At 66.0% G+C, this 56,666-nt stretch carries 53 protein-coding genes (2 of these 53 cut by a window edge); 31 read left to right on the top strand and 22 right to left on the bottom strand.

Translation table 11 applies throughout. The features are described from left to right. The 13 genes from tsf to lpxB form a co-directional block, all read left to right on the top strand. Position 1 carries a 1-nt sliver of a translation elongation factor Ts gene (tsf, locus tag QW868_RS01530; RefSeq protein ID WP_315711597.1) on the top strand. The gene continues 923 nt to the left of window position 1, outside the view, so only 1 of the gene's 924 nt is visible here; its start codon lies beyond the left edge, outside the window; the stop codon is cut by the window's left edge — 1 of its three bases falls inside, at position 1. A 72-nt stretch (positions 2–73) separates the two neighbouring features. Then, on the top strand, positions 74–790 hold the full coding sequence (pyrH, locus tag QW868_RS01525) for a UMP kinase (protein ID WP_315738234.1): 717 nt from the start codon (positions 74–76) through the stop codon (positions 788–790). 159 nt (positions 791–949) lie between these two features. Next, positions 950–1,513 (top strand): ribosome recycling factor, encoded by a 564-nt coding sequence (gene frr, locus QW868_RS01520; protein WP_315738233.1) that lies wholly within the window; start codon positions 950–952, stop codon positions 1,511–1,513. 12 nt (positions 1,514–1,525) lie between these two features. Continuing rightward, positions 1,526–2,284 carry an isoprenyl transferase gene (locus QW868_RS01515; protein ID WP_316229768.1) on the top strand — a complete coding sequence of 253 codons (759 nt, stop codon included), beginning with the start codon at positions 1,526–1,528 and terminating at the stop codon, positions 2,282–2,284. Beyond that, positions 2,281–3,147 (top strand): phosphatidate cytidylyltransferase, encoded by an 867-nt coding sequence (locus QW868_RS01510; protein WP_316229767.1) that lies wholly within the window; start codon positions 2,281–2,283, stop codon positions 3,145–3,147. The genes QW868_RS01515 and QW868_RS01510 overlap by 4 nt, the downstream gene beginning before the upstream one ends. A 42-nt stretch (positions 3,148–3,189) precedes the next feature. Then, positions 3,190–4,413 carry a 1-deoxy-D-xylulose-5-phosphate reductoisomerase gene (gene dxr / locus QW868_RS01505; protein ID WP_316229766.1) on the top strand — a complete coding sequence of 408 codons (1,224 nt, stop codon included), beginning with the start codon at positions 3,190–3,192 and terminating at the stop codon, positions 4,411–4,413. 39 nt (positions 4,414–4,452) lie between these two features. Beyond that, a complete protein-coding gene (rseP, locus tag QW868_RS01500; RefSeq protein WP_315738229.1) occupies positions 4,453–5,604 on the top strand; it encodes an RIP metalloprotease RseP in 1,152 nt (383 codons plus the stop codon). A gap of 174 nt (positions 5,605–5,778) precedes the next feature. Beyond that, positions 5,779–8,343: an outer membrane protein assembly factor BamA gene (gene bamA / locus QW868_RS01495; protein WP_316229765.1), complete on the top strand. Its 2,565-nt coding sequence runs from the start codon at positions 5,779–5,781 to the stop codon at positions 8,341–8,343. Between the two features lie 117 nt (positions 8,344–8,460). After that, on the top strand, positions 8,461–9,528 hold the full coding sequence (gene lpxD, locus QW868_RS01490) for a UDP-3-O-(3-hydroxymyristoyl)glucosamine N-acyltransferase (RefSeq protein ID WP_316229764.1): 1,068 nt from the start codon (positions 8,461–8,463) through the stop codon (positions 9,526–9,528). Continuing rightward, complete coding sequence (gene fabZ / locus QW868_RS01485; RefSeq protein ID WP_284418776.1) at positions 9,528–9,986, top strand: 3-hydroxyacyl-ACP dehydratase FabZ; 459 nt, start codon at positions 9,528–9,530, stop codon at positions 9,984–9,986. The genes lpxD and fabZ overlap by 1 nt, the downstream gene beginning before the upstream one ends. Before the next feature lie 29 nt (positions 9,987–10,015). Continuing rightward, positions 10,016–10,825, top strand: a complete 810-nt coding sequence (gene lpxA / locus QW868_RS01480; protein ID WP_316229763.1) for an acyl-ACP--UDP-N-acetylglucosamine O-acyltransferase — start codon at positions 10,016–10,018, stop codon at positions 10,823–10,825. Positions 10,826–10,830: 5 nt separating this feature from the next. Continuing rightward, positions 10,831–11,688 carry an LpxI family protein gene (locus QW868_RS01475; RefSeq protein WP_315738319.1) on the top strand — a complete coding sequence of 286 codons (858 nt, stop codon included), beginning with the start codon at positions 10,831–10,833 and terminating at the stop codon, positions 11,686–11,688. 26 nt (positions 11,689–11,714) lie between these two features. Beyond that, on the top strand, positions 11,715–12,872 hold the full coding sequence (gene lpxB, locus QW868_RS01470; protein WP_315738225.1) for a lipid-A-disaccharide synthase: 1,158 nt from the start codon (positions 11,715–11,717) through the stop codon (positions 12,870–12,872). Here lpxB and QW868_RS01465 read toward each other — a convergent pair whose 3' ends face one another. After that, positions 12,873–14,111, bottom strand: a complete 1,239-nt coding sequence (locus QW868_RS01465; RefSeq protein ID WP_316160044.1) for a GAF domain-containing sensor histidine kinase — start codon at positions 14,109–14,111, stop codon at positions 12,873–12,875. A 136-nt stretch (positions 14,112–14,247) separates the two neighbouring features. Between QW868_RS01465 and QW868_RS01460 the strand changes: the two genes are divergently transcribed. Beyond that, positions 14,248–14,613, top strand: coding sequence for a response regulator (locus tag QW868_RS01460; protein WP_316229762.1), 366 nt, complete (start codon positions 14,248–14,250; stop codon positions 14,611–14,613). Between the two features lie 120 nt (positions 14,614–14,733). On the opposite strand, the gene gltA is transcribed toward QW868_RS01460, so the two are convergent. Continuing rightward, positions 14,734–16,038 (bottom strand): citrate synthase, encoded by a 1,305-nt coding sequence (gene gltA / locus QW868_RS01455; protein WP_315738222.1) that lies wholly within the window; start codon positions 16,036–16,038, stop codon positions 14,734–14,736. Between the two features lie 303 nt (positions 16,039–16,341). Next, positions 16,342–17,766, bottom strand: a complete 1,425-nt coding sequence (gltX, locus tag QW868_RS01450) for a glutamate--tRNA ligase (RefSeq protein ID WP_316229761.1) — start codon at positions 17,764–17,766, stop codon at positions 16,342–16,344. Positions 17,767–17,902: 136 nt separating this feature from the next. Here gltX and QW868_RS01445 point away from each other — a divergent pair, with 136 nt between their 5' ends. Then, positions 17,903–19,591, top strand: a complete 1,689-nt coding sequence (locus tag QW868_RS01445) for a glutamine--tRNA ligase/YqeY domain fusion protein (protein WP_316229760.1) — start codon at positions 17,903–17,905, stop codon at positions 19,589–19,591. 21 nt (positions 19,592–19,612) lie between these two features. On the opposite strand, the gene QW868_RS01440 is transcribed toward QW868_RS01445, so the two are convergent. Further along, complete coding sequence (locus tag QW868_RS01440) at positions 19,613–19,825, bottom strand: hypothetical protein (RefSeq protein WP_315738219.1); 213 nt, start codon at positions 19,823–19,825, stop codon at positions 19,613–19,615. A gap of 139 nt (positions 19,826–19,964) precedes the next feature. On the opposite strand from QW868_RS01440, the gene QW868_RS01435 reads away from it, so the two are divergent. Then, complete coding sequence (locus QW868_RS01435; RefSeq protein ID WP_316229759.1) at positions 19,965–22,256, top strand: ComEC/Rec2 family competence protein; 2,292 nt, start codon at positions 19,965–19,967, stop codon at positions 22,254–22,256. Here QW868_RS01435 and QW868_RS01430 read toward each other — a convergent pair. The 6 genes from QW868_RS01430 to QW868_RS01405 all read right to left on the bottom strand — a co-directional run bounded on the left by QW868_RS01430 (position 22,211) and on the right by QW868_RS01405 (position 27,372). Beyond that, positions 22,211–22,429: a hypothetical protein gene (locus QW868_RS01430; protein WP_316229803.1), complete on the bottom strand. Its 219-nt coding sequence runs from the start codon at positions 22,427–22,429 to the stop codon at positions 22,211–22,213. The genes QW868_RS01435 and QW868_RS01430 overlap by 46 nt on opposite strands. A 223-nt stretch (positions 22,430–22,652) precedes the next feature. Then, the gene (locus QW868_RS01425) at positions 22,653–23,093 is read right to left on the bottom strand and encodes a hypothetical protein (RefSeq protein ID WP_315775027.1); all 441 of its coding nucleotides are present in this window, start codon (positions 23,091–23,093) and stop codon (positions 22,653–22,655) included. A 259-nt stretch (positions 23,094–23,352) separates the two neighbouring features. Next, positions 23,353–24,051, bottom strand: coding sequence for a transcriptional repressor LexA (lexA, locus tag QW868_RS01420; RefSeq protein WP_172109545.1), 699 nt, complete (start codon positions 24,049–24,051; stop codon positions 23,353–23,355). A gap of 206 nt (positions 24,052–24,257) precedes the next feature. Beyond that, complete coding sequence (glp, locus tag QW868_RS01415; protein WP_316229758.1) at positions 24,258–25,469, bottom strand: gephyrin-like molybdotransferase Glp; 1,212 nt, start codon at positions 25,467–25,469, stop codon at positions 24,258–24,260. A gap of 131 nt (positions 25,470–25,600) precedes the next feature. After that, positions 25,601–26,410: an alpha/beta hydrolase gene (locus QW868_RS01410; protein ID WP_316176374.1), complete on the bottom strand. Its 810-nt coding sequence runs from the start codon at positions 26,408–26,410 to the stop codon at positions 25,601–25,603. Between the two features lie 8 nt (positions 26,411–26,418). Next, positions 26,419–27,372 (bottom strand): LysR family transcriptional regulator, encoded by a 954-nt coding sequence (locus QW868_RS01405; RefSeq protein WP_315738214.1) that lies wholly within the window; start codon positions 27,370–27,372, stop codon positions 26,419–26,421. Positions 27,373–27,456: 84 nt separating this feature from the next. On the opposite strand from QW868_RS01405, the gene QW868_RS01400 reads away from it, so the two are divergent. Continuing rightward, complete coding sequence (locus tag QW868_RS01400) at positions 27,457–28,389, top strand: MBL fold metallo-hydrolase (RefSeq protein ID WP_316160047.1); 933 nt, start codon at positions 27,457–27,459, stop codon at positions 28,387–28,389. 12 nt (positions 28,390–28,401) lie between these two features. Next, positions 28,402–29,391 (top strand): alpha/beta hydrolase, encoded by a 990-nt coding sequence (locus tag QW868_RS01395; RefSeq protein ID WP_315780181.1) that lies wholly within the window; start codon positions 28,402–28,404, stop codon positions 29,389–29,391. Positions 29,392–29,417: 26 nt separating this feature from the next. On the opposite strand, the gene QW868_RS01390 is transcribed toward QW868_RS01395, so the two are convergent. From QW868_RS01390 to QW868_RS01380, 3 genes are all read right to left on the bottom strand, one after another. Beyond that, the gene (locus tag QW868_RS01390) at positions 29,418–30,056 is read right to left on the bottom strand and encodes a hypothetical protein (protein WP_316229757.1); all 639 of its coding nucleotides are present in this window, start codon (positions 30,054–30,056) and stop codon (positions 29,418–29,420) included. A gap of 763 nt (positions 30,057–30,819) precedes the next feature. Beyond that, positions 30,820–31,449 (bottom strand): HAD family phosphatase, encoded by a 630-nt coding sequence (locus QW868_RS01385; protein ID WP_316229756.1) that lies wholly within the window; start codon positions 31,447–31,449, stop codon positions 30,820–30,822. Between the two features lie 45 nt (positions 31,450–31,494). Then, a complete protein-coding gene (locus tag QW868_RS01380; protein WP_315798417.1) occupies positions 31,495–32,631 on the bottom strand; it encodes an alpha-hydroxy acid oxidase in 1,137 nt (378 codons plus the stop codon). Between the two features lie 420 nt (positions 32,632–33,051). Between QW868_RS01380 and QW868_RS01375 the strand changes: the two genes are divergently transcribed. Beyond that, positions 33,052–34,386, top strand: coding sequence for a S41 family peptidase (locus QW868_RS01375; protein ID WP_315738209.1), 1,335 nt, complete (start codon positions 33,052–33,054; stop codon positions 34,384–34,386). 250 nt (positions 34,387–34,636) lie between these two features. Here QW868_RS01375 and QW868_RS01370 read toward each other — a convergent pair whose 3' ends face one another. From QW868_RS01370 to QW868_RS01350, 5 genes are all read right to left on the bottom strand, one after another. Beyond that, positions 34,637–37,348: an EAL domain-containing protein gene (locus QW868_RS01370; protein ID WP_316229755.1), complete on the bottom strand. Its 2,712-nt coding sequence runs from the start codon at positions 37,346–37,348 to the stop codon at positions 34,637–34,639. Positions 37,349–37,500: 152 nt separating this feature from the next. Further along, complete coding sequence (gene moaC / locus QW868_RS01365; protein WP_316229754.1) at positions 37,501–37,995, bottom strand: cyclic pyranopterin monophosphate synthase MoaC; 495 nt, start codon at positions 37,993–37,995, stop codon at positions 37,501–37,503. Between the two features lie 2 nt (positions 37,996–37,997). Next, positions 37,998–38,816, bottom strand: a complete 819-nt coding sequence (gene trpC, locus QW868_RS01360; RefSeq protein ID WP_315738206.1) for an indole-3-glycerol phosphate synthase TrpC — start codon at positions 38,814–38,816, stop codon at positions 37,998–38,000. 15 nt (positions 38,817–38,831) lie between these two features. Next, the gene (gene trpD / locus QW868_RS01355) at positions 38,832–39,845 is read right to left on the bottom strand and encodes an anthranilate phosphoribosyltransferase (protein ID WP_315775015.1); all 1,014 of its coding nucleotides are present in this window, start codon (positions 39,843–39,845) and stop codon (positions 38,832–38,834) included. 20 nt (positions 39,846–39,865) lie between these two features. Next, positions 39,866–41,779 carry a peptidylprolyl isomerase gene (locus tag QW868_RS01350; protein WP_316229753.1) on the bottom strand — a complete coding sequence of 638 codons (1,914 nt, stop codon included), beginning with the start codon at positions 41,777–41,779 and terminating at the stop codon, positions 39,866–39,868. A gap of 223 nt (positions 41,780–42,002) precedes the next feature. On the opposite strand from QW868_RS01350, the gene tpiA reads away from it, so the two are divergent. Continuing rightward, on the top strand, positions 42,003–42,758 hold the full coding sequence (tpiA, locus tag QW868_RS01345) for a triose-phosphate isomerase (RefSeq protein WP_316229752.1): 756 nt from the start codon (positions 42,003–42,005) through the stop codon (positions 42,756–42,758). A 27-nt stretch (positions 42,759–42,785) separates the two neighbouring features. Here tpiA and QW868_RS01340 read toward each other — a convergent pair whose 3' ends face one another. Both QW868_RS01340 and QW868_RS01335 read right to left on the bottom strand, forming a co-directional pair. Then, positions 42,786–43,313, bottom strand: coding sequence for a GNAT family N-acetyltransferase (locus tag QW868_RS01340; protein WP_316229751.1), 528 nt, complete (start codon positions 43,311–43,313; stop codon positions 42,786–42,788). Positions 43,314–43,315: 2 nt separating this feature from the next. Next, the gene (locus QW868_RS01335; RefSeq protein ID WP_315738201.1) at positions 43,316–43,882 is read right to left on the bottom strand and encodes an XRE family transcriptional regulator; all 567 of its coding nucleotides are present in this window, start codon (positions 43,880–43,882) and stop codon (positions 43,316–43,318) included. 210 nt (positions 43,883–44,092) lie between these two features. Here QW868_RS01335 and secG point away from each other — a divergent pair, with 210 nt between their 5' ends. The 6 genes from secG to QW868_RS01305 all read left to right on the top strand — a co-directional run bounded on the left by secG (position 44,093) and on the right by QW868_RS01305 (position 50,276). Further along, the gene (gene secG, locus QW868_RS01330) at positions 44,093–44,476 is read left to right on the top strand and encodes a preprotein translocase subunit SecG (protein ID WP_315798413.1); all 384 of its coding nucleotides are present in this window, start codon (positions 44,093–44,095) and stop codon (positions 44,474–44,476) included. 167 nt (positions 44,477–44,643) lie between these two features. Continuing rightward, on the top strand, positions 44,644–46,275 hold the full coding sequence (locus QW868_RS01325) for a CTP synthase (protein ID WP_315775009.1): 1,632 nt from the start codon (positions 44,644–44,646) through the stop codon (positions 46,273–46,275). A gap of 69 nt (positions 46,276–46,344) precedes the next feature. Further along, positions 46,345–46,671 (top strand): NIPSNAP family protein, encoded by a 327-nt coding sequence (locus tag QW868_RS01320; protein WP_315780165.1) that lies wholly within the window; start codon positions 46,345–46,347, stop codon positions 46,669–46,671. 118 nt (positions 46,672–46,789) lie between these two features. Continuing rightward, a complete protein-coding gene (gene kdsA / locus QW868_RS01315) occupies positions 46,790–47,653 on the top strand; it encodes a 3-deoxy-8-phosphooctulonate synthase (RefSeq protein WP_316229750.1) in 864 nt (287 codons plus the stop codon). Beyond that, on the top strand, positions 47,653–48,861 hold the full coding sequence (locus tag QW868_RS01310; RefSeq protein WP_316229749.1) for an MFS transporter: 1,209 nt from the start codon (positions 47,653–47,655) through the stop codon (positions 48,859–48,861). The genes kdsA and QW868_RS01310 overlap by 1 nt, the downstream gene beginning before the upstream one ends. An 839-nt stretch (positions 48,862–49,700) precedes the next feature. After that, entirely contained in the window at positions 49,701–50,276 is a 576-nt protein-coding gene (locus QW868_RS01305) for a hypothetical protein (RefSeq protein WP_316229748.1), read from the top strand. 22 nt (positions 50,277–50,298) lie between these two features. Here QW868_RS01305 and QW868_RS01300 read toward each other — a convergent pair whose 3' ends face one another. Together QW868_RS01300 and queF are read right to left on the bottom strand one after the other, a co-directional pair. Then, complete coding sequence (locus QW868_RS01300) at positions 50,299–50,604, bottom strand: hypothetical protein (RefSeq protein ID WP_316229747.1); 306 nt, start codon at positions 50,602–50,604, stop codon at positions 50,299–50,301. Positions 50,605–50,632: 28 nt separating this feature from the next. After that, positions 50,633–51,109 carry a preQ(1) synthase gene (gene queF, locus QW868_RS01295; protein WP_315738193.1) on the bottom strand — a complete coding sequence of 159 codons (477 nt, stop codon included), beginning with the start codon at positions 51,107–51,109 and terminating at the stop codon, positions 50,633–50,635. A 158-nt stretch (positions 51,110–51,267) separates the two neighbouring features. Between queF and eno the strand changes: the two genes are divergently transcribed. From eno to QW868_RS01270, 5 genes are all read left to right on the top strand, one after another. Next, complete coding sequence (eno, locus tag QW868_RS01290) at positions 51,268–52,551, top strand: phosphopyruvate hydratase (protein ID WP_315738192.1); 1,284 nt, start codon at positions 51,268–51,270, stop codon at positions 52,549–52,551. A gap of 39 nt (positions 52,552–52,590) precedes the next feature. Continuing rightward, the gene (locus QW868_RS01285) at positions 52,591–53,733 is read left to right on the top strand and encodes a zinc-binding dehydrogenase (RefSeq protein WP_316229746.1); all 1,143 of its coding nucleotides are present in this window, start codon (positions 52,591–52,593) and stop codon (positions 53,731–53,733) included. A 119-nt stretch (positions 53,734–53,852) separates the two neighbouring features. After that, complete coding sequence (locus QW868_RS01280; RefSeq protein ID WP_316229745.1) at positions 53,853–54,848, top strand: MBL fold metallo-hydrolase; 996 nt, start codon at positions 53,853–53,855, stop codon at positions 54,846–54,848. A gap of 265 nt (positions 54,849–55,113) precedes the next feature. Then, the gene (locus QW868_RS01275; protein WP_316229744.1) at positions 55,114–56,283 is read left to right on the top strand and encodes a serine hydrolase; all 1,170 of its coding nucleotides are present in this window, start codon (positions 55,114–55,116) and stop codon (positions 56,281–56,283) included. A gap of 97 nt (positions 56,284–56,380) precedes the next feature. Then, on the top strand, positions 56,381–56,666 hold the 5' portion of the coding sequence (locus QW868_RS01270) for an NADPH-dependent FMN reductase (RefSeq protein WP_316229743.1). It continues 272 nt past the right edge of the window; the window shows 286 of its 558 coding nt (coding positions 1–286); it begins with the start codon at positions 56,381–56,383; its stop codon lies off the right edge, out of view.

The following is a 56,666-nucleotide window of genomic DNA, read 5'->3' as shown; positions in this document are numbered from 1 at the left end:
ACGACTGAACCTGGTTCGATCCGGCGCATGCGTGCGCCGGATCCCAACGCGCGAGACAGGGAAGCATTGGCACATGGCTGAGCCGGTCTATCGTCGCGTCGTGGTCAAGCTGTCCGGCGAATATCTCGCGGGCCCTCATTCCTTCGGCATCGACCAGCCGACCATCGACCGCATCGCCGACGACCTCATTGCGGCTCAGAAGCTGGGCGTCGAGATTGCCGTCGTCGTCGGCGGCGGCAACATGGTGCGCGGGGTGGAGGTCTCGTCGCAGGGCGTATCGCGCCCGACCGGCGACACGATGGGCATGCTCGCGACCGTCATGAACTGCCTGGCGCTCGAAGCCGCGATTCAGCGCAAGGGTACCCCGGCGCAGGCGCTCTCGGCCTTCGTGATGCCGGAGGTTTGTGAGCTGTTCACGCGCGCTGCAGCGCACAAGTCGCTGGCCGAAGGGCGCATCGTGGTGCTCGGGGGCGGCACCGGCAATCCGTATTTTACGACGGACACCACAGCGGTGTTGCGGGCGGCCGAGATCGGCGCGCAGGCCGTGCTGAAGGCCACCAATGTCGACGGCGTCTATAGTGCCGATCCCAAGAAGGATCCGGCTGCCAAGCGCTTCGACCGTCTGACCCATTCGCAGGCCATCGAGGGCGGCTACAAGGTCATGGACGCGACTGCATTCGCGCTTGCCCGGGAAACATCGCTGCCTATCATTGTCTTCTCCATTGCCGAACCCGGCTCGATCGGTGCGATGCTGCGGGGCGAAGGGCGCGGCACCATCGTCGCGGGGTGAGCCCGGAACCGTCGGCAGCCGGTGTTGGACCGATCCCCAGCCTGCGGTAGAAGCGTAAGCGAAACAGGAATTCGTCCGGGAGTTGCGCGAGTCCGGCCGCTGGCCCTCCAAGGCCCGGCAGAACGGCCGCAGCGACCGGGTTGCAGAAAGGAAAGCGTGATGTCCACGGGCAATTTCGATCTCAACGAACTGAAGCGCCGCATGCAGGGCGCGACCCAGGCGCTGAAGCACGAGCTCGGCGGCCTGCGCACCGGCCGCGCCTCGGCGTCGATGGTGGAGCCGGTCCAGGTCGAGGCGTATGGCTCGCACATGCCGCTCAACCAGCTCGCCACCGTCTCCGTGCCCGAACCGCGTCTGCTGTCGGTGCAGGTCTGGGACAAATCGATGGTGAAGGCGGTCGAGAAGGCGATCGTGGATTCCAATCTCGGCCTGTCGCCGGCGACCGAAGGTCAGGTGATCCGGCTTCGCATTCCCGAGCTCAACCAGGAGCGCCGCAAGGAGCTGGTGAAGGTCGCGCACAAATATGCCGAGGCCGCGCGCGTCGCTGTCCGCCATGTCCGCCGCGACGGTCTCGATACCCTCAAGAAGCTCGAGAAGAATCACGAGATGTCCGAGGACGATCAGGAGCGCCTCGCTGCCGACGTGCAGAAGGCGACCGACAGCGTGATCTCGGAGATCGACCAGCTGCTGGCGGCGAAGGAAAAGGAAATCCTCACCGTCTGAAGGATGTTTTTGATGTCCAATGCCGCGGCCCCCGTGACGGAGGCGCCGGAACGCTCCGACGGCCCGGCCCACGTTGCCATCATCATGGATGGCAACGGTCGCTGGGCTGCGGCGCGCGGGCTGCCGCGAGCGGAAGGGCATCGCCGCGGCGTCGAGGCGCTGCGCCGCGTGGTGCGCGCCGCGCCTGAGCTCGGCATTCGCTATCTCACCATCTTCTCGTTTTCGTCCGAGAACTGGTCACGCCCGGCGAGCGAGATCGGCGATCTGTTCGGCCTGCTGCGCCGCTTCATCCGCAACGATCTCGCAACCCTGCATCGCGACGGTGTGCGCGTCAGGGTGATCGGTGAGCGCGACGGGCTCGAGCCCGACATCTGCGCGCTCCTGAGCGAGGCCGAGGAGCTGACCCGGGGCAACACCAAGCTGACGCTGGTGGTCGCCTTCAACTACGGCTCGCGCCAGGAGATCGCGCGCGCGGCCCAGCTTCTGGCGCGCGAGGTCGCCGAGGGCCGGCGCGATCCGGCCTCAATCGATGCCGACGCGATCGGTGCCCATCTCGATGCGCCCGATGTTCCCGATCCCGATCTCATCATCCGCACCAGCGGCGAGCAGCGGCTGTCGAACTTCCTGATGTGGCAGGCGGCCTATAGCGAGCTGGTGTTCGTGCCGATCCATTGGCCCGATTTCGACAAGGCCGCACTCGAAGGCGCCATCGCCGAGTTCGGCCGGCGTGAACGCCGCTTCGGCGGCCTCGTGGCGAAAACCGCCTCGTGACCAAACCGGACACCGCAGCCGTGGGAGACGCCGGCGGGCAGCCGAAGCAGGCTGCGCCCAGCAATCTGGTGATGCGGGTTGCGGCGGCGCTGGTGCTGGTGCCGCTGGCGCTCGGCGCCGCCTATGCCGGCGGCGTATTCTGGACCGCACTGGTCACGGTGGTCGCGGTCGGCCTGTATCTCGAATGGCTGATGGTGGTGGGCGAGGTCCGCAAGGCCAGCGTCGGCACGGCCGGAGCCCTGGCCATCGGCGTTGCCGGCATTTGCTGCGCATTCGGCCTGATCGACTTCGCCGTCGTCGTGCTCGCCCTTGGCCTCGTCGTGGTCACGGCGCTGGCTGATGCGGGACGCCGCGCCTGGGCGGCCGCCGGCTTCGCCTACGCCGCCGCTGCCGAGCTCGGCTCGGTGCTGGTGCGCTTCGATGCCGCCGAGGGATGGCATGCGCTGGTGCTGGTGTTTCTGGTCGTGTGGGCCAGCGACATCGGCGGCTACGTTGCGGGCCGCAGCATCGGCGGGCCGAAGCTCGCGCCGCGGGTCAGCCCGAACAAGACCTGGGCCGGCGCGATCGGCGGCTTCGCGGCCAGCCTTGCTGCCGCGGCCGGCTGGTCGTTGGCGGGCGCCGGCGGACTGGTGACGATTCTCGTGCTGGCAGCAGTGCTGTCGGTGGTCTCGCAGCTCGGCGACCTGCTCGAATCTGCGGTGAAGCGGCACTTCGGGGTCAAGGACTCCAGTCACATCATTCCCGGCCATGGCGGCCTAATGGATCGCCTGGACGGCTATGTCGCGGCAATCGTTGTCGCCGCATTGCTCGGTTTGCTGCGCGGCGGCCTCGATGGCGTCGGCCGCGGTCTTCTGGTTTGGTGATCGGCAGCGCGGCTGACCGGTCGATAATGTTTTGGTGAGAACATGAGCGCAGTGCCATTGCGGAACAACAAGGCCGGTATCGCGGAGGTGCGCAGCGTCACCGTGCTCGGCGCCACCGGCTCGATCGGCGATTCGACCATGGATCTCGTGCGCGGCGCGCCGGAGCGCTACCGGGTCGAGGCGCTGACCGGCAACAGCAACGTCCAGGGCCTGGTGAAGCTGGCCCGGGAGTTCAGCCCGCGCTTCGTCGCGGTGGCCGATCCGGCGGGGCTCGATGAGCTGCGTGACGCACTGGCGGGCACCGGGATCGAATGCGGGGCAGGGGAGAGCGCCATCATCGAGGCGGCAGCCCGGCCCGCCGACTGGGTCATGGCCGCCGTCTCCGGCGCCGCCGGCCTCAAGCCGGCGCTCGCCGCGGTCGACCGCGGCGCGACCGTGGCGCTCGCCAACAAGGAATGCCTGGTCTGTGCCGGCGACTTCTTCATGGAGCGGGCCGCCCGGGCCGGCGCCTGCATCCTGCCGGCCGATTCGGAACACAACGCGCTGTTCCAGGCGCTGTCCTCGGGCAATCGCGAGGAGCTGGTGCGGGTGATCATCACCGCCTCCGGCGGTCCGTTCCGCACCTGGGCGGCTGATGACATCGAGCAGGCGACCTTGGCACAGGCGCTGAAGCATCCGAACTGGAGCATGGGCCAGAAGATCACGATCGATTCGGCTTCGATGATGAACAAGGGCCTCGAGGTGATCGAGGCGTCCTACCTGTTCGCGCTTTCGCCCGACGAGATCGACGTCCTGGTGCATCCGCAGTCGATCGTCCACGGCATGGTCGAGTTCTCCGACCGTTCGGTGGTGGCGCAGCTCGGCGCGCCGGACATGCGCATTCCGATCGCCCACTGCCTCGGCTGGCCGGAGCGCATCAAGGGCCCGTCGGCCCGGCTCGATCTCGCCAAGATCGGCACCCTGACTTTCGAGGCGCCGGACTTCGAGCGGTTCCCCGGTCTGCGGCTGGCCTACGATTCGCTGCGCACGGGGCGCGGCGCGACGACGGTGTTCAATGCGGCCAACGAAGTCGCCGTCGCGGCCTTCATCGCTGGTCATATCCGGTTCGGTGCCATTGCCCGACTGGTCGAGGCGACCCTCGAAGCGTGGACCCGATCAGGTAATCTGGCACCGTTGACCTCGGCGGACGACGCCATCGCCATTGACCATGACGCGCGAAAAAGGGCCTCCGGCCTCTTGCCTCAAATCGCCGCAAAAGCATCTTAAAGGGTTGGACGGGCCTCTGGCCCATCGGGAAGGTCATCGATGTCGGAATTTTTCCACCATATCTTCAATACGTTGAGCCATGGCCTTCTCGGCTACATCGTCCCGTTCCTGTTCGTGCTGACGATCGTGGTGTTCTTCCATGAGCTCGGCCATTTCCTGATCGCGCGCTGGGCCGGCGTGAAGGTGTTGACGTTTTCGCTCGGATTTGGCCCAGAACTGATCGGTTTCAACGACCGCCACAACACCCGCTGGAAGATCTCGGCGATCCCGCTCGGTGGCTACGTGAAGTTCTTCGGCGACGAATCCGAGGCCTCGACGCCGTCGGCCGAGGCGCTCGCCAAGATGACGGCCGAGGAGCGCGCCGACAGCTTCCACCACAAGACCGTCGGCCAGCGCGCTGCGATCGTCGCGGCCGGCCCGATCGCCAACTTCATCCTGGCGGTCATCATCTTCGCCGGCATGGCGCTGTATTTCGGCAAGCCGAACACGACCCCGCGGGTCGATGCGGTGCAGCCGGACAGCGTCGCGGCCGCCGCCGGCTTCAAGGACGGTGACGTCATCGCCGCCATCGATGGCCGCGCGATCGAGACCTTCGCCGACATGCAGCGGGTCGTCTCGGTCAGCGCAGGCACGGAATTGTCCTTCCTGATCAAGCGTGACGGCACGGAACTCACCCTGAAGGCGACGCCGGCGCTGAAGGAGGTCAAGGACCTGTTCGGCAACAGCCACCGCATCGGCGTGCTCGGCATCCAGTACAACGCCAAGCCGGACGAATCGCGGTCGATCCCGGTCGGGTTCCTCGAATCGATCAAGATCGGCTTCGAGCAGGTCTGGTTCATCATCTCCACGACCTTCAAGTTCATCGCCTCGCTGTTCGCGGGCGCCGGGAGTGCTGGCGATGTCGGTGGACCGATCCGAATCGCACAACTCTCGGGGCAGGCGGCCAGCCTCGGCTTCCAGTTCGTTGTGCAACTGTGCGCGACGCTTTCGGTCTCGATCGGGCTCCTGAACCTGTTCCCGGTTCCGCTGCTCGATGGCGGGCACCTGTTATTCTATGGGGTCGAGGCCGTCCGCGGCCGGCCGCTGTCCGAGCGGGCGCAGGAGATGGGGTTCCGAATCGGCCTCGGGCTGGTCCTCATGCTCATGGTCTTTGCAACCTATAACGATATCCTTCACCTCGCCGGGTCCTGAGCGCGGCTTTTTTACGACGTGGCCGTTGGGCAACGTTTTGAAACGAATTTGAAAATTCAGAGAGATCCGGCGTTTGCCGTCGGGTCCAAATTGGCTACAAGCGAACGACAAATGGGAATCTGTCGGGTTCGTAGGGGTACGGAACCGGCAACGGAATATAAGGGCGCGTAGCGCATGAAGTTCGGATTGCGGGTGCGGGGGGGCTTGGCGGCCGCCTTTATCATGTTCGCCGGACCGGTGGCTTTGCCGCTGGCGAGCGTGGTTCTTTCGTCGCCAGCTGCGGCTCAGACGGTCAACTCGATCGAAGTGGTCGGTAACCGCCGCGTCGAGCTGGAGACCATCCGCTCGTACTTCAAGCCAGGCCCCGGCGGGACGCTCGACGCCGGCCGGGTCGACGACGGCCTCAAGGCGCTGATCGAGACCGGCCTGTTCTCCGACGTGAAGATCAATCGCCAGGGTGGGCGCCTGATCGTCACGGTCGTCGAGAACCCGGTGATCGGCCGCGTCGCGTTCGAGGGCAACAAGAAGGTCAAGGACGAGCAGCTCCAGGCGGAAGTGCAGTCGAAGCCGCGCGGCACGCTGTCGCGTCCGATGGTGCAGTCCGACGCCCAGCGCATCGCGGAGATTTACCGCCGCTCGGGCCGTTACGACGTGCGCGTCACGCCGGAAATGATCGAGCAGCCGAACAACCGCGTCGACCTGATCTTCACGGTCGAGGAAGGTGCCAAGACCGGCGTGAAGTCGATCGAGTTCGTCGGCAACAACGCCTTCTCGTCCTATCGCCTCAAGGACGTCATCAAGACCCGCGAGACCAACCTCCTGAGCTTCCTCGGCTCGGGCGACGTCTACGATCCGGACCGTGTCGAGGCCGACCGCGACCTCATTCGCCGCTTCTATCTGAAGAACGGCTATGCCGACGTACAGGTCGTGGCTGCGCTCAGCGAGTACGATCCGGAGCGCAAGGGCTTCCTCGTGACCTTCAAGATCGAGGAAGGCCAGCAGTACCGGGTCGGTTCGGTCGACTTCCAGTCGTCGATCGCAACGCTCGACGCCACCACGCTGCGGGGCTATTCGCGCGTCAGCGTCGGTTCGCTCTACAACGTCGAGAACATCGAGAAGTCGGTCGAGGAAATGCAGATCGAGGCCTCGCGGCGCGGCTACGCGTTCGCGGTGGTCCGTCCGCGCGGCGATCGCAACTTCGAGGCCCACACCGTGTCGGTCGTGTTCGCCGTCGACGAGGGCCCGCGCACCTATATCGAGCGCATCAACATTCGCGGCAACACCCGCACCCGTGACTACGTCATTCGCCGCGAGTTCGACATCTCCGAGGGCGACGCCTACAATCGCGCCCTGGTCGACCGTGCCGAGCGCCGCCTTAAGAACCTCGACTTCTTCAAGGACGTGAAGATCGTGACCGAGCCGGGCTCTTCGAGCGACCGCGTGGTCCTGAACGTCATCCTGGAAGAGAAGTCGACCGGCGACTTCTCGATCTCCGGCGGTTATTCGACCACAGACGGTGCGCTTGCCGAGGTCTCGATCTCCGAGCGCAACTTCCTCGGCCGCGGCCTGTTCGCCAAGGCGTCGGTGACCTACGGCCAGTTCGCCCGCGGCTACTCGCTGTCCTTCGTCGAGCCGTATCTGCTCGACTACCGGGTCGCGCTGGGCCTCGACCTCTACCAGCGCCAGCAGCTCGCCAACAACTTCATCTCCTACGGCACCAAGACGCTCGGCTTCAGCCCGCGCCTCGGCTTCCAGTTGCGTGAAGACCTGTCGCTGCAACTGCGCTACTCGATCTACCGTCAGGAGATCTCGCTGCCGGCGACGCTGTCGGACTGTAACAACGTCGCGGCCGGAAGCATGATCGGCAACCGCTTCGTGCCGTTCAGCCCGACTCCGGCGTTCATCAACACGCCGACGGCCCAGGGTGGTTTGGGCGGAGTCGATCCGACCGGCAACAACGGCCTGGGCTGCTTCGCCAACGGTGAGGCCTCGCTGCCTGTCCGCCAGGAACTGGCGAACGGCGCGACGCTGACCTCGGCACTCGGCTACACGCTGAACTACAACACGCTCGACAACAACAAGAACCCGACCGACGGCCTCTTGGTCGACTTCAAGCAGGACTTCGCGGGCGTCGGCGGCGACGTGTCGTACCTGAAGACCGCGTTCGATGCGAAGTACTTCACCCCGCTGGTGTCGGACATCGTCAGCATCGTCCACCTCCAGGGCGGCATCCTGAACAAGATCGGCAATACGCAGCTGCGCATGCTCGATCACTTCCAGATGGGTCCGAACCTGGTTCGTGGCTTCGCTCCGAACGGCATTGGTCCGCGCGATATCAATCCGTTCGGCACGCAGGACGCGCTGGGCGGCACCAAGTACTGGGGCGCTTCGCTCGAACTGCAGATGCCGTTCTGGTTCCTGCCCAAGGAGACGGGCCTGAAGGGTGCCGTTTACGCCGACGCTGGCGGCCTGTGGGGCTATCAGGGGCCGACGTCCTGGGCTGCGACGGGCGAGGTTAATACCCCCGGCTGTATCAAGCCGACGCGCAACCCGAACAACGCCGGCACCTGCCTTGGTCTGCAGTTCGATGACCAGAACAAGGTTCGGACCTCGGTCGGCGTGGGTCTGGTGTGGGCGTCGCCGTTCGGTCCGCTGCGCTTCGACTACGCGATCCCGCTCACCAAGGGTCAGTTCGACCGGACGCAGGAATTCCGGTTCGGCGGCGGTACCTCGTTCTGAGCCTGGGCCGATCGAATCCGGGTTGGCATCGACCAACCCCGCCGGTGTAAGAGATGGGAGCTCGGTTCCGGGACACCGGAACCGGGCTCTGACTTTTTGTCTTGAGAGTACGACGGAATGGCCCAGCCGACCTTCTTCCAATCGCCGCCGCCCACGACCCTGGCGGCGATCGCCGCCGCCGCCAAGGCCACCCTGGTCGACCCATCCCGCGGCGAGCAGGTCGTCAAGGGACTGGCGTCGCTCGACGAGGCCGGTCCGATGCATCTGGCATTCTTCGACAACCTCAAATACGCCGACCAGCTCGCCGGGACCAAAGCGGGCGCCTGCCTGGTCAGTCCGCGATTCGAGGCGCGCGTGCCGTCCCATGTCGCAGTGCTTCGCGCCAATCAGCCGTTCCGCGCCTTCGTGCAGCTCGCGCGTGAGTTCCATGCCGACGCACTGCGGCCGCAGCCTTGGTTCGGCGACGACGGAATCTCGCCCCAAGCCATCATCGATCCCACCGCGCGCCTGGAGGACGGCGTCATCGTCGAGCCGGCGGCGGTGGTCGGCGCTCATGTCGAGATCGGCTCGGGGACCATCGTTGGTGCGGGTGCCGTGATTGGCCCCCACGTCAAGATCGGTCGCGACTGCAATGTCGGCGCCCGCACCGTCATTCAGTGCGCGCTGATCGGCAATGACGTTCTGATCCATCCCGGCTGCAGCATCGGCCAGGACGGCTACGGCTTCATCTTCTTCGGCGCGGACGGGCACACCAAGGTGCCGCAGACCGGGCGGGTTCTGATCCAGAACCATGTCGAGGTCGGCGCCGGCACGACGATCGACCGGGGCAGCCTGCGCGACACGGTCATCGGCGAAGGCACCAAGATCGACAACCAGGTGCAGATTGGCCACAATGTCACAATCGGGCGGCATTGCCTGCTGGCGGCCCAGATCGGGCTGGCAGGAAGTCTCACGATCGGCGACAACGTCGCGCTTGGGGCGAAGGTTGGCATCAACAATCACCTGACGATCGGCGATGGTGCGCAGGTGACCGCGATGAGCGGCGTCAAGGACGACATTCCGCCGAACGGCCGGTGGGGCGGTTTCTTCGCCAAGCCGACCAAGCAGTGGTTCCGCGAGATCGTTGCGGTGGAACGGCTGGTGCGGGATTCGACCGCGACGAACAGGGACGAGGGACGGGAGTGATGGAGGAGTCACCCATCAGGTTTGCGGACGTCGACATCAACGAGATTCTCAAGACGCTGCCGCACCGTTATCCATTTCTCCTGATCGACCGCGTGAAGAACATCCGGGCCGACTACAGCGGCATCGGCGTCAAGAACGTGTCGATCGGCGAGCCCTGCTTCCAGGGGCACTTTCCGGAGCGGCCGGTCTATCCGGGCGTGCTGATGATCGAGGGCATGGCCCAGACCGCCGGCGTGATCGGCATCAAGTCGGTCGAGGGCACGGAAAAGCCGCGCGCGGTGTATTTCCTCACCATCGACAAGTGCAAGTTCCGCAAGCCGGTGCTGCCGGGCCAGACCATCGAGTACCACATGCGCTCGATCGGCCGGCGCAAGACGATGTGGTGGTTCCACGGCGATGCCAAGGTCGACGGCGTCGTCGTCGCCGAGGCCGATGTCGGCGCGATGCTGACCGACTGACGGGCTGGTAGAAAGTTGATTGCGTCGAAATGAGCAAGATCGATCCCACCGCACGCGTCGAGGATGGCGCCGTCATCGGTGAGGGGACCGTGATCGGTCCTTACTGCATCGTCGGCCCCAACGTCGTGATCGGGGCCAACTGCAGGCTGATCAGCCACGTCCAGATCATGGGCCACACCACGCTCGGCGATGACAACGTGATCTCGCCCTTCGTCGTGCTCGGCGGTGCGCCGCAGGATCTTAGCTACCGCGGCGAGCCGCATCGGCTCGAGATCGGCTCCGGCTGCACCTTCCGCGAAGGCGTGACGATGAACATCGGCACCACGAAGGGCGGCGGCCTGACCAAGGTCGGCAATGCCGGGTTCTTCATGAACAATGCCCATGTCGCCCACGATTGCGTCGTCGGCGACAACGTGATCTTCGCGACCTCGGCCACACTCGGCGGCCATGTCGAGGTCGGCGATTCCGTCTACATCGGCGGTCTCTCGGCGGTGCATCAGTTCACCCGCATCGGCCATGGCGTGATGGTCGGCGGCGTCTGCGGCGTGCGCGGCGATATCATTCCGTATGGCCTCGCCAACGGTCAGTATGCCGCCCTCGAAGGCCTCAACGTGATCGGCATGAAGCGCCGCAAGTTCACCCGCGAGCGCCTCGCCACGGTGCGTGCCTTCTACCAGAAGCTGTTCCACGGTCCCGGCGTGTTCGCCGACCGCCTCGCGGCGGTGCGGCCGCTCGCCGGCGAGGATCCCGCCATTGCCGAGATCCTCGCCTTCATCGACGGCGGTCGACATCGCGCCTTGTGCCTGCCCGAGATCGGCAGGCCGACGATCGAGCCTTGAGCGCGATGGGGACGCCGGCCGCCGAGACCACGCCGCCGATCGGCATGATCGCCGCGGGCGGGGTGCTGCCCTTTGCGGTCGCCGACGAGATCGTCGCGCGCGGCCGGACGCCGGTGCTGTTCGCCCTGAAGGGCATCTGCGATCCGAAGCCGCTGGCGCGTTTCCGGCATCACTGGATCGGCCTCGGCCAGCTCGGCAACGCCTTGAAGCTGCTCAAGGCCGAGGGTGTCCGTGACCTGATGTTCATCGGCAATCTCGTTCGTCCGGCGGTGTCGGAGATCCGTTTCGATTGGGGGACGCTGCGCGAGCTGCCCTACATCTGGTCGGCCTTTCGTGGCGGCGACGATCATCTGCTGTCCGGCGTTGGCCGCATCTTCGAGCGCCACGGCTTTCACATGATCGGCGTCAAGGACGTCGCCCCCAATCTGCTCGTGCCCGAAGGGCGGCTGACGCGGAGCGGGCCCAACGATCTGGTGACCGGTGACATCGCCAAGGGGCTCGCCGTGCTGCGCGCGATGGCGCCGTTCGATGTCGGGCAGGCGGTGGTCGTGATCGACGGCCACGTCGTTGCGCTCGAGGACATCGAGGGCACCGACGGGCTGCTGGCCCGCGTGGCGCGGCTGCGTGCCGATCGCCGTATTCGTGCTGCGGCCGGGCGCGGCGTGCTGGTGAAGGCGCCCAAGGCCGGCCAGGATCTTCGCTACGATCTGCCGACCATCGGCCCGCGCACCGTCGAGGGGCTTTCAGCCGCGGGTCTCGCCGGAGTCGCCGTCGCGGCCGCCTATACGCTGCTCGCCGATCCCCAGGAGACAGTGGCTGCCGCCGATCGGGCAGGCGTGTTCATCACGGGCGTCACTGCGTGACGGCGCGGCCTCTGGCAGGCGCGGCCATGCGCAGGATCTGCCTGGTCGCGACCGAAGAGTCCGGGGATCGCCTCGGCGCCAGCCTGATGAAGGTGCTGCGCCAGCGGCTCGGCGACGGCGTCGAATTCTCCGGCGTCGGCGGCCGCGGCATGACACGCGAGGGGCTCGCCTCGCTGTTTCCGATCGAGGAGCTCTCGATCGTCGGCTTCGCGGCGGTGCTGAAGCAACTGCCCAAGATCCTCCGCCTGATCCGCGGCACGGTTGACGCGATCGTTGCGGCCCAGCCCGACGTGCTCGTCATCATCGACAGTCCCGACTTCACCCAGCGCGTGGCGAAGCGGGTTCACGCGCGCGATCCCGAGATTCCGATCGTGAACTACGTCGCACCGACCGTATGGGCGTGGCGTCCGGGCCGGGCGGGCGCGATGCGCGGCTACGTCGATCACGTGCTGGGCTTGCTGCCGTTCGAGCCGGAGGCGTTCCGAAGGCTCAATGGTCCGCCCTGCACCTATGTCGGCCATCCCCTGATCGAGCAGCTCGCCAGCCTGCGCCCCAATGCGGCAGAGCAGGCGCGCCGAGATGCCGACCCTCCCGTTCTGCTGGTGCTTCCTGGCAGCCGGCGCAGTGAGGTCGCTCGCCACATCGCCGTGTTCGGCGAGACATTGGCGCGGCTGCGCGCCCAAAACCTGGCCTTCGAAGCCGTGCTGCCCACCACCCCGCATCTCGAAGCCGCGGTGCGGGCCGGAGTCGCAAACTGGCCGCTCGTTCCGGAGATCGTCACGGGCGAGGCCGAGAAGCGGGCAGCCTTCAGGCGCGCGCGCGCCGCGCTCGCCAAGTCCGGCACGGTAACCCTGGAGCTCGCGCTGTCCGGCGTGCCGATGGTGACCGCGTATCGCGTCGGCGAGATCGAGGCGTTCATTCTCCGGCGAGTCGTCAACGTGCAATCGGTCATTCTCGCCAATCTTGTGATCGGCGAGAACGTCATTCCGGAGTTCCTTCAGGAAGCCTGCACGGCCGACAATCTCGCGCCCGTTCTCGCCGATCTCCTGGGCGACGGTCCGATACGAGCGCGCCAGGTCGAGGCATTCGATCGGCTCGACGCGATCATGTCCACGGGCGCGGCCTCGCCGAGCGTGCGCGCGGCCGACATCGTGCTGGCGACGATGCGCAGCGGGCGGCGCTGATCAGGCCTGAAGCGGCATCTTGAATTCGAAGGTCGTTCTGTCCTCGGTCGAGGTGGCCTGCAGCGTGCCGTCATGCGCTCGCGCAATCTCGGAAGCGATGTAGAGTCCAAGCCCGAGACCATGCTGGCTTGGACGCTCGCCGCGCATATAGGGCTTGAACAGATTCTGCATCGCCTTGTCCGAGATCGGCGGCCCGTGATTGGTGACATCCAGCACGAAACAGCCCTCGCTCGTCGTTGCGGAGACCTGGATCGGCTTGTCCTTGTCGCCGTAGGAGATGGCATTGCCGAGCAGGTTGGAGAACAATTGTCCGATCTTGCTGCGGTCGCATTTGACCGGCTCCGCGATGTCGATGTGGGTCTCGATCTCATGGTCGGGCCAGGCCAGCCGGATCTCGGAGACGACCTGCTCGATCACCGGCGCCAGCGGTTGCCGCGCGTCGGGCTTGATCGTCAGGCCGCCGCCGAGGCGCCCCCGGGCGAAATCCATGATGTTGTCGACCAGTCCGGCCATGCGCATGACTGATTTCTGAATCATGGAAATGATCTCGGGCGCTCTGGCGCTGTCCTGGTTGCGCAGCAGCACGCGCATTCCGGCGTCGATCGAGGCCAGCGGATTGCGGAGGTCATGGCCGAGAACGCCGATGAATTGCTCTCTCAGCTCGGCGGTCCGGCGCTCGTCGAGCAGATCGGCCTCGGTGATCTTGAGCCGTTGCTCGATCGAAAACCTGCTCTTCTCGCTGAGGCCGAGGCTGGCCTGACTGAGCGCGAAGCGCTGATGAAGCTCCAGCTGGGCCGCGATCAACTCCCCGAACAGCTGAAACGTGCTGACGATTTCGGGCCGGTCCAGCTCGCGCGGCGCTGGATCGATCGCACACAGGGTGCCCCAGATGGTCCCGTCGGACAGGGTGATCGGAGCGGAGATGTAGCTGCGAAAGCCGTAGAGCTTTGGCGTCGGGTGATCGCGAAACATGTGATCCGTCTCGACGTCACCGATGACGACAGCTTCGCCTCGCTCCCGGACCTCGCTGCAGATCGTCGTCTTGACGCGCAGCTCGCCGCCCTCTTTCAGGCCGAAATTGATGTCGTCGCGGACCGCACAACAGACCCATCGATCCGAGGTCACGCGCGCGACCGCAACGAATCCCATCCCGGTGATCCTGCTCACCGAGTCCAGAATTTTGGGAACGGCGTCGAGCTGCTGGACAGCATGGACGTCCGGGTTGGGATTGGTCGTCATCGTATGCTCGAGCTGGTCCCCGATCCAGGATGCAAGTCGTGTCTTCAATTTGCACCGTTCAACGCATTGAGCCCCGGAACGTTCGCCGGAACAAAATGATCGTCGTGCGATTGAATGACATTGGACAGGAGACAGAGTGTCCCGCGTTCGGCTCACAAGAAAAACAGTTCTGGTCGTTGAGGACGAGGGGCTGATCCGCGCCAACGCTGTCGACATGATCAGAGACCTCGGTTTCGAAGTCATCGAGGCCGTTGACGCCGATCAGGCCATTTCGCTTCTCGAGCGATGTGACCGTGTATCGGTCGTTTTCACGGATATCCAAATGCCCGGTTCGATGGACGGCCTTCGGTTGGTCGCCGTCATCAGGGACCGCTGGCCCCCGGTTGCGCTCCTGGTGACGTCAGGTCAGGTGACCCCTTCGGAATTGCCGTCGGGCGCGCGCTTCCTTGCCAAGCCATATGGGGCCGAGCAGCTCAGGTCTCATCTCGAGGCGCTGGCCTGATGCACTCCCGACTGGTGCCGCGAGTTAGAAAGGTGCTCAGAAAGGTGCGACCTCACAAACGAAACGGCGCCGTCGGGATCGACGGCGCCGTTCGAGAGCGGAATTGCGCTGCGGTGCGGCTCAGCCGCGCTTGTCCATGTCGACATAGTTGCGCGTCGTGACGCCGGTGTAGAGCTGGCGCGGACGGCCGATCTTCTGTTGCGGATCCTCGATCATCTCGCTCCACTGGCTGATCCAGCCGACGGTGCGGGCGACGGCGAACAGCACCGTGAACATCGACACCGGGAAGCCCATCGCCTTCAGGGTGATGCCCGAGTAGAAGTCGACGTTCGGATAGAGCTTGCGCTCGATGAAGTACTGATCGCTGAGCGCGATCTTCTCGAGCTCCATCGCGACCTTGAGCATCTGATCGTCGGCGTGGCCCGTCTCCTTGAGCACCGCGTGACACATCTTCTGCATGATCTTGGCGCGCGGGTCGTAGTTCTTGTAGACGCGATGGCCGAAGCCCATCAGGCGCACGTCGCTGTTCTTGTCCTTCACCTTGGCGATGAAGTCCGGAATCTTGTCGACGGTGCCGATCTCGGCCAGCATGTTCAGCGCCGCCTCGTTGGCGCCGCCATGCGCCGGACCCCACAGGCAGGCGATGCCGGCGGCGATGCAGGCAAACGGGTTGGCGCCCGAGGAGCCGGCGATGCGCACCGTCGAGGTCGAGGCGTTCTGCTCGTGATCGGCGTGCAGGATGAAGATCTTGTCGAGCGCGTCGGCGAGAACCGGGTTCGGCTTGTACTCCTCGCACGGCACCGCGAAGCACATGTTCAGGAAGTTCTCGGCGAAGGAGAGCGAGTTCTTCGGATAAACGAAGGGCTGGCCGATGGTGTATTTGTAGGCCATCGCCGCCAGGGTCGGGATCTTCGCGATCATCCGCATCGACGCGATCATACGCTGCTTCGGATCGTTGATGTCGGTGGAGTCGTGATAGAATGCGGCGAGCGCGCCCACCGAAGCGACCATGACCGCCATCGGATGCGCGTCACGGCGGAAGCCGTGGAAGAAGCGCGACATCTGCTCGTGCACCATCGTGTGATGGGTCACGCGATAGTCGAAATCCTGCTTCTGGGCCTTGGTCGGAAGCTCCCCGTACAGCAGCAGATAGCAGGTTTCCAGGAAGTCGCCCTTCTCGGCGAGCTGCTCGATCGGGTAGCCGCGGTATTCCAGGACGCCGGCGTCGCCGTCGATATAGGTGATCTTGGACTGGCAGCTGCCGGTCGAGGTGAAGCCGGGGTCATAGGTGAACATCCCGGTCTGGGCGTAGAGCTTGCCGATGTCGATGACGTCGGGACCCACGGTGCCGCTCAGGATCGGAAGATCGAAATTCTTGTTGCCGACGGTGAGGGTCGCGGTCTTGCTTGCGGATTTTGCGTCCATCGTTTGTCCCCGATGAGATCGTTAGGCTTGGCCCTTGTTCTTTTTGAGAGATGGCAGGGCAGGTGGACTTTATCTAGTGCGGTGGCTTTGACATTCGCGTCACTGTCGCTGCCAACAGCTTAAGCGAAGGTCAAATCCGAAACCGTACTGGAATCTTATACTTACTAGTGTCCTTCGGCCCTAACATCCGTCAACGAGCCCGCCGCAACGTATGAAGAATGTCCGAGCCGGGAAAACCAGTGGGTGCCGCGCAAATGCGTATCGTATTGCCCTGTGCGCTGCAAGATGGGGAGCAATGCGACCTTATGAGGTGGTCTGGTCCTCGAGACGGCCCAAGGATTCATCACGCCCCAGGATCGCCAGAACGTCGAAAATACCGGGTGAGGTGGTTCGGCCGGTGAGCGCCGCGCGCAGCGGCTGCGCCACCGCGCCCAGCTTGAGATTGTTGGCTTCAGCAAACGCACGCAGCGCGGCTTCCGTGGCCGGTCCGCTCCAGGACTCGACAGCGGCCAGCGCCTGATGCAGCCGGCCGATCAAGGCACGGCTGTCCGGCGTCAGCAGGGCGGCGGCCTTGGCGTCGATCGGAAGCGGCCGGTCGGCAAAGATGAAGGCGGCGCCGTCGATCAGCTCCAAGAGCGTCTTGGCGCGCTCCTTGAGGCTGGGCATCGCCTGAGTGAGCTGCGCGCGCGTGGCGTCGTTGAGCTTGGCCTTGAGAGCCGCGCCGTTCGGCACGTAATTCAGCACGTCCTCGAACTGGCGCACCAGCGCCGCATCGTCGCTGTGGCGGATGTAGTGGCCGTTGAGGTTTTCGAGCTTGGCGAAGTCGAACCGCGCCGCCGAGCGGCCGATCGCCGGCAGGTCGAACGCCTTGATCATCTCCTCGGTCGAGAAGATCTCCTGGTCGCCATGGCTCCAGCCGAGCCGCACCAGGTAATTGCGCAGTGCCGACGGCAAATATCCCATCGCACGGTAGGCGTCGACGCCGAGCGCGCCGTGGCGCTTCGACAGCTTCGAGCCGTCCGGCCCGTGAATCAGCGGGATGTGCGACATCGACGGCACCGTCCAGCCGAGCGCATCGTAGATCTGCTTCTGGCGCGCGGCGTTGATCAGATGGTCGTCGCCGCGGATGACGTGGGTGACGCCCATGTCGTGGTCGTCGACGACCACCGCCAGCATGTAGGTCGGATTGCCATCGCCTCGCAGCAGCACGAGGTCGTCGAGGTTCTCGTTCTGCCAGACCACGCGGCCCTGGACCTGATCCTCGATCACGGTCTCGCCGGTCAGCGGCGCGCGCAGCCGGATCGTCGGCTTGACGCCGTCGGGCGCCTCCTTGGGATCGCGGTCGCGCCACATGCCGTCGTAGAGCCGGGTGCGGCCTTCCGCGCGCGCCTTCTCGCGCATCGCGGCCAGCTCCTCGGCGGTGGCATAGCAGCGATACGCCATGCCGCTGGCGAGCAGTTGCTCGGCGACCTCGCGATGGCGCGCGGCGCGGCTATATTGGTAGATGACCTCGCCGTCCCAATCGAGCTCGAGCCATTTCAGGCCGTCCAGGATGGCGTCGATGGCCGCGGTGGTCGAGCGCTCACGGTCGGTGTCCTCGATCCGCAGCAGCATCTTGCCGCCGCGGCCCCGCGCATACAGCCAGTTGAACAGGGCCGTCCGGGCGCCTCCGATGTGGAGAAAGCCGGTCGGGGAGGGGGCAAAGCGCGTGACGATCGGGGAGGTCATGGGCGGCAGCACGAAATCCAGGCAGGGGCTATGAAGGGCGGGGGGTGTATAGCAGGCCTATCGCATAACTAAAGCCTTCCTTGGGGGAAGCGGATTTGGCAGATAGGCTGCCAAATTCCGGAGCAGGATATTCTTGATGACCACGACGACAGACACGGCGACGACGGCAGAGGCAGGGCGCGACTTCATCCGCGACATCGTCCAGGCCGATCTCGACAGCGGCAGGCACAAGACGATCGTCACCCGGTTCCCGCCGGAGCCGAACGGCTACCTGCATATCGGCCATGCCAAGTCGATCGGTCTCAACTTCGGCATTGCCCAGGAGTTCGGCGGCCGCTGCAATCTGCGCTTCGATGACACCAATCCGACCAAGGAAGAGCAGGAATATATCGATTCCATCCAGGCCGACGTGCGCTGGCTCGGCTATGACTGGGGCGACAACCTGTTCTTCGCTTCGGATTATTTCGAGCGGCTCTACGATTGGGCGGAAGGGCTGATCAAGGCCGGGCTCGCCTATGTCGACGACCAGTCGCAGGAGGAGATCCGCCTGTCGCGCGGCACGCTCACCGAGCCCGGCAAGAACAGCCCGTTCCGCGACCGCACGGTCGAGGAGAATCTCGACCTGTTCCGGCGCATGAAGGCCGGCGAATTCCCGAACGGCGCGCGCGTGCTGCGCGCCAAGATCGACATGGCCGCCGGCAACATCAACCTGCGCGACCCCGTGCTGTACCGGATCATGCACGCCCATCACCCGCGCACCGGCGACGCCTGGAAGATCTATCCGAGCTACGACTACGCCCACGGGCAGTCGGACGCGATCGAGGGCGTGACGCACTCGATCTGCACGCTCGAGTTCGAGGACCACCGGCCGCTCTACGATTGGTTCCTGGACAAGCTGCCGGTGCCGTCGCATCCGCACCAGTACGAGTTCGCGCGGCTCAACCTGACCTACACGCTGCTGTCGAAGCGCGTGCTGACGCGGCTGGTGCAGGACGGCCATGTCTCAGGCTGGAACGATCCACGCATGCCGACCATCGCCGGCCTGAAGCGGCGCGGCGTGCCGCCGGCTGCGGTGCGCGAGTTCATCAAGCGCATCGGCATCGCCAAGGCCAACAGCATCGTCGACGTCGGCATGCTCGAATTCTGCATTCGTGAGGAGCTGAACCGCACGGCGCTGCGTCGGATGGCCGTGCTGCGGCCGCTGAAGGTGGTGATCGAGAATTATCCGGAAGGCCAGGTCGAGGAGCTCGAGGCGATCAACCACCCCGACGATCCCGCAGCCGGCACGCGCAGGATCGCCTTCGGCCGCGAGCTCTATATCGAGCAGGACGACTTCATGGAGAACCCGCCGAAGAAGTTCTTCCGGCTGTCGCCGGGCAACGAGGTGCGGCTGCGCTACGCCTATTTCATCAAGTGCCGCGACGTCATCAAGAACGACGCCGGCGAGATCGTCGAGTTGCGCTGTACCTATGATCCGGCGACCAAGGGCGGCAACGCGCCGGATGGACGCAAGGTCAAGGCGACGATGCACTGGCTGCCCGCTGCGCAGTCGCTGACCGCCGAGATCCGCCTCTACAACCAGCTGTTCGCCAATCCGAGCCCCAATGCGGCCGACTTCACCGCCGATCTCAATCCCAACTCGCTCGAGGTCCTGACCGACGCGCTCATCGAGCCGGCGATCGCCGAGAGCAATTCGGACGCACCGATGCAGTTCGAGCGCCAGGGCTACTTCGTCCGCGATACGGATTCGACGCCCGACAAGCTCGTGTTCAACCGCACCATCGGCCTGCGCGACACCTTTGCGAAGGAGGTCGCGAAGGGATGAGATGGGGATCGCAGCCGCAGCTCAATTGATCGCTGCGAGGCCGGCCTCGGTCAGCGTTGGTACGCCATCGCTGACCTCGACCAAGCCGCGCTCCGCGAGGAGCGAGAGATCATCGTCGGCGACGGGGGAGAGCGTGAGCCGGTGGGCCTTGATGTCCCGCAACGTCCAGCGCAGGTGGATCGCCGTGTCGAGCGCGAGGTCGGCAAAGGGATCGTCATTGTCATGGTGGTCCATACCCGCATAAGCCCGTGCGGTGCCGAAAGTTCCAATGACGTTCCCGGCACCGGGATTGGATTCTCGTTCCGTTCCGCTAGTCGGATTCCCCGTGGTTTCGCTAGCCTCCATGCCCGTGAAGTAACGGGTGGTGTGGGCAATGGCGGAGCCGGTCAGGCCGCCGGGAGGGCGTCGCGGGATCGCGGGCGCGATGGCCGATGTCTGGCCGCCGCGCGGCGCGCTGGCCGGCGGCTGGCCCGCGATCGGGGCCGGCGCGTCGTCGGCATTCGCCGCCCGCCTGAAGAGCTGGGCGGTCGAGGAGGCCGGGGCGGGCCGGCTGCTGCCCTGGGTGCCGGTGGCGTTCGGGGCCGGCATCGCGCTGTACTTCACCGCCGATCACGAGCCGGTGCTCTGGATCGCCGCCACCACCGCGGCGCTGCTCTGCATCGTCGCCATCATGATGCGGCGGCATCGGATGTTTCCGGTTGCCGTGATGCTCGCAGCTGCAGCGTGCGGCTTTGCCGCGGCGACCATCAAGACCGCGCGTGTCGCACATCCGGTGCTGGCGCGGCCGCTGTACTCCGTGGCGCTGTCCGGCTTCGTCGAGGCGCGCGACGTCCGCGAGCGCAGCGATCGGATCGTGCTGCGGGTGACGTCGATGGAGAGCCCGCGCAACGCCGTCACCATCGCGCGTGTCAGGCTCGCGGTGCGTAAGGGCACGGCGCCCGAGGTCGGCAGCTTCGTGCAGCTCAAGGCGCGGCTGCTGCCGCCGATGGCCCCGGTGCGGCCGGGATCCTACGACTTCGCGCGCGACATGTTCTTCCAGGGCATCGGCGCCTCCGGCTTCGTGATGGGCGCGATCACGACGGCGACGCCGCCGCAGGCCGCCGGCTTCGGCCTGGGCTATGCGGCGGCCATGCAGGGTCTGCGCGATGCGATCGACGCACGCATCCGTGCCCGCCTGACGGGCGATGAGCGCGCCATCGCCACCGCGCTGCTGACCGGCCGGCGCGACGCCATCACGCCCGATGTCAACGATGCGATGTTCGTCTCCGGCCTCGGCCACGTGCTGTCGATCTCAGGCTATCACATGGCCGTCGTCGCCGGCGTCGTGTTCTTCGCCGTGCGCGCGCTGCTTGCGCTGATCCCCGGCCTCACTATCAGCCATCCGATCAAGAAATGGGCGGCCGCGGCGGCGCTGGTCGCGGCGGCGTTCTACCTGCTGCTGTCGGGCGCGGAGGTCGCGACGCAGAGATCGTTCTTCATGACGGCCGTGGTGCTGATCGCGGTCATGGTCGATCGCCGCGCCGTCACCTTCCGCACGCTCGCGGTCGCGGCGATGATCGTGCTGATCGCGGCACCCGAAGCGCTGGTGCATCCGAGCTTCCAGATGTCGTTCGCGGCGACGCTCGGCCTGGTCGCGCTGGTGCAGTTCGGCCTGCCCAAACTGTTTGCGACGCCGGACAGCTCCACGACGCAGCGCATCGCGCTGTGGGGCGGCCGCGAGCTCGCGATGCTGCTGCTGGCCTCGCTGATCGCGGGGCTTGCGACCACGCCCTATGCCGCGTTCCACTTCCATCGCGTCACGCCCTATGGCGTGCTCGCCAATCTCGCGGCGATGCCGGTGGTTTCGGTGCTGGTGATGCCCGCCGGACTGCTCGGCCTGCTGGCGGCGCCGTTCGGGCTCGACGGTCCCTGGTGGACGCTGATGGGCCTCGGCATCGACTGGATGATCGCGGTGACGCGCTGGGTGGCGGCGCTGCCCGGCGCGGTCGGGCGCATCCCGGGCTTCGGCATCGGACCGCTGATCCTGGCCAGCCTCGGCGTCATCCTGATCGGCCTGCTGCGCACACCGCTGCGTTGGTCGGGCGCCGTCGGGCTCGTGGTGGCCACCGCGTGGGCCGCCACGACGCCGCTGCCCGACGTCCTGATCGCCGGCGACGGGCGCGCGGTGGCGGTGCGCGGCCGTGACGGACGCCTGCATGTGATGCGCACCGGCAAGGACGTGTTCGCCACCAAGGAGTGGCTCGCGGCCGACGCCGATGCCCGGCTGCCGGCGGATTCATCGCTCGCCGATGGCGTCTCCTGCGACGAGGCGGGCTGCGTGGTCGCGATGGCCGACGGCCGATTCGCCGCCTTGACCCTGCGCGCCGAGGCGCTCGACGATGATTGCGCCCGTGCCGCGCTGATCGTCACCGCGCGCGCCGCGCCGTCATCCTGCGCGGCGGCCGTCATCGATCGCCAGCGCCTGCAGCAGCAGGGCGCCTTGATGCTGGTGCAGCGGGGCACCGGCTTCTCCGTCACGCCGGTGCGCGCTGGCGGCACCGACCGCCCGTGGTGGCCGGCGCCCGCCGAGGCCGGCGAGTTCGACACGACGCTGACGCCGCGTGCGCCGGTGTCGCGGCTTCAGGACGCGACGCCGCCGGAGACGGAGCAGGGCGAGCAGGATTGAGCGCCGGACAGCTCGAACGTGCTGAGATGATACAACGTGCTGAGATGATACTCGGTGTCGTCGGGTCCATCGAACAGCGAGGGACCTTCGACCAGCGTGAACGCAGCGCCCGGATATCGTTGCCAGACGGCGACGTCATCAACCGTGACCGTTAGCCATCCGAACGGAAGCATGTAGCGGCCGGGCTCGGTGATCCGGTCGGCCTTGTTCCAATCGATCTTGTTGACCGCGGCGGCAAGCTCCCCCGGCACACAATGCCGGCCGAGGGATGTCGTTCCTATTCGATGCGATGCCGGAGCGTGAGGTTCGCCCGAAAGGACCTTGCGCTTGCAGAAACCAAATCTCCCCCGGCCGAAAGCTCGCTCATGACCGAGAGAAATGCGGACGCGCAGGCGCTCAGGTGATGCTGATGCGGCGAATCGGTGTGGCCTGCGAAGCCGGAACGTCCTCCGCCATGCCCGGGCGGCGCTCGGCCGGCTGCTTGCTGACCGGCAATTGTAGCACGGTGACGCGCTGGCCCTCGCAGAGCTGGGTCACCAGCACGTGGCGGCCGTCGGCGAATTCGATCGCGTCGTGATGGCGATCGGGGATGTGCGTCTCGATGCTGTTGAACTTCGCGACGCGCTCGCGGATCGTCCGGGTCCAGAGCCAGCGGCTGTCGTAGCGGACGTCCTCGACAAATGCCAACTCGGTGCCGGGCAGCATGCAGACGGCGACGGTCGGCTCGCTCTCGAGGGCGAAGCCGCGGGTGGCGGTGCCGCGAAACGTCGTCGAGATCAACGTCTCGCCGACCTTGGCGGGACGGGACGCAACCGCATGGAGGCTGTAGTCACACATCGGATCGCTCCTCGTTGAGAGATAGCCGACCCACGCTCCCCCCGGACAGGCGCAGGCCTCTATCAGAGTGGACATCGATGGTGATGTTAGCGCGCGCTTCACGGCAATTCTGCGCTGATCTGCACCGCGTGCGCCCGCGGGCGATCACAAGCGTTTGAGCATGCCGCGCTGCACATCCTGAGGTGCATTCGCGCGTGACCAATTTCGATCGGCGGCGAAGCGCGTGCGCCCGTCGCCGATCGACCGATCGCGTCCGCGATCAGTACTTGCGATACAGCCCGACCAGCTTGCCTTGGATCTTCACCCGGTTCGGCGGCAGGATGCGCACCTCGTAGGCGGTGTTGGCCGGCTCCAGCGCGATCGATGCGCCGCGGCGGCGGAAGCGCTTCAACGTCGCTTCCTCATCGTCGATCAGCGCTACCACGATGTCGCCGGTGTCGGCGGTCTCGTTGCGCTGGATCAGCGCCATGTCGCCGTCGAGGATGCCGGCATCGACCATGGAGTCGCCGCGCACCTCGAGCGCATAGTGATCGCCGTTGCCGAGCATGTCGGCGGGCACGCTGATGGTGTGGCTGCGCGTCTGTAGCGCCTCGATCGGGGTACCGGCGGCGATGCGGCCCATCACCGGCACCGCGACGGGGCGCTCGCCATCGTCCAGCGCGGGAGTGCTGGTGCGCACCTTGCCGAGATTGCCCTCGATCACCGATGGGGTGAAGCCGCGGCGGTTGTTGGCGGCCTGTGACAGCTCGGGCAGCTTGATCACCTCGATCGCGCGGGCGCGGTTGGGCAGCCGGCGGATGAAGCCGCGCTCCTCGAGCGCCGTGATCAGGCGATGAATGCCGGACTTCGAGCGCAGATCGAGCGCATCCTTCATCTCGTCGAAGGACGGCGGCACGCCGGCTTCCTTGAGCCGCTCGTTGATGAACCGCAGAAGTTCGTACTGTTTGCGCGTCAGCATCTCGACCTGGTCCCCAGTTTGTTGTCGTCCGAGTCCAGGAGCTGCGCCTTGAGCACAAACCGGCTGAGAGCGCCTTGGAGTCGGACCATCATCGCGTCGCCCGCAACATACTAAAAACAAATCATGAACGGACACTATATGTTCGATGTGTGTTCCGCAATCCTTAAATTGTAGTGAACGGACCGGGCTTTGCCGGGGGAAACGGCCTAGCTCGGCAGGCGCAGGATCTCGCACGGGCTGCCGGCGGCGGCCTTCGGCGCAAACGCCCGCCGGATCACCAGCGCCTGCGAGAGCGCGAGATTGCCGAGCAGCGACGAATCCTGCTGCGTCACCGGCGTTGCGATCAGCGTGCCGTCGGCGCGCTCCTCGAGCTGCGCCCGCAGATAGTCCTCGCGCGAATCGTTGGCCCCGAGCTCGCGGCCGAGCAGGGCGGTCTCGCGTGGCATGCGAGCTTCGTCGCGGCCGAGCAGCCGCCGAATCAGCGGCACCAGGAACAGGATGGCGCAGACATAGGACGACACCGGATTGCCGGGCAGTCCGATCACCCTCATGTCACCGAGCCGTCCGTGCATCATCGGCTTGCCCGGCCGCATCGCGATCTTCCAGAACGCCATCTCGACGCCCTCGGCTTCGAGCGCCTGCTTGACGAGGTCGTGATCGCCGACCGAGGCGCCGCCGGTCGTGATCAGGATGTCGGCCTTGGCCTCGCGCGCCCGCCGGATCCCGGCGACCGTGGCCTCCATCGTATCCGCGGCGATGCCGAGATCGATCGGTGTCGCGCCCTCGCTGCGCACCAGCGCCCGCAGGGCGTAGCCGTTGGAATAGACGATCTGGCCCGGGCCGGGCGTCGAGCCCGGCATCACCAGCTCGTCGCCGGTGGCGAGCAGCGCCACCTTCGGCCGGCACCGCACCGGCAGTGCCGGATGATTCATGCTGGCCGCCAGCGACAGGTCGCGGTCGCTGAGCCGGCGGCCCGCCTTCAGCAGCACCATGCCCTGGTGGAAGTCGACGCCCGCGGGCCGAATGTGCCGGCCCTTGATCGCGGCCTCGGTGATGACGACGTGGCCATCTTCGGCGATCGTGTCCTCCTGGATCACCACCGCGTCGGCGCCCTCAGGGACAACGCCACCAGTGAAGATGCGCGCCGCCTCGCCGGGTCCGACCACGCGATCGAACGGCCGCCCCGCCGCGACCTCGCCGATCACCCTCAGCCGCACCTTGGCCTGGGCTGCGTCCGCCGCGCGCACGGCGTAGCCGTCCATCGCCGACATCGCCTCGGGCGGCTGCGTCCGCAGCGCCGCGAGGTCGCGGGCCAGGATGCGGTGATGGGCCTCGTCCAGCGTCACCAGCTCCTCGGCCAGCGGCTCGGCGCCGGCGAGCACGGCGGACAACGCATCAGACACCGGCATCAGGGCCATGAGAGTTCCTTCGGACGGAGACGGCAGATCGAATGAATCGCCTTCTAACCGAACGCGCACGGCTCGGCCAAGGGCTCAGGCCGCTTCCTGCCTTCTGATCGTCTGATGTGGGCCGCGTCCGGGCCGCTGCCTCACGATCGCGCGAGAAAGTCTGCAATCAACCGCGTGACCTCCTGCGGACGTTCCAGGCTCGGCAGGTGCGCCGTTCCGGCCAGCTCATGTCCTGACCCGTTCGGCATTGTTGCGGCGAGCAGCCTGCTTCGCTGCTGGATGTGAGGAAAGTCCAAGTCCCCCCAGATGACGAGCGATGGCGCGACGATCTCCGCGAGGCGCGGGAAGGCTGGTGCCATATCGAGAGTCGCGCCGGTTGGCGGCGCGCGGAGTGCGGCGGCGTTCTTCTTCAGGAACGTCTCGCGTGGCTCGCCGGAGATGCGTCCCTCGCGCTGCAAGGGACCGTCGACCCACAGATGCGCCTTGATAGCGCTGACCCGATCCCAATCCTGTGCGGCCTCGGCAGCGGCCAACGACGCCGTTAGCGCCTTGATCTCCGGTGGATAGACCGGCTCCGGCGCGCCGCTGATCGAAGGTGCGATCAGCACCAGCGATGCCATACGTGACGGATGGCGAAGCGCGAAGTCGAGCGCGATGCGGCCTCCTTGCGAGCAGGCAATCAGCGTCGCCGGCCGCCCCGGCGCGAACGCGTCGACGACGGCGAGCAGGTCCTCGACCGGAGAATGAGCTTCCTCATAGGCGACCGTCTCACCAAATCCGCGCCGGTCATAGGCGATCGCCATATGCGTTGCCGCGACGCCCTCGATCTGCGCGCGCCACATGGAGCGGTCGAACACTGCGGCGTGCAGGAAGACGACAGGGTCTCCCTGGCCGGCAACCTCGGCGGCGAGCCGCGCGCGGCCGGAGCAGACGTGATGCAGAGAGTTCATTTTGAATGCTATCCCGCAGCCGCACGACAGGCTGCTCGCTCGGTCGTGTGCAGGATGTCCGCCACCATGTTCCGCAGCCAGACCGATGCTGCATCACGATCGAGCTGCAGCGGCCAGACCATCGAGACGGCCGGCAGCCGCAGCTTCAACGGCGCGGGACAGAGCGTCAGCCCAAATCGCGGCCCGTAGAGCTTTGCCATCCTGGTCGGTATCGTCGTGATCACCGGTGATGCGGCGACCGTCGCCAGCACGCTGAGGAATTCCGAGGAGGCTGAGACCACGTTGAGCTCGGTCCCGATCTCATCCAGCGCCGCCTCCAGACAGCCCTGCAGGCTGTTGGTCAGCGTCACCAGCGCGTGCGGAAGCGACAGATAGTCGGCGAGGCTGATCGGCGTTTTCATCGCGATGCGCTTTGGATTGTAGACGCAGCTCAGCGCCTGCTCGAACAGGAGCTGGGATCTGTGCCGCTGTGCGACGGCGTCGAAGCAGCCGACCGCGACATCCAAGGCTCCGTCGTCGAGCAGGCGATGCACCTCGTTACGTTCGGTCGGCCGGCTGAGAAGCCGCACGCCGGGCGCCGTTCGACGGAGCACCGCGGTGAGCTCGGGGATCAGCAGCAGCTCGACCTCACTTGAAAATCCCAGGCGGATGGTGCGCTGCTCGGTCGCCGGGTCGAACTCCGGTGCGGCATGCAGCGCTGCCTGCATCTGCCCCAGCGCCGCCCGAACCGGCCCGGCGAGCACCGCAGCCTTTGGCGTCGGCTGCATGACGGCGCCGACGCGGACGAACAGCTCGTCCTGCAGCAGCACGCGAAGCGTCGACAGCGTATGGCTCATCGCAGGCTGACCCACCTTGAGGCGTGCGGCCGCGCGCGTCACGCTGCGCTCCTGCATGAGCGCGTCGAACGCGACCAGCAGATTGAGGTCGAAGGAGCGAAGATCGAAGTGATCGATGGACTGCATGAGCTGGATCGATTTGAGGAATGTATGACCTAGTCCTAGATCTCGGCCCAGACAAGACCACCGTTCGGATCGAGGCCGCCAGACATGCAGGACATCACGACCTATCGCGTCGGAGACGCCACCATCACCAGGATCTTCGAGATCGGCCTCGATGCGGTCGAGGGCGAGTTTTTGTTTCCGGGCGTAGAAGCAGACAGCATCGTTCGGGAACGAGGCCAGGTGGGGCCGGGATCGGTCGATCCGCACACGGGATCGTTGCGCCTGAGCATCCATAGCTGGCTGGTGCGGACGCCGGAGCGGGTGGTCCTGATCGACACGGCCACCGGCAATGACAAGGAGCGGCCCGGCGCAGCAGTTCTGCATCGCTTGAACGAGCCGTTTCTCGACCGGCTGCGGGCGGCCGGCGTCGCCCCTGGCGATGTCGATCTCGTCCTGATGACGCATCTGCACGCGGATCATGTGGGGTGGAATACGCAGCTTGCCGATGGCCGTTGGACGCCGGTGTTTCCGAACGCCCGGTACGTTTTCTCAGGCCGCGAGCGCGCCTATCTGGCGGCACTGTCGGCCGCTGACGGCTCGGATGCCGCGATCAGGGATGCGGCCGGTCTCGGTCGCATGCTGCATCCGCCGCTGCCAGGGGTCTACGAAGACAGCGTGCTGCCGATCGTCGAGGCCGGCCTCGCGCGTGAGATCACGGTCGATGGCAGCGAGGTCGTGGATGGCTTCCGCTATCTGCCGAGCCCTGGTCACAGCATCGATCACGCCTGCATCAGTCTCACCTCGCGCGGCGAGCGCGCGCTGTTCTGGGGCGATGTGATGCATCATCCGCTGCAGGTCGCGCGTCCGGATTGGAACTCGGTCTATTGCGAATTTCCGGATGCGGCGCGGACCTCACGCCGATGGGCGATGAACCATGCCGCCGAGACCGGCTCCCTCGTGTTCACGACCCACTTCGCCGAGTCCTCGGCCGGGCGGATCAGCCGCGACGGCGACCGGTTCGCGTGGCAGTTCGCCTGATCCGAGGTGACCATGACCGAGAACGCAACGTCCTCCTCGCGCATCGTTTCCGAGCGCCGCCTGATCGAAGGCCCGGTGTCCGATGTACAGCTTCAGCTCATCAACAAGCGCCGGCATGACGTGCAACGGTTCTCGGCCGAGCGCACGCTGGTGATGATGCACGGCGCCACCTTTTCATCCGCCAGCCTGTTCGACGTCGCGGTTGGTGGCGCCTCCTTCATGGATGTCCTGGCGCAGGCCGGCTACGATGTCTGGGCCGTCGATGCGCGCGGCTATGGCGGCTCCAGCCGGCCGCCGGAGATGTCGCGGGCGGCCGAGGAGGGATCTCCATTGGTCAATGCGCGGACCGCCGTGGACGATTTCGGCGCGGCGGTGGACTTCATCTGCCGGCATCGCGACGTCCCGCGCGCCAACGTGCTCGGCATGTCCTGGGGCGCCACCGTCGCGGGCATGCTCGCGAGCGCGGCGAGCGCGAAGCTCGAGAAGCTGATCCTGGTGACGCCGCTCTGGCTGTCCAGCGAGCCGCTGCGCATCGACGCCGGCGGACCGCTCGGCGCCTATCGGATCGTCAGCCCGCGCGCGTTCGAGGCTGCGTGGCGCGGCGCCGCTCCGGAGCAGGCGCGGGACAAGCTGATTCCGGACGGCTGGTTCGAGTCCTGGGCGGAGGCGACGCTCGCGACCGATCCGGACTCGCCGTACCCCGGCGCGATCCGCGCGCCTTCGGGCGCGGTGCAGGACGTGCGCGAGCATTGGACCGTGGACCAGCCGATCTACGATCCCAGCACGATCAACTGCCCTGTTCTCGTGCTCTCGGCGGAATGGGATGTGGACGTTCGCTTCGACGTGGCGCACGACCTGTTCGTTCGTCTCGTGAGCGCGCCGTACAAGCGCCTGGTCGAGATCGGGCAGGGCACGCACATGATCCTGATGGAGCGGAATCGACGGCAGGCGTTCGACGCGGTGATCGGATTTCTGGACGAGCGCGTCGTGCCGGCGCGTTGATCGTCGCGCGGACGGCCTGCACCGCGTTAGAGCGGATGCCGAATCCAGACATTCGGCTCGACATAGGCGGCATGGTCGTGCTCGACCGACGCGAGCACGGGCACGAGAGCAGCGGGGACCTCGATCTCACCCGAGCGATCGAAGGTCACGCCGGTCCATTGCGACCACTCGGCAAGCGTGCCGACGATGGTCATCGAGCACGGCGCGATCTTGACGATCTCGCCACCGATGCCGAGGTGCGTGCGCAGCCAGGAATCGACCAATCGGCCGTCTTCGCGCCGCTGATCGAGATAGGCGCGCATCGGCGTCCGCGGCGCCAGATGTTTCTGGTTCGGTCGCACCGGCGCATACAGCTCGGCAAAACCTTTGGCGCGTGCGCAGCCTTTCAGAGCCGCGAGCATGGCGAGCGAGCTGCCGGGCACGCGCGCCTTCGGCAGCAGCGCAATCTCCAGCGCGCTCATCGTCGTCGGCCGCCGTCCCAGCAGGCGGTCCTCGTGACCCCAGCGGATCACCTCGTCCCAGCCCGCATCCGGCAGCGTGCGGCGGCCGTCGATGCCGAAGGTGAAGGGGACGGCGAAGGCGCGCCCGACCACCTCGTCACCGGCGAGCGCCACGTAGGCGCAGTCCGCATATTGGTCGAACACGGGCGAGTCGAAGTACAACATCGCCGTCCGGTCTTGACGCATGAACTCGAGCTAAAGACCATCGAGCCCGGGCGAGAACACGCGCGGGATCAGGTCGGCCGATCACGCAAACAAATGATGTCGAGGGGCATTCGGTTCTTCCGGGCGGCGGGGCGTGCAGGAGCGGACAGCTTAGGCGGTCGGGTCGTCTGCGACCAGCGGATGCGGCGGGAGACGGGCCGGATCGCGCCCTTGCCGGCGGTCGAATTTAGGATTCGCTTTTTCGGAAAAGTCTGCTATGCTGATTTGGTCCCGTGCTCGACAGGAGGGGCGCTTCGCGATCGTCACGGACGTGGAGCGCGGGATGCGGTGGCCGCGACGTGTCGCAGCGTGCCCTGATGGCGCGCGGACGAACGGCATGGCGCGGACGTGAAGTCGCGTGGTCCTGGCATCCCGAAGCTGATGCCAAGCCGGCGGGTGATGATGATCCCGACGGCGACGGTGGCCAACAAGCCGGGCACCGGGGAGATCGCGTATAAACGTGAAGACCATCGCGCAGGGAATGCCGGATGTCGGCTGGACCTGTGGTGACTGCCGCCTGCTTTTTTTCTGCAGGCGGGCCATGGGTTGCGGCCAGCAGCCCGGCATTCCCTGCGCCCTCCGATTGGAGGAGGGTGAGATGAGAGCAGCAAAGCTCGGGCACATCGTGTCGCGAGAACTATTTTGCATGAGTGGCACCGTCATTGCGAGCGCAGCCTTTCAGAACGTCACGCCGCTGGCCATGACGCACCCTTGCGCGATGCGATCAGATCCCGAGCGCCTCCAGCGCCGCGGCGATGTCGGCCGTCGAGCGCACCAGCACCGCCTGCAGCCCGCTGGCCCGCGCGCCGTCGATGTTTTCAGCGAGGTCGTCGAAGAACAGGATGCGCTCGGCCGGCGCGCCGATCGCCCGCACCACGTGATCATACGCCTCGGCATCCGGCTTTCGCAGGCCGATCGACGACGACAGGAAGATCTCGCGAAAGTGACCAAGCAGGTCGGCGTAGCGCGGCGAGAAGTGATCGATGTGCGGCTGGTTGGTGTTGGAGAAGGCATAGAGCGGCAGTTTCTCCGCCGCGCGTGCGAGCAGCGGGACGATGCCCGGCATCGGACCGACGAAGATCGCGTTCCAGCCCTCGAGAAACTGCGCGTCGGTGATGTCGATGCCGAGCTGCCGGCGCAGGTTGGCGAAGAACGCGGCGTCGGAGACCGTGCCGCGCTCGTGGCCGTGATAGATCTCGTCGCGCACGAAGCGCGCGGCGAGATGCTCCGGCGCGCAGCCGGCATGCGCGGCCCAGCGCGAGACGACCTGGACGAAATCGATGTCGATGACGACGCGGCCGAGATCGAACAGCAGCGCGTCGGCGTCGCCGGGGCGGAGAGCGGAGGAGGGCATGGAGGGGGGCGTCGATGGCTGGCGTTGAACGGAAGGGCCTCCGCCTCAATAACGGTAGGGCTCGATGTCGACCAGCGGAAACGCGCTGACGACGCTCGGCTGGTTGGTGGCGGTTGCCGGATGCAGGTAGGAGCCGTTGAGCTCGGCGAACGAGGTGACGCCGAGCAGGCCGAGCGCGCGGATGACCTCGTCCTCCAGCAGCTCGAGCATGCGCAGGATGCCGTCCTCGCCGGCCGCGGCGAGCGCCCAGCATTGCAGCCGGCCGATGCCGACGAGGTCGGCGCCGGAGGCGATCGCCTTGACGATGTCGGTGCCGCGGCAGAAGCCGCCGTCGACCATGATCTTTGCCCGGCTCTTCACGGCGGCGACGATCTCCGGCAGCACATGCATGGCTCCGCGGCCATGGTCGAGCTGGCGGCCGCCATGGTTGGAGACGTAGATCCAGTCGACGCCGTGATCGACCGCAATCTGCGCGTCCTCGGCAGTCGCGATGCCCTTGATGATCAGCGGCAGCTTGAACTTGTCCTTGATCAGCTTGACGGTGTGCCAGCTCAGCGCCTTCTGGTGGTCGCCGCCGGTCGCGCGCAGCCGGCTTTCGCGGACGTAGCGCTTGGCGATGTCGCGCTCGCGCCGGCTGTAATGGGCGGTGTCGACGGTCAGGCAGAACGCGGTGTAGCTGTTGGCGACCGCCCGGCTCACATAGTCCTCGACGAAGGCGTCGTCGCCGCGGACATAGAGCTGGAAGATTCGCAGCGCGTCGGGCGCGGCCTCGGCGGTCTTCTCCAGCCCGGGTTCCGACACCGAGCTCAGCATGTGCGCCGCTCCGAATCGGCCCGCCCCACGGGCCACGCTGGCCGCCCCTGCCGGATCGAAGATTTCGAGCGCACCGACCGGGGCCATGACCACCGGCAGGCGCAGCTTGCGTCCGAAAGTTTCGACCGAGGCATCGACCCTGGACACGTCGCGCAGCACGCGCGGACGGAACGCGATCTCGTCGAGCGCCATCCGGTTCCGACGCAGCGTGGTCTCGGTTTCGGCCCCGCCGATGATGTAGTCCCAGGCGTTCTGGTTGAGCTGGGCGCGCGCCTTGCGGATGAGCTCGTGCAGGTTCTGGAACTTCTCGTCGCTCGAGCCGAGTTCGACGTTCCGCCACCCGGCCTCGATCGGGGTCCGTTGGTTCATGTTTGCCTCCCAGCGACTGTCATGTTTGCGGTTTTGCCGCGGAGCATTGCCCATGGAGCGGGCCGGGAGCAAGCCATTCCGAACTCGAGCTTCCCGGGCGCGCGCAGGGAGCGGCGCCCCGCAGGCCCAGGCCATCAAATCGCGGCGTGGTACACGGCTCGTCGAATTGTGATCATGGGTGTCCGTGAAAGACGGGGTATGTTCAGCCGGGCTCGGCGCCGGCGCAGCCTTGAGCTTGATTTCAGCCTGTGAACGTCCATTTCGGATGCGAGCGCCGGCGGTCGGGCCCCGGTACGGCGGCGCAATATCGGCCTTGAAGAAACCGGAAATGTGGTGTGTGTTCGCAACACAAATCGCGCCGGCAATGCGTGCGGACCATTTGATCGGCCGGCCATCCAACAAACGCTCGGGAAGCAAACAATGCGGAAAAACTGGCTGTTCTTGGCGGGCACGATGACCGGCGTCGGGCTGACCCTGATGGTCACGGGTCCCGACGGCGCGCAACTCGTTGCGAAGGCCAAGGCCGCGGCCGGCATGGCCGACACCTATTCGCAGCTCAATCTGTTCGGCGCGGTGTTCGAGCGCGTTCGCGCCGACTATGTCGAGAAGCCGAGCGATCCCGCGCTGATCGAAGGCGCCATCAACGGCATGGTGTCCTCGCTCGATCCGCATTCGCGCTACATGAACGACAAGTCCTGGCGCGACATGCAGGAGACCACGTCCGGCGAGTTCGGCGGACTCGGTCTCGAGGTCACCATGGAGGAGGGCCTGGTCAAGGTCGTCGCGCCGATCGATGACACGCCCGCGTCCAAGGCCGGCGTTCTCTCGGGCGATCTCATCGCCAAGATCGACGGCGAGGCGGTGCAGGGACTGACGCTCGAGCAGGCCGTCGCCAAGATGAAGGGCGGCGTCAACACCAAGACCAAGCTTACCATCATGCGCAAGGGCAAGGACGCACCGCTCGACGTTACGCTGACGCGCGAGATCATCAAGGTGCGCCCGGTCCGCTATCACACCGAAGGCGGCGACATCGGCTATATCCGCATCACATCCTTCAACGAGCAGACCACCGAGAGCCTGCGCAAGGCCGTCGCCAGCATCTCCAAGGACATTCCGCAGGAGAAGCTCGCCGGCTACGTGGTCGACCTGCGCAACAATCCGGGCGGCCTGCTCGATCAGGCGGTGTCGGTCTCCAGCACGTTCCTCTCGCGAGGCGAGGTGGTTTCGACCCGCGGCCGCAATCCTGAGGAGACGCAGCGCTTCACCGCACGCGGCGGCGATCTCACCAAGGGCAAGCCGCTCGTGGTGCTGATCAACGGCGGCTCGGCCTCGGCGTCGGAGATCGTGGCGGGCGCGCTGCACGATCACAAGCGTGCAACCCTGGTCGGCACGCGCTCGTTCGGCAAGGGTTCCGTGCAGACCATCATTCCGCTCGGCGCCGGCAATGGCGCGCTGGCGCTGACCACGGCGCGCTACTACACGCCGTCGGGACGCTCGATCCAGGCGCAGGGCATCGCGCCGGACATCGAGGTCAAGCAGGACGTGCCGGACGAGCTGAAGGATCGCGGCGATCTCAAGGGTGAGGCCGGCATGCGCGGCCATCTCTCGGCGCCCGACGGCACCGAGCAGACCGGCTCGCAGTCCTACGTTCCGCCGGACGAGAAGGACGACAAGGCGCTGCACGCCGCCTTCAACGTGCTGCGCGGCGTCACCGTGAATGCCGACGTCCGAGCCAAGGCGGCGGTGCCGAACTGATCTGCGAAGTAGGCGGGTGCGCGGCTTGCGACGCTCGATGCTCACACCCGACGGGGCGGCCCTGAGGCCGTCCCGCCGTGGTTTTCGACCAGCGTGTACAAGCGGACACGGAGTATGTCCGTCTGTGTCCCGTAGATCATGGCGGAGCCGTGGACTTCAAGCGGCGGACGGGACGACTGGTTGGTAGGGTTTGAGTTTGGCTTGTGGAAAAGCCTCAAATTGCAACGGTATTTATCGGTTCGGAACTGGCTCACGCGGCGTTGGGGCGCGAATGGCGGCCGGTTGAGGGATTAGCGCGCTGCGCGGCGAACAATTGCCCCACGTCGGCTGCGGGCTTCGGAGGGCTGAACAGATAGCCCTGCATCTCCGAGCAGCCGAGCCGCTTCAGCACCTGGCGCTGCGCCTCGGTCTCGACGCCCTCGGCGGTCGTCGACATCTTGCGGATGGCGGCGATGTTGACCACGGCCTGGACGATCGCCGCGGAGCCCTCACTCTCGGTGATGTCCTGGACGAAGCAGCGGTCGATCTTGATCTTGTCGAACGGAATGCGCTGGAGGTAGCTGAGGCTCGAATAGCCGGTGCCGAAATCGTCGAGCGCGATACGGACGCCGAGCGCGCGCAACTGGTGCAGGGTGTCGAGCGCGTCGTCGTCGCGGATCAGCACCGCTTCCGTGATCTCGAGCTCCAGCCGATGCGGCGGCAGGCCGGAGGTCGCAAGCGCATTCGCGACCTTGAGCGCCAGGGTGCCGCTCTTGAACTGCACCGGCGAGACGTTGACGGCGAGCCGGATGTCGTCCGGCCAGCTCACAGCCTCGGTACAGGCGACCTGAAGGACGCGTTCGCCGAGCAGGTTGATGAGGCCCGTGTCCTCGGCGATCGGAATGAACTCGGCCGGCGAGACGGTGCCGCGGGTCGGATGCTTCCAGCGCACCAGCGCCTCGCAGCCGACGATGCGGTCGTCCTGCAGGCTCAGACAAGGCTGGTAGTAGACCTCGAGCCGATCGTCGGCGATGGCCTGGCGCAGGTCGACCTCGAGCTGGTGGCGCGCCTTGACCTGGGCGTCCATCTCGGGCTCGAAGAAGCGCCAGGTGCGCCGTCCCGCGGCCTTGGCGGCGTACATCGCCAGATCGGCATTCTTCATGATCTGGTCGAGATCGGTGCCGTGCTCGGGGATCAGCGCCACGCCGATCGAGGCGTCGGCGGTGAGCTGATGGCCGAGGCAGTAGCGCGGGGCGCGGATCGCGCTGAGAATATCCTCGATCAGCTGTTCGACGTCCTCGCGGTTGCGGATGGCCGTCTGAACCACGGCGAACTCGTCGCCGCCGAGGCGGGCGACGAATCCCGTGGTGCCGACACAGGTGCTCAGGCTCGCCGCGACGGATTTCAACAGCTCGTCGCCGACGAGGTGGCCGAGCGAATCGTTGACGCCCTTGAACTCGTCGATGTCGATGTAGTGCAGCGCGAGGCGCCGGCCTTGGAGGACGCCGGTCAGCTCCTCCTTGAGGCGCTCGTGAAACAGGGTGCGGTTCGGCAGATCCGTCAGGGCATCATAGTGCGCCAGATGCGTGATCTGCTCCTCGGACCGTTTGCGCTCGGTAATGTCCTCGTGGGTGGCGAGCCAGCCGCCGCCCGCGATCGGCTCGTTGACGATCTGGATCCAGCGACCGTCCGTGGTCTCGATGATCTGCGAGGTCTTGCGGCCGATGTCGCGCAGCACCGCATCGGCATATTCGCCGTCGTCGCCCGCGAGCGAGCCGGTCGCCTTGCGGTGCGCGATCAACTCGCGGAACGTGCAGCCTGGTTTCACGACGTCGGCAGACAGGCCGTACATGTCGACGTAGCGCTGGTTGCTGATGACCAGGCGCTCCGATGCGTCGAACAGCAGGAGGCCTTGGGTCATGTTGTTGACGGCCTTGTCGAGCCGTTCCTTCTCCAGCGTCAAGCGGCGGCTGGAGGCGTCGTGGTCGCTGATCAACCGGCGCACCACGACGTAGAGCATGCCGGCGATCAGCAGCACCGAGGTCACGCCGACGGCGATCAGGAAGCGCATCTGCTCGCGCCAGTCGGCGAGCGCCGCCGAGACCGTCGTCGTCGCGGTCACGATCAAGGGATAGCTCGTCAGCCGGTGCGATGCGCCGATGCGGTGCTCGCCGTCGACGGGGCTGCTGAAAATGCCCGTGGTGTTGCCATCGCCGGCCAGGATCTGGCGGAAGATCGGCGCGCTCTTGTAGTTCTGGTTCTGCATGCCCTCGTGGCGTGGATGGCGGGCCAGAAGGGTTCCGTCGCGATGCATCATCGAGATCGCCGCGTCGGGCCCGAGCGCGACGGAGGCGAAGAACCGCTCGACATTGATGGGTTCGAGGCTGCGGCCGATGATGCCCAGGAACTCGCCGTTGGGACTGGTCAGCTTCAGGGCGATGACCGCGACATATGTGCCGGTGATCCGGCCCACGACCGGTTCGATCAGCAATTGCGGCGCGGTCGGATCGGCTTTCAGCCGCTTGAAAAAGGTGCGATCGGCAATATTGACGGGCGGCACCGGCCAGGCCGCTCCGGAGTTGATCAGGTTGCCGTCGGAGTCGAAGATGTTCAGACCGCCGACATAGGTCACCGCGCTCAGCTTGTCCTTCAGCATGGCATTGACGGCGGCGCTTCCCATCTGCTCCTTGAAGCGGGCGCCGGTGTCGATATGGTTCTGTCGGACGTAGTTGGCGAGATCGCGCTGGATCGCGCCGAGATCCTCCATCTGCTGATCGAAATGACGCGCCAGTAGAAGGACGGTGTTCTCCAGCTCGCGCGTCGCGCTGTTCAGCGCGCGTTCCCGGAAACTGTCGGCCATGATGGTCGTGCCGATCGCGATGGCTGCAATAAGCACGAGGCCTCCGCCGACCAGCCAGCGGATCGGTCCACCGCGGTCGGTCGAAGCTCTGAGGGCATTCCGTGGACTAGCGTTGGTCGTCATCGGTCCTGAATACGCTTGCGATAGGCGCTTCGGGATGGAACCGCTACGATGTCCCTCCCACAACCATTGCTATAGGCCCGCTATGGAAGTGAGGTTAGGAAGTTGAGTTAGCGAACAATTAATTCGAAGTTGTATTTGGTTTTCCAATACCTTCAGGCGCGATAATGCCCGGACTTGCCGCCGATCTTCTCGGTCAAATGGATACCTTCGATGCGCACGCCGCGCTCGGCGGCCTTGATCATGTCGTAGATCGTCAGGCAGGTGACGGACACGGCCGTCAGGGCTTCCATCTCGACGCCGGTCGGCCCGGTGACCTTGACGGTTGCACTGACGATGCAGCCGGGCAGCGCAGCGTCGGGGGTGATGTCGACGGTGACCTTGGAGAGCGCCAGCGGGTGGCACAGCGGAATGAGCTCGGATGTGCGCTTGGCGGCCATGATGCCGGCAATGCGGGCCGTGCCGAGTACGTCGCCCTTCTTGGCGTTGCCGGAGATGATGAGCTCGAGCGTCGCGAGACTCATCACCACGCGGCCTTCGGCTGTTGCCGTGCGCTCCGTTGCAGCCTTGTCCGACACGTCGACCATGCGGGCTTCGCCACGAGCATCGATGTGGGTGAGGGCGGGAGCGCCGGGTGACTTGTCGGACATTGTCACTCAGCCGCGCTGGCGGAGGCGGCATCGCGCGCGAGCAACGCGCGGGTCGCCGCCGTGACGTCCGCCTGCCGCATCAGGCTCTCGCCGACCAGGAAGGTCTGGATGCCGACGCGCGCCAGGCGCGCGAGATCGGCCGGCGTGAAGATGCCGCTCTCGCCGACCAGCAGACGCTCCTTCGGGACCAGCGGCGCCAGCGTCTCGGAGGTCGCCAGCGTGGTCTCGAAGGTGCGCAGGTTGCGGTTGTTGATGCCGATCATCGGCGAGCGCAGCTTCAGCGCGCGATCGAGCTCGGCGCGATCATGGATCTCGATCAGCACATCCATGCCGTGGGCGAGCGCGGCGGCCTCGATCTCCGCAGCCGCGGCGTCATCGAGCGCGGCCATGATGATCAGGATGCAGTCGGCGCCATGAGCGCGAGCCTCGACCACCTGATAGGTGTCGAACATGAAGTCCTTGCGCAGCACGGGCAGGGCGGTCGCGGCGCGTGCGGCGACCATGAAGTCCAGATGGCCCTGGAACGACGGCGTGTCGGTCAGCACCGAGAGGCAGGCCGCGCCGCCGGCCTCATAGGCCCTGGCGAGAACAGGCGGATCGAAATCGGCGCGGATCAACCCCTTCGACGGTGAAGCCTTCTTCACCTCCGCGATCAGCGCGTAGTCGCGGTTCGCATGCTTGGCTCGGATCGCCGCGACGAAGCCGCGCGGCGCTGAGGCATCACGCGCTCGCGCCTCGAGATCCGACAGCGGGCACGCCCGCTTGGCGGCCGCGATCTCCTCGCGCTTATAGGCTTCGATCTTGGCCAGGATATCCGACATGGCGCGCTCCGCAGATCAGTCGTTCGAGACGTCGATCAGCTGCTTCAGCCGCGCTGCTGCGGCGCCGCTGTCGAGCGAATCCCGGCCGATTGCGACGCCTTCCTTCAGCGTCTTGGCGCGGCCGGAGACAACCAGCGCCGCCGCGGCGTTCAGCAGGGCCACATCGCGATAGGGACTCGGCAGGCCATCGAGCACACTCTGCAGCGCCACGGCGTTGGCCGCCGCGTCACCGCCCTTCAGACCATCGCTGCCGCACAGGCCAAGCCCGGCCTCCTCGGGCGAGACCTCGAAGGTACGGATATGGCCGTTCTCCAGGGCGGCGACGAAGGTCGGGCCGGTCAAGGTGATCTCGTCGAGCCCGTCGGAGCCGTGCACGACCCAGGCGGCTTCCGAGCCAAGATTCTTCAGCACCTGTGCCAACGGCTCCACCCATTGCCGCGAAAACACGCCGACCATCTGGCGCCTGACGCCGGCCGGATTGGACAGGGGACCGAGCAGATTGAAGATCGTGCGAGTGGCGAGCTCGACCCGGGTCGGACCGACGTTCTTCATCGCCGGATGATGCGCGGGCGCGAACATGAAGCCGATGCCGGCCTCACGCACGCAGCGTCCGACCTGGTCGGGCTTCAGATCGATCTTGACGCCGAGCGCGGCGAGCACGTCGGCTGCGCCCGAGCGCGACGACAGCGCGCGGTTGCCGTGCTTGGCGACCGGCACGCCGGCGCCGGCCACGATGAAGGAGGCGCAGGTCGAGACGTTGACCGAGCCAGAGCCGTCACCGCCGGTGCCGACGATGTCGACCGCGCTCGCCGGCGCGTCGACGCGCAGCATCTTCGCCCGCATCACGCTGACGGCGCCGGTGATCTCCTCGACCGTCTCGCCGCGCACACGCAGCGCCATCAGCAGCGCGCCCATCTGCGACGGCGTCGCCTCGCCCGACATCATGCTGTCGAAGGCGGACGCCGCCTCCTCGCGGGACAGCGGCGCGCCGGTCGCCAACTTGCCAATGATCGACTTGAGATCGTCCATCGCGTGCCCCTAGCGATCCGTCATTGGTTGCTGCTGCCGCCGCCGACCACCTGGGCCACGGCAGCCTCGTTGATCGTCGTCCCGATGTCCTTCTCGAGCTTCATGACATAGGCCGTGCCTTGCTCGTCGGCGAGCGCGCGCTGCAACTGGTCCTTCAGCTTCTTGGTGTCTTCGGACGCGAGGTCGACCTTCGGCTCGATGATGTCGGTGACACGGAACACAATCCACTGCCGGCCGCCATCAGCCTCGGTCTGGCCGACGCCGTCCTTCGCCGTGCGGAATGCGGCGGTGATCGCTCCGGTGGGGACGCCGGGAACCGAGGCGTCGCGCTTGAACGCGCTGGCCGTCTCGACCTTCACGCCGAGCGATGCCGCCTCGTCGGCGAGCTTGCCGCCCTCGTTGAGCTTCTTGACCAGTTCGGTGGCCTTCGCGCGCAGCTTGGCTGCGACCTCGTCGTCGCGCCAGCGCGCGGCGACCTGATCCTTGACCTCGTCGAGGGGGCGATCGCGCGGCGGGGTGATGCCGAGAACCTCGAACCAGACAGAGCCGCCGCGGAACGAGATCGGCTCGTTGTCGACACCGACGTCGCTGTTGAAGGCCTGCGCAACGACATCCAGGCCAAGCGGGATGTTCGAAACGGGCTGGCCGTTGGGTTGCTTGCCGGACCTGTCGACCGCTTCGAGCGTGACGGCATTGAGACCGAGCTTCTTGGCGGCCTCTGACACGCTGGCGCCACCGCCGCGCTCGTCTTCCATCTTGTCGCGAAGATTGGCGACTTGCGACTTGGCGCGGTCGGCTGCGATCTCTTTCTTGATGTCGGCAGCGACGCTCTCATATTCTGGCTGTTGGCCCGGCTGAATCGCGCTGACCTTGACCAGCGCCACGTTGAACGCGCCTTTGACCGGCTGGCTGACCTCGCCGGTCGGCAGCGAGAAGGCGGTATCGGCAACGACAGGGTCGAGAATCGCCGATTTCGTCACCAGACCGAGATCGAGATCGGCTGGGTTGAGGTTGCGCTCCTTGGCGAGCTCGTCGAACGTGACTTCACCCGCGGCGATCCGGGCGCGCGCCGCTTGTGCCTCCTCCATGGTGGAGAAGGTCATCTGCTGGACTTGGCGCTTCTCCGGCGTGCCCATCAGCGCCTTGCGCTGGTCGAACAGCTTCCTGGCGTCCTCGTCAGAAACGTCGGTCCACTTGCCGATCTCTTCGGGCGTCACCACGACGAAGGAGATCTTGCGATATTCCGGCGCCTTGAACTGGGCTTTGTGCTCTTCGAAATAGGACGCGAGAACCTCGGGCGAGGGCGCATCGATGGTGCCGGCCTGCGCCGCGTCGAGCTTGATGTAATCGATCGAGCGCTGCTCGTTCTGGAAGCGGCCGAGCGCCTCGAGCATCGTGTTGGACGGCTCCAGCCCGGCCGCGATCGTGCCGGTGATCTGCCGCCGCAGCGACTGTCGGCGCTGGTCAGCCAGATAGCGCTGCTCGGTGAAGCCGAAATTGCGGATGATGGCCTGGAAACGCTGCGGGTCGAACGCCCCGTTCGGGCCCTTGAAGTTGGGATCGCTGAGGATCACCCGCATGGTCTCCGCATCGGACTGGGCGAGACCGAGACGGCGGGCCTGCTCGTCGAGGGCGGCTTCCGCAATCGTCTGCTGCAGAACGGAGCGGTCGAGCCCGAACATGCGGGCCTGCTCGGTGGTCAGCGGACGGCCGAGCTGGCGGCCGATCTGCTGCAGCCGGTCGGTATAGATCTGCCGGAACTCGTTGACCGAGATCTCCGTGCGTCCCACGGTTGCAGCCGTCGATTGCCCGAAGCCGCGGAAGATGTCGGCGATGCCCCAGATGCCGAAACTGACGATCAAAACGCCCATGACCACCGCCATGATGGTCTTGCCGAGCCAGTTTGATGAGGCCTTGCGTAATCCTCGAAGCATGGGTCCCAGTCTGTCTGCAGGAAAAAGGATGAAGAGGCCGCGCCTTAAAGCAGATTCCGCAAAAGGCCGTCACCGAGTTGAAACGGCTTATAAAGAGGCCGCCGCCCGGTCGCAACCTCGGCCCTGAGGCCGATTGAAGCGGTGGGAAGACGGCTCCCGCTCTGGTGCTCGTCGAAGGGCTCTGCTAGCCGATGTCCGTCACAACATTTGCTGGAATCCCGCCATGACCGACCGCATCCGGCCGCTGATCGCCGGCAACTGGAAAATGAACGGCCTGAAGGCCTCGACCGCCGAGTTCGACGCCATGCTGGCCGGAGCCGCCGAGGTCACCGGCAAGGCCGATCTGCTGGTCTGTCCGCCCGCCACTCTGGTGGCAGGCTTTGCCGAGAGGGCACGCGGCACCCACGCGATCGCGGTCGGGGCCCAGGATTGCCACCCCAAGGCGTCGGGAGCCCATACCGGGGACATCTCGGCGGAGATGCTGGCCGATGCCGGCGCCAGCGCCATCATCGTCGGCCATTCCGAACGGCGCGCCGATCATGGCGAAACCGATGTTGTGGTGCACCAGAAGACCGAGGCGGTGTGGCGCGCCGGATTGGTCGCGATCGTTTGCGTCGGCGAAACCCAGCAGCAGCGCGATGCCGGGCAGACGCTCGACATCCTGCGCGGCCAGCTCAACCTCAGTCTGCCGCAGGGCTCACGGGCCGACAACCTGGTCGTGGCCTATGAGCCGATCTGGGCGATCGGCACCGGCCTGACCCCGACCGCCAAGGATGTCGAGCAGATTCATGCCTTTATCAGAGAGCTGCTGATCGATCGCTTCAAGCAGGAGGGAGCGCGGACGCGCATCCTCTATGGCGGCTCGGTGAAGCCCTCCAATGCGGCCGAGCTGATGGCGGTCGCGAATGTCAACGGCGCGCTGGTCGGCGGCGCCAGCCTGAAAGCCTCGGACTTTCTCGCCATTGCGAAGGGCTGTTGAGAAGCGACGTGAGCGAAAGCGCGCGCCTCAGTCCGCCTGTTCGATTCGCTTCCAATAGATCTTCGTGCCGGTGAGGCCGCCATGCGGCTTCAAGGCATAGTCCGGAATGGTTCCGCTCAGCTGGAAGCCGACGCTTTCATAGAGCTGTGAGGCGCCCCCATCCTCGGCGGTATCGAGGACCAGCATCGTCCGCCCATGCGCGCGGGCGAGGTTTTCGGCCGCGGTCAGCAGCGCGGTCGCGATTCCGCGTTTGCGGTGGCTGATGCGCGTCATCATCTTTGCGATCTCGGCGCGGTGCGGCTGGTTTGGCGGCAGCTTCAGCTGTAGCGTCACGGTGGCGATCACATCCTCTCCATCGAAGGCGCCAAGAACGGCTCGTTCGCCGCGCGCCGCGGCCGACAGCGATTCCCGCCAGAACGCGTCGGCATCCTCCTCACGAAGCGGGTGCATGAAGCTGACCGAGCCACCATGGGCGACCGTTTCGATCAGCATTGCGCGAAGCGCAGCCCGGATTGCCGGCGTATCTGACAGGGCCGCGATTCGGGGCGGGGACATTCTCAACTCCTGGCAAGGGCGACGACGTAGACGCAGGGCGCGTCGGTCTCATTGGCAAAGGTGGTGTCGATCGGTGGGCCGAAGCCGAGGCAGTCGCCCGGCCCGAGCACGTGGCGTTCCGCGCCTTCCGTGATGGTCAATTGCCCGCTCTGAACCCAGAGGAGCTGGCGGATGTGGATGTAGGAGGAGGCCGGCAAGGTCACGCTGCGGTGCGCCGGCATCTCGACGGTCACCAATTCGATCGGATGATCCGGCCTGAGAAAGACCTGGCGCCTGACGTAGCCCGTGTCCGGGTCGCGCCAGACCGGCTGCTCGGCGGCCTTGGACAGGCGCTCCGACTGGGCTTCGGCGCGGAGCATCAAGCCGGCCAGCGTGAGATCGAAAGCGCTTGCGAGCTTGACCAGGATCACCGCGGTCGGGCTGACTTCGGCACGCTCGATCTTGCTGATGGTCGCCTTCGACACGCCAGAGCGTTCGGCGAGGTCGGCCAGCGACCACCCACGGCCGTCCCGTTCCAGCAGCAGGCGACGGGCGAGCCTCTGGCTGAAATCGTCTATTATTTGATCCATTTGTCTCTAATAGTGGATATTGGAGCGGCCGGCAAGTGTCGACCCGGGGGGCGACGTCGGTGCTTGTGCGAAGCGCGGTTGCGATTATCTGCGGGGTGGCTTTGCTCGACATGATCGTGTAACACCGCGCAAATTTCCGAATAGCCCGCGAAGCTCTCGCGATCCCGGCCCCCGGTCGGGGCCTGCGAGGGCTTGTGACGGAAGGTCACCATGCAGACTGTCTTGATCGTCATCCACCTCATGATTGTCGCCGTCCTGATCGGTACGGTGCTGTTACAGAAATCCGAGGGCGGTGGCCTTGGCATGGGCGGCGGCGCCGGCTTCATGTCGAGCCGCGGCACGGCCAACCTGCTAACGCGCACGACCGCGATCCTGGCACTCCTCTTCTTCCTCACCAGCCTGGCGCTGACTTGGCTCGCGGGTCTGGATCGCAAGCCGACCTCGATTCTCAACAACCTGCCGGGGCAGACCCAGTCAGGCGGAGCGACCCCAGCGGCGCCGACCGCGGGCGGCGTGCTCGACCAGCTCAAGAAGGCCGACGAGCAGCAGGCACCCGCGGCTCCGGCTGCGCCGCAGGCCCCGCAGTCGCAATAACGCGGGCAAGCCATGCAGGAACGCAATTGGCATCCTGCGTCATGAGGCGGTCTCAAGTACCTGAGACCATTAATATTTTGAAGTAACCCACAGGCCCGCGACAGCGTTGCGGGCTGCAAGCGATTCGTTTTGGCGAATCGAGCGCGCGGCATTAAAGGTAGGGTCCCATGGCGCGGTACATCTTCATCACCGGCGGCGTGGTTTCCTCGCTCGGAAAGGGTCTGGCTTCAGCCGCGTTAGGCGCGCTGCTGCAGGCCCGCGGCTACAAGGTCCGGCTTCGCAAGCTCGACCCCTATCTCAACCTCGATCCAGGCACGATGTCGCCGTATCAGCACGGCGAAGTGTTCGTGACCGATGACGGCGCCGAGACCGATCTCGATCTCGGCCATTATGAACGCTTCACCGGCCGTCCGGCGACCAAGGCCGACAACATCACCACGGGCCGGATCTACCAGGACATCCTGACCAAGGAGCGGCGCGGCGACTATCTCGGCGCGACCATCCAGGTCGTCCCGCACGTGACGAATGCGATCAAGGATTTCGTCCTGTCCGGGAATGACGAGTACGATTTCGTGCTGGTCGAGATCGGCGGCACCGTCGGCGACATCGAGGGCCTGCCGTTCTTCGAGGCGATCCGGCAGCTCGGCAACGAGCTGCCGCGCCATCACGCGATCTACATCCATCTCACGCTGCTGCCCTACATCCCGAGCGCCGGCGAGTTGAAGACCAAGCCGACGCAGCATTCGGTCAAGGAGCTGCGCTCGATCGGCATCCAGCCGGACATCCTGCTGTGCCGCACCGACCGCCCGATCCCGAAGGAGGAACGGCGCAAGCTCGGCCTGTTCTGCAACGTGCGTGAAAGCGCCGTCATCGAGGCGCGTGACGTCGACAACATCTATGCCGTGCCGGAGGCCTATCATGCCGCCGGCCTCGACGACGAGGTGCTGGCCGCGTTCGGCATCGAGCCGCGGGTGCCGCCGGCGCTGGCGAGCTGGCACACGATCAACGAACGCGTCCGCAATCCCGAAGGTGACGTGACGATCGCGATCGTCGGCAAGTACACCGGCATGAAGGATGCCTATAAGTCGCTGATCGAGGCGCTCTCTCACGGCGGGATCGCCAACAAGGTCCGCGTCAAGCTCGACTGGATCGAGAGCGAGGTGTTCGAGAACGAAGACCCGGCGCCATTCCTCGAGCACGTCAACGGCATCCTGGTGCCCGGCGGCTTCGGCCAGCGCGGCGCCGAGGGCAAGATCCGCGCGGCGCGGTTCGCGCGGGAGCGTGACGTGCCGTATTTCGGCATCTGCTTCGGCATGCAGATGGCGGTGATCGAGGCGGCGCGCAATCTCGTCGGCATCACCGAGGCCAACTCGACCGAGTTCGGTCCGACGCCGGAGCCGCTCGTCGGCCTGATGACGGAATGGCTGCGCGGCAACGAGCTGGAGAAGCGCTCCAAGAGCGGCGATCTCGGCGGCACGATGCGGCTCGGCGCCTATCCTGCGGCGCTCAAGCGCGGCAGCCGCGTCTCCGAGGTCTATGGCGGCGCCACCGAGATCTCCGAGCGCCATCGCCACCGCTACGAGGTCAACACCGCCTACAAGGACCGGCTCGAGCAGCACGGTCTGAAGTTCTCCGGCCTGTCGCCGGACGGCGTGCTGCCGGAGATCGTGGAATACGAGGACCATCCCTGGTTCATTGGCGTGCAATTCCATCCCGAGCTGAAGTCGCGCCCGTTCGAGCCGCATCCCTTGTTCGCGTCCTTCATCCAGGCGGCGATGGTGCAGTCGCGGCTGGTCTGACGACCGTCTTTGACGGTGTGGCCGAATATTGCGAGAACGCTCCCGATCCAACAGATCAGGGAGTGACCAATGATCTACGAGAGCCGCATCTATCGCTGCATTCCGGGCCGGCTGCCGGCGCTGCTGAAGCGCTTCGAGACCACGACGCTGAAGCTGTGGGAGAAGCATGGCATCCGCCCGGTCGGCTTCTTCACGACCCTGATCGGCGAATCCAACCAGGACCTGACCTATTTCCTGGCCTGGGAATCGCTCGCCGAGCGCGAGACCAAGTGGACCAAGTTCATGACCGATCCCGATTGGATCGCGGCGCGCGCCAAGAGCGAGGAGGACGGCCAGATCGTCGCCAACATCACCAGCCAGTTCCTGGTGCCGACGGCGTTCTCGGCGTTGAACTAGAGCCCGGGCAGGGGCGGGGATGACCGATCCCCGCAACCCTGCTATTCGCGGGCACACGCCGGGTTGATCCGGACGCCAGCGCTGGGCCATGGTCGCGCGCTCACATGAGGATGATGTCGTGAACGCTTCGATCTCTGCCGCTCCGGTCGTCACGCTCGGCTCCGTCAAGTTTGGCAATCAGCTGCCGCTCGCGATCATCGCGGGACCATGCCAGCTCGAGAGCCGGGCGCACGCGCTGGAGGTGGCCTCGGCGCTCAAGGAGATCGCGACGCGGCTCGGCATCGGTCTCGTCTACAAGACCTCGTTCGACAAGGCCAACCGCACCAGCGCCTCCGCCGCACGCGGGCTTGGCCTTGCGCAGTCGCTGCCGATCTTCGCCGAGATCCGCTCCGCGCTCGGTCTGCCCGTGCTGACCGATGTGCATGACGCCGGCCAATGCGCCGAGGTGGCGCAGGCCGTCGACGTGCTGCAGATCCCGGCGTTCCTGTGCCGGCAGACCGACCTGCTGCTCGCGGCCGCCGCGACCGGCAAGGTCGTCAACGTCAAGAAGGGCCAGTTCCTGGCGCCCTGGGACATGGCCAATGTCGTGGCCAAGATCACCGGCTCCGGCAATCGCAACGTGCTGGTCACCGAGCGCGGCGTCTCGTTCGGCTACAACACGCTGGTCTCCGACATGCGCGCGCTGCCGATCATGGCGCGCACGACTGGCGCGCCGGTGATCTTCGACGCCACGCATTCGGTGCAGCAGCCAGGCGGGAAGGGCACCTCGTCGGGCGGCGAGCGCGAATTCGTGCCGGTGCTGGCGCGCGCGGCGGTGGCGGTCGGCGTGGCCGGCGTGTTCATCGAGACGCATCCCGATCCCGATCATGCGCCGTCCGACGGGCCGAACATGGTGCCGCTCGCGCAGTTCGAGGGGCTGCTGCGAACGCTGATGGCCTTCGACGCACTCGCTAAGGCGCCGGCGGCGGACGCCGGGCGCTGATGCACCAGACCGTCGCCAAGTCCGCGGGGAAGTTTCCACCGGCCGTGAACATCATCGCGCTGGCGGGCTTCTCGGCGGCGCTGTCGACGCGGGCGCTCGATCCGGTGCTGCCGCATGTCGCCGACGATTTCGCAATCAGCATCACCACCGCGGCCGGGATCGCGGCCGGCTATGCGCTGATCTATGCCCTGATCCAGCCGGCGATCGGCGCCGCCGCCGATCTGTTCGGCAAGGCGCGGCTGATGACGCTGTGCCTCGCATTGCTCGGTGTCGCCAGCATCCTCGGCGCGCTCGCCACCTCGTTTCCGCTGCTGTTTGCCTCGCGCATTCTCGCCGGCATCGCCTCCGGCGGCGTGTTTCCGGTGGCGCTCGGGCTGACCAGCGATCTCGTCGCGCCGGACAAGCGCCAGGTCGCGATCGGCCGCACGCTCGCCGGTTCGATGGCCGGCAACCTGCTCGGTGCCACGGCATCGGGCGTCATTGGCGATTTCATCGGCTGGCGCGGCGTGCTCGCGATCCTCGGAGCGCTCGGGCTGATCGCCTCCTTCGCGGTGGCGGCAGGCTTTCGCGGCGCCAAGGTCACGCACGTGGCGACGACCGATCTGGCCGCGTTGAAGAAGGGCTACCGCACCATCTTCACCAATCCCAATTCGCGCTTCTGCTTCTCGGCGGTGTTCGTCGAAGGCTGCTGCGTATTCGGGCTGTTTCCGTTCATCGCCTCGTTCCTGTTCGATCTCGGCGAGACCTCGCTGTCGATTGCGGGCATCGTCATCGCAGGCTTCGCGGTCGGCGGGCTGTTCTACACGTTCACGGTGTCGAACTTCCTGCCGCGGCTCGGCGTCAAGGGCATGATGATCACGGGCGCTGCCCTGGTCGGGTTGCAATTCGCCGCGCTCGCCTTCGGCCCGGGCTGGAAGCTGCAGTTCGGCTGCATGCTGCTGATGGGCTGGGGCTTCTACATGATCCATGGCTGCCTGCAGGTGTTCGCCAGCGAGCTGTCGATCGGGGCGCGCGCGACCGCGATGTCGCTGCACTCGTTCTTCTTCTTCATGGGCCAGACGGTCGGCCCGATCGCCTATGGTTTTGGCGTCGTCCATGGCGGCAAGCAGCCGACGCTGCTCATCGCCGCCGCCCTGATGGTCGTCCTCGGCTTCGCCTGCGCCGCGCTGCTGCGGCAGCGGCCGCCCGCGGATGCGGCGGCGACGTGACGGCGCGCTCGCTTGCGAGCCGGCCATCCTTTCCTCGCTGTTGATGCTGATGCTGCGCGCCTCTGACATGGCGTGTTGCTGTCGTTGACACGGACGCACCGCCCCGATCTCGCGGCGCATCGGCGTCCGAGCTTTGTCTTTGAGAGTGCCCTTTTCCGAGAAGAGGGCACGGGGAATGCCGGGAGCCGGCCGCCCCCATGGCCCGCCAGCGAGAAAAAATGCTGGCGGCAGGAACCACAGGTTCAGCCGAGACATCCCGGCATTCCCCGCGCGATGGTTGGGCGGCTTATACGTACTCTCCCCGGGGACCGGGCTGTCTTGCCCCCGTGACCGGCGGATCATCATCACCGCCAGCGTAGCCTCAGCGTCGGGAGGCCAGGACCATACGATTTCGCCGGCGCATCAGGACCGCTCGTCCGCATGAGTGATCACGCTGCGACCCCGACACGCCCACCGCATCCCGCCTCAACGTCCGTGACGACCGCGAAGCGCCCCTCTGATCGAGACGGGACGGGAGCAATCAATCACGAATTCCGATAAAGCGAAAGAAGAATGTTTTTCGCGGAAGATCTGGACAGGGGTGATCGCCATGAGCGGACAACAAAATTCAGTTTTGAGGCGCAGGAGGTTCAGCAGTCGAAATCGATGGCGAAGGGCCTCGCCTGATAGCAACCATGCCCGACGGGCGACTTGCCGCCACGGACGGTCATTGATGCGGGACTTTGCATGCGCTGCGCCGCAAATGCGTGCGCCGGCCAATACAACCTGAAGGTATTTTGACTTGTGTTTCTGATTTGTTCCATCTAACATTCTTGGCGGTGAGTGAAGGGAGAACGACGGTGAAGCGGGCGGGGCATTTGTTGCTGTATGTCGCGATCGTTGCGGGCGGTTTCCATCAGGCGCTGGCGCAGCCCTCGGCCAAGTCCGATAGCCCACGCGTTGCTGCGACGGCGCCTGCCAAGATCCTGCTCAGCGCCCACAGGGGCGATGCGACCATTCTGACCATCTCCCACCAGGATAGCGACACCGCCGCGGTGACGTTCCGGATCGAGCTCGACGACGCGATCGAGAGCTGCCTGCGCGAGCCGCCGCCTGACGACATCAAGCCGGCGGAAGTGGCGCGTTGCGCCAAGCAGGTCATGGATCTCAACGCCGGCAAACAGACCAAGCGGCGGGCGATGTGCTCCAAGAACACGGTTTATACCGAGTTCGGCAACTACTCGCTGGTCGGCACCGGGGAGCCTCAGTCGAGCGGCGAAGGAAAGAAGATGATCCGCACCAACTGGAAGGATCATCGCAACGAGCAGATCGTCGACAACAGCACGGCGGCGAGGACGGACGCAATGCTGAGTACGTTTCAGATCCTGTGTCCATCCGCCTACAAGGCGAAGTTCGACGGCTACGACGCGTATTGAGGCAGGAGCGCGCGATCGGCGACTACCAGTCGAGGTTGGCCGAGCGGCACGTCTCGCAGACGCTCACATCGTCCTTCTGGGAAAGCGGACGACGGCAGCGGTGGCACGTGCCTTCCGTCAGCGTGACATGCAGCGTCAGAGCTTTGGCTTCCCTCATCGAGAAGCCAAACTGGGCGACGAGCAGTTTGTGGCCCTCAATCTGGCTGCGGCGGATTTCGGCTGCAATTCTCGCCTTGTCCGTTGCTGACAGCGAAGGCGGCCACGTGACGGTTGTGGTGCACTTGGGACAGAACACCGACAGGCGGGCATATTCGACTGCGCCGTTCACGACCGCACCTTCCGCTTCTCGATCGTCATCACCCCCGCCCGCGATACGGCGCCACGCCCTGGTCCGGCACCCACAGGCCCTTCGGCAGCTTGCCCGTTTGCCAGAACACGTCGATCGGGATGCCGCCGCGGGGGTACCAGTAGCCGCCGATGCGCAGCCATTTGGGCTTGATCTCTGACGCCAGGCGCTTGCCGATCGCGACGGTGCAGTCCTCGTGGAAGGCGCCGTGGTTGCGGAAGCTCGCGAGGTACAGCTTGAGCGACTTGGATTCGACCAGCCAGGGACCGGGGGCGTAGTCGATGACGATATGGGCGAAGTCCGGCTGACCGGTCACGGGGCAGAGCGAGGTGAACTCGGGCACCGTGAAGCGGGCCAGGTAATCCGTGTCCTTCTGCGGATTGGGAACGCGGTCGAGCTTGGCCGCGTCCGGACTGTCGGGCGTCGCCACCTCGCGGCCAAGCTGAAGGCCGGCGGATGTCAGGGATGGGTTGGATTTTTTCGCCATGTGTCGTGTCACCTGCCGCAGAGGCGCCCCTTTAGCCAATCGGAGCGCCCACGTCATCCGCTTCGTGATTTCCGCGTCAGGTGGCCTTTTCGCCCCCGTGACCTTGCGGTAGAAGCGGCGCAACAACGCTCACCCAGAAAAGCCCGCGAGAGGACCTCATGACCGCCATCGTCGACATCATCGGCCGCGAAATCCTGGACAGCCGCGGCAATCCCACGGTCGAGGTCGACGTCGTGCTGGAGGACGGCTCGGTCGGCCGCGCTGCCGTGCCGTCCGGCGCTTCCACGGGCGCCCATGAGGCGGTCGAGCTGCGCGACGGCGACAAGCACCGCTATCTCGGCAAGGGCGTGCTGAAGGCCGTCGAAGCCATCAACGACGAGGTCTATGAGGCCTTGAGCGACATGTCGGTGCAGGACCAGGTCCAGATCGACCAGATCCTGATCGAGCTCGACGGCACCGAGAACAAGAGCCGGATCGGCGCCAACGCCATTCTCGGAGTCTCGCTCGCCTGCGCCAAGGCGGCGGCGATCTCCTACGACATGCCGCTGTATCGCTATGTCGGCGGCACCTCGGCCCGCACCCTGCCGGTGCCGATGATGAACATCGTCAATGGCGGCGTCCACGCCGACAATCCGATCGATTTCCAGGAATTCATGATCATGCCGGTGGGCGCGCCGAGCTTCGCGGAAGCTTTGCGCTGCGGCTCGGAGATCTTCCACACCTTGAAGGCCGAGCTGAAGAAGGCGGGCCACAACACCAATGTCGGCGACGAGGGTGGCTTCGCGCCGAACCTGCCGTCGGCGGACGCAGCGCTCGACTTCGTCATGAGCGCGATCGGCAAGGCCGGCTACACCGCCGGCGAGGACGTCATGCTGGCGCTCGACTGCGCCGCGACCGAGTTCTTCAAGGACGGCAAGTACGTCTACGAGGGCGAGAACAAGTCGCGCTCGCGCTCCGAGCAGGCCAAGTATCTCGCGGATCTGGTCGCCCGCTACCCGATCGCCTCGATCGAGGACGGCATGTCCGAGGACGACATGGACGGCTGGAAGGAGCTGACCGACCTGATCGGCCACAAGTGCCAGCTCGTCGGCGACGACCTGTTCGTCACCAACGTCAACCGTCTCGCCGACGGCATCCGCAACGGCCGCGCCAACTCGATCCTGATCAAGGTCAACCAGATCGGCACGCTCACCGAGACCTTGGCCGCGGTCGAGATGGCCTACAAGGCCGGCTACACCGCTGTCATGTCGCACCGCTCGGGCGAGACCGAGGATTCCACGATCGCCGATCTCGCGGTCGCCACCAATTGCGGGCAGATCAAGACCGGCTCGCTGGCGCGCGCCGACCGCACCGCCAAGTACAACCAGCTGCTGCGCATCGAGCAGGAGCTGGATGCGCAGGCCAAGTATGCGGGCAGGGCGGCGCTGAAGGCGCTGGCCTGAGTCTGGACTAAGCTAACCAAAGAAAAAAGGGAGGCACGCATGGGTGTCGAGACACAGGGCCTGCAACTGCGGACCCTGATCAGGCGCAGCGGCGAGCTCGAGCTCTCGCTGGTCGACGTGCCGACCCCCGAGCCGGGGCCGGACGAGGTGGTGGTGCGGATCGAGGCGGCGCCGATCAATCCGTCCGATCTGGGCCTCCTCGTCGGCGCGGCCGATCTGTCGACCCTGCAGGCGTCCGGCACCACGGACCGCCCCGTGGTCACCGCCAAGGTGCCGGAGGCGGGTATGCGGGCGATGGCCGGCCGGCTCGACGAGTCCTTGGCCGTCGGCAATGAGGGCGCTGGCGTCGTGGTCAAGACCGGCTCGTCGGACGCCGCCAAGGCGCTGATGGGCCGCACCGTCGCGGCTATCGGCGGCGCGATGTACAGCCAGTATCGCTGCCTGAAGGTCTCCGAATGCCTGCCGCTGCCGGCCGGCACCACGCCGGCCGAGGGCGCCTCCTGCTTCGTCAATCCGCTGACGTCGCTCGGCATGACCGAGACGATGCGGCGCGAGGGCCATACCGCGCTGGTGCATACCGCGGCCGCCTCCAATCTCGGGCAGATGCTCAACAAGATCTGCCTCAAGGACGGCATCCCGCTCGTCAACATCGTGCGCAGTGCAGCACAGGCCGAGATCCTGCGCGGCCTCGGCGCCAAATACGTGGTGGATTCGACGTCACCGACCTTCATGGACGATCTCATCGCGGCGCTGGTCGAGACCGGCGCGACTATCGCCTTCGATGCGATCGGCGGCGGCAAGCTCGCGGGCCAGATCCTCAACGCGATGGAAGCTGCGATCAACAAGTCCGGCAAGCATCCCTACAGCCGCTACGGCTCGAACGTGCACAAGCAGGTCTACATCTACGGCAGCCTGGATACGCGCCCGACCGAGATCACGCGCGGCTTCGGCATGACCTGGAGCGTCGGCGGCTGGCTGCTGTTCCCATTCCTGATGAAGATCGGCAAGACGGATACCGAGCGGTTGCGGCAGCGCGTCGTCGACGAGCTCAAGACGACCTTCGCGAGCCACTACACCAAGGTCGTCTCGCTGACCGAGGCGCTCGATCCGGCCAACCTCGCCGTGTACGCTAAACGGGCCACCGGCGAAAAATTCCTCATCGACCCCAACAAAGAGAAGTGACCTAACGTCGCTCCCCGGACGTTGCTGACGGGCTTGCGTTTGGCCCGCATGCGGAGAAAATCCGCCCCGTTTGTCTGGGGGCGGTGTCAGCCGCATGGAGCACTGAGGAGAGATTTGTCATGACCCGATTGGATCGCCGTCGATTTCTGGCCGGTGCGGCCCTCGCCGGAGCTGCAACCGCTTTGCCGCCGCTAACCGGACAGGCACGCGCGGCGGTTGCGCCCGCCGGCGCGCAGGCGCCCGGCTTCTACCGCTACAAGGTCGGCGACTACGAGTGCACCTCCGTCAATGACGGCGCGCGCACCTTCCCGATGCCCGACAAGTTCGTCGTCAACACCGCCAAGGACGACGCGCTCGCGGCTGCCGAAAGCGCCTACATGCCGAAGGGCATGATCACGATCCCCTTCAATCCGCAGCTGATCAACACCGGCTCCAAGCTGGTCCTGATCGACACCGGCAACGGCGCTGGCGCCTTCGAGGCCAGCAAGGGCGCGGTTGGCCGCACGCTGCAGAACCTCGCTGCCGCCGGCGTCGATCCGAAGAGCATCGACGTCGTCGTGCTCTCCCACATGCATGGCGACCACATCAACGGCCTCAAGCTCGCCGACGGCTCGCTGGCGTTCCCGAACGCCGAGCTGAAGGTGCCGGCCAAGGAGTGGGCGTTCTGGGCCAGCGACGAGAATGCCGCGAAGGCGCAGACCGACTTGATGAAGGGCAACTTCGCCAACTTCAAGAAGGTGTTCGGCGGGCTCGAGAGCAAGGTCACCCAGTACGAGTGGGACAAGGAGGTCGCGCCCGGCATCACCGCGCTCGGCACGCCCGGTCACACGCCGGGCCACACCTCGTTCGCGGTCGCCTCGGGCAATGCCAGGGTCCTGATCCAGGCCGACGTCACCAACGTCCCCGAGCTGTTCCTGCGCAACCCGGACTGGCACGTGATGTTCGACACCGATGCAGCGATGGCGCAGGAGACGCGGCACAAGTTCTACGACATGGCCGCCGCCGAGAAGGCCAAGGTGATCGGCTTCCACTTCTCGTTCCCCTCGGTGGGCTATGTCGAGAAGGACGGCGCCAAGTACCGGCTGATTCCGGCGCCGTGGAATCCGGTGATCTGAGCGGGGACCGCGAATTCGTCGCCGTCATTGCGAGCCAACGGGTCCGCGCGAACGCGCGGCCCGATTACAGGCTCCGCGAAGCAATCCAGGGCTCGGTTGGGACTCTGGATTGCTTCGTCGCTTCGCTCCTCGCAATGACGGAGGAGAGAGAAGGGGGGGCCGCCTTCGGGCGGCCTGCTCGTTTTTGCATATGCGAAATGTCGGGCTTTCCGCGGCTCGCGCGAGCGCCTATGTCGAACCTCCCGGGATGTCCGCAGGGCCTTGCATGTCGACCGATCTCTCAACCTCCAGCGCCGATCTTTCCAACTGGCGCTCCGCGCCGTTCAGCCGCTGGGCCTTCCACAACATCCGGTCGATCCTGCCGGTCGCCGACATCGAGAGCGCGCCCGGCAGCGCGTGGCCGCTGCCGGCAAGTCCGATCTCCTTCGATCAGTTCAGCCTGCGCCTGCCGAAGGGCGGCACGCTCGACCTCGACGGCTTCCTGAAAGCGACGGCGACGGACGGGCTCCTGATCCTCCACGACGGCCGCATCGTGTTCGAGCACTATGATGGCGGCACCGACCGCGACACGCCGCACATCCTGATGTCCGCGACCAAATCGATCACCGGGCTGATGGCCGGCATCCTGGCCGGCCGCGGCGAGCTCGACGTCGACGCCGAGGTCACGCGCTACGTGCCGGAAGTGGCAGCCACGGCCTATCGCGGCGCCACGATCCGCCAGCTCCTCGACATGCGGGCCGGCATTATCTTCGATGGCGCCGGCCTGCAGGCCTATGCCGACGCCGCGGGCTGGGAGCCGGTCGCACCTCGCACGACGCCGAACCTGCACGATTTCTTCGAGACGATGCGCGCGCAGGCGATTCCGCATGGCGGCACCTTCAGCTACGTCTCCGCCAACACCGATCTGCTCGGCTGGGCGATCGAGCGGGCCACCGGCCGCAGCTTCGCGAGCCTCGTCAGCACCCTGTTGTGGAAGCCGATGGGCGCCAGCGGCGAGGCCTTCATCACGCTCGACCGCAAGGGCGCGCCGCGCTGCACCGGCGGCTTCTGCGCCACCTTGCGCGACGTTGCGCGGCTCGGCCAGCTCGTGCTGTCAGGCGGCCGGCGCGGCTCGCACACCATCATCCCGCCGTCCTGGCTCGACGACATCAGGCACAATGGCGACGTCCAGGCCTGGCGCGACGGGCAGTGGCGCGACAGCTTTGCCGCCATCAGCCGCAACATGCATTATCGCAGCGGCTGGTACGTCATCAACGACCAGCCGCAGCTCATGTTCGCGATGGGCATTCACGGCCAGAACCTGTTCGTGGATACGTCCAACGAGATCGTGATCGCCAAGGTCTCGTCGTGGGCGCAGCCGGTCGACGGACAGGCCATCTGGCTGACGCATCAGGCGGTGGCGGAATTCACCCGTCACCTCAACGAGACGGGTTGAGCCCGAGGGAATCGCGGGATCCGGTTTCATGCACTTGCATGTTCCTGCCGGAGCGCTTTAAGTGCCCCTCACACGCCGCTCCTCGAAGGATCTCCCCATGCCTGCACCCTATTCGATCGTCGCCCTCGTCGGCAGTCTCCGCAAGGAGAGCTTCACGCTCAAGATCGCCAAAGCCCTGGCCAAGCTGGCGCCGGTCAGCCTGAAGATCGACGTCACCACGCTCAACGGCCTGTCGTTCTTCAACCAGGATCTCGAAGCCAATCCGCCGGCCGACTGGCTCGCGCTGCGCGACAAGCTGAAGGCCTCGAACGGCGTGCTCATCTTGACGCCCGAATACAACCGCTCGATTCCCGGCGTGCTAAAGAATGCGATCGACATCGCCT

It is taken from the genome of Bradyrhizobium sp. SZCCHNR1051 (genome assembly GCF_032489615.1).
In the GTDB taxonomy this organism is placed as follows: domain Bacteria; phylum Pseudomonadota; class Alphaproteobacteria; order Rhizobiales; family Xanthobacteraceae; genus Bradyrhizobium.
Note: the sequence above shows the minus strand (reverse complement) of the source record. Positions and strands in the feature narration are given on the sequence as shown.

Bases quoted from the DNA above. Each gene is read 5' to 3' on its own strand.
- QW868_RS01475 (WP_315738319.1), top strand. From the start codon at position 10,831: ATGGGGACGCCGGCCGCCGAGACCACGCCGCCGATCGGCATGATCGCC.
- tpiA (WP_316229752.1), top strand. From the start codon at position 42,003: ATGACCGACCGCATCCGGCCGCTGATCGCCGGCAACTGGAAAATGAAC.
- QW868_RS01285 (WP_316229746.1), top strand. From the start codon at position 52,591: ATGGGTGTCGAGACACAGGGCCTGCAACTGCGGACCCTGATCAGGCGC.
- QW868_RS01425 (WP_315775027.1), bottom strand. From the start codon at position 23,093: ATGTGTGACTACAGCCTCCATGCGGTTGCGTCCCGTCCCGCCAAGGTC.
- trpC (WP_315738206.1), bottom strand. From the start codon at position 38,816: ATGTCGGATATCCTGGCCAAGATCGAAGCCTATAAGCGCGAGGAGATC.
- QW868_RS01340 (WP_316229751.1), bottom strand. From the start codon at position 43,313: ATGTCCCCGCCCCGAATCGCGGCCCTGTCAGATACGCCGGCAATCCGG.
- QW868_RS01465 (WP_316160044.1), bottom strand. From the start codon at position 14,111: ATGACGACCAATCCCAACCCGGACGTCCATGCTGTCCAGCAGCTCGAC.
- QW868_RS01515 (WP_316229768.1), top strand. From the start codon at position 1,526: ATGTCCAATGCCGCGGCCCCCGTGACGGAGGCGCCGGAACGCTCCGAC.
- secG (WP_315798413.1), top strand. From the start codon at position 44,093: ATGCAGACTGTCTTGATCGTCATCCACCTCATGATTGTCGCCGTCCTG.
- eno (WP_315738192.1), top strand. From the start codon at position 51,268: ATGACCGCCATCGTCGACATCATCGGCCGCGAAATCCTGGACAGCCGC.
- QW868_RS01385 (WP_316229756.1), bottom strand. From the start codon at position 31,449: ATGCCCTCCTCCGCTCTCCGCCCCGGCGACGCCGACGCGCTGCTGTTC.
- frr (WP_315738233.1), top strand. From the start codon at position 950: ATGTCCACGGGCAATTTCGATCTCAACGAACTGAAGCGCCGCATGCAG.
- QW868_RS01445 (WP_316229760.1), top strand. From the start codon at position 17,903: ATGACCACGACGACAGACACGGCGACGACGGCAGAGGCAGGGCGCGAC.
- trpD (WP_315775015.1), bottom strand. From the start codon at position 39,845: ATGGACGATCTCAAGTCGATCATTGGCAAGTTGGCGACCGGCGCGCCG.
- dxr (WP_316229766.1), top strand. From the start codon at position 3,190: ATGAGCGCAGTGCCATTGCGGAACAACAAGGCCGGTATCGCGGAGGTG.
- QW868_RS01395 (WP_315780181.1), top strand. From the start codon at position 28,402: ATGACCGAGAACGCAACGTCCTCCTCGCGCATCGTTTCCGAGCGCCGC.
- lpxA (WP_316229763.1), top strand. From the start codon at position 10,016: ATGAGCAAGATCGATCCCACCGCACGCGTCGAGGATGGCGCCGTCATC.
- QW868_RS01410 (WP_316176374.1), bottom strand. From the start codon at position 26,410: ATGAACTCTCTGCATCACGTCTGCTCCGGCCGCGCGCGGCTCGCCGCC.
- pyrH (WP_315738234.1), top strand. From the start codon at position 74: ATGGCTGAGCCGGTCTATCGTCGCGTCGTGGTCAAGCTGTCCGGCGAA.
- lpxB (WP_315738225.1), top strand. From the start codon at position 11,715: ATGCGCAGGATCTGCCTGGTCGCGACCGAAGAGTCCGGGGATCGCCTC.
- QW868_RS01350 (WP_316229753.1), bottom strand. From the start codon at position 41,779: ATGCTTCGAGGATTACGCAAGGCCTCATCAAACTGGCTCGGCAAGACC.
- bamA (WP_316229765.1), top strand. From the start codon at position 5,779: ATGAAGTTCGGATTGCGGGTGCGGGGGGGCTTGGCGGCCGCCTTTATC.
- QW868_RS01440 (WP_315738219.1), bottom strand. From the start codon at position 19,825: ATGGACCACCATGACAATGACGATCCCTTTGCCGACCTCGCGCTCGAC.
- QW868_RS01320 (WP_315780165.1), top strand. From the start codon at position 46,345: ATGATCTACGAGAGCCGCATCTATCGCTGCATTCCGGGCCGGCTGCCG.
- QW868_RS01400 (WP_316160047.1), top strand. From the start codon at position 27,457: ATGCAGGACATCACGACCTATCGCGTCGGAGACGCCACCATCACCAGG.
- rseP (WP_315738229.1), top strand. From the start codon at position 4,453: ATGTCGGAATTTTTCCACCATATCTTCAATACGTTGAGCCATGGCCTT.
- gltX (WP_316229761.1), bottom strand. From the start codon at position 17,766: ATGACCTCCCCGATCGTCACGCGCTTTGCCCCCTCCCCGACCGGCTTT.
- QW868_RS01310 (WP_316229749.1), top strand. From the start codon at position 47,653: ATGCACCAGACCGTCGCCAAGTCCGCGGGGAAGTTTCCACCGGCCGTG.
- QW868_RS01325 (WP_315775009.1), top strand. From the start codon at position 44,644: ATGGCGCGGTACATCTTCATCACCGGCGGCGTGGTTTCCTCGCTCGGA.
- QW868_RS01335 (WP_315738201.1), bottom strand. From the start codon at position 43,882: ATGGATCAAATAATAGACGATTTCAGCCAGAGGCTCGCCCGTCGCCTG.
- QW868_RS01390 (WP_316229757.1), bottom strand. From the start codon at position 30,056: ATGTTGTACTTCGACTCGCCCGTGTTCGACCAATATGCGGACTGCGCC.
- lpxD (WP_316229764.1), top strand. From the start codon at position 8,461: ATGGCCCAGCCGACCTTCTTCCAATCGCCGCCGCCCACGACCCTGGCG.
- QW868_RS01380 (WP_315798417.1), bottom strand. From the start codon at position 32,631: ATGAACCAACGGACCCCGATCGAGGCCGGGTGGCGGAACGTCGAACTC.
- QW868_RS01375 (WP_315738209.1), top strand. From the start codon at position 33,052: ATGCGGAAAAACTGGCTGTTCTTGGCGGGCACGATGACCGGCGTCGGG.
- gltA (WP_315738222.1), bottom strand. From the start codon at position 16,038: ATGGACGCAAAATCCGCAAGCAAGACCGCGACCCTCACCGTCGGCAAC.
- QW868_RS01280 (WP_316229745.1), top strand. From the start codon at position 53,853: ATGACCCGATTGGATCGCCGTCGATTTCTGGCCGGTGCGGCCCTCGCC.
- QW868_RS01405 (WP_315738214.1), bottom strand. From the start codon at position 27,372: ATGCAGTCCATCGATCACTTCGATCTTCGCTCCTTCGACCTCAATCTG.
- lexA (WP_172109545.1), bottom strand. From the start codon at position 24,051: ATGCTGACGCGCAAACAGTACGAACTTCTGCGGTTCATCAACGAGCGG.
- QW868_RS01275 (WP_316229744.1), top strand. From the start codon at position 55,114: ATGTCGACCGATCTCTCAACCTCCAGCGCCGATCTTTCCAACTGGCGC.
- moaC (WP_316229754.1), bottom strand. From the start codon at position 37,995: ATGTCCGACAAGTCACCCGGCGCTCCCGCCCTCACCCACATCGATGCT.
- QW868_RS01435 (WP_316229759.1), top strand. From the start codon at position 19,965: ATGGCGGAGCCGGTCAGGCCGCCGGGAGGGCGTCGCGGGATCGCGGGC.
- QW868_RS01370 (WP_316229755.1), bottom strand. From the start codon at position 37,348: ATGACGACCAACGCTAGTCCACGGAATGCCCTCAGAGCTTCGACCGAC.
- QW868_RS01430 (WP_316229803.1), bottom strand. From the start codon at position 22,429: ATGCTTCCGTTCGGATGGCTAACGGTCACGGTTGATGACGTCGCCGTC.
- glp (WP_316229758.1), bottom strand. From the start codon at position 25,469: ATGGCCCTGATGCCGGTGTCTGATGCGTTGTCCGCCGTGCTCGCCGGC.
- fabZ (WP_284418776.1), top strand. From the start codon at position 9,528: ATGGAGGAGTCACCCATCAGGTTTGCGGACGTCGACATCAACGAGATT.
- queF (WP_315738193.1), bottom strand. From the start codon at position 51,109: ATGGCGAAAAAATCCAACCCATCCCTGACATCCGCCGGCCTTCAGCTT.